Source organism: Staphylococcus sp. HMSC068G11, from assembly GCF_001815825.1.
Taxonomy (GTDB): Bacteria; Bacillota; Bacilli; order Staphylococcales; family Staphylococcaceae; genus Staphylococcus; species Staphylococcus epidermidis.
The window spans coordinates 1-57469 of record NZ_KV822069.1 but is presented as its reverse complement, the minus strand read 5'-3'; the positions used below and the strand labels follow the sequence as shown (position 1 = coordinate 57469).

Below are 57469 nucleotides of genomic sequence, written 5' to 3'. Positions count from 1 at the left end.
ATAATCAAAAAGTTTCAGATCATCATGCGATTATTCCTACGGAAGTTAGACCTTCAATTGAACAATTGAGTCAACGAGAGTTTAAAATTTATATGCTAATAGCAGAAAGATTTTTAGAAAATTTAATGAATCCTTATTTATATGAAGTTTTAACAATCCATGCACAACTGAAAGGTTACCATTTTGTTTTAAAAGAGAAAATACCTAAACAATTAGGATATAAAGCTTTAAAAGATCAATCCTCCTCGAATACTTTAACGCATTCTTTTAAAGAAGGTCAGTTATTTAATGTACATCGTATTGAGATTCATGAACATGAAACAAAGGCACCGGAATATTTTAATGAAGGTTCATTACTTAAAGCCATGGAGAATCCACAAAATCATATTGATTTGAATGATAAAAAGTATGCAAAAACACTTAAACATACGGGGGGGATTGGAACTGTAGCAACTAGGGCTGATATTATAGAAAAGTTATTTAACATGAATGCTTTAGAGTCGCGAGATGGCAAAATTAAAGTTACATCAAAAGGAAAACAAATTTTAGAATTGTCTCCAAGTGAATTAACCTCACCTATACTAACAGCCCAATGGGAAGAAAAATTAATGCTTATCGAAAAGGGGAAATATAATTCTCAGAAATTCATACAAGAAATGAAAAACTTTACATTTAAAGTGGTAAATAAAATTAAAAGCAGTGAGCAAAAATATAAACATGATAATTTAACAACAACTGAGTGTCCAACATGTGGTAAGTTTATGATTAAAGTCAAAACTAAAAATGGACAGATGCTTGTATGTCAAGATCCAAAATGTAAAACTAAGAAAAATATTCAACGAAAGACCAATGCACGTTGCCCTAATTGTAAGAAAAAAATGACCTTATTTGGTAAAGGAAAAGAAGCTGTTTATAGATGTGTATGTGGCCATACAGAAACTCAATCACAAATGGACAAAAGAATGAGAGATAAAACGAATGGTAAAGTGTCACGTAAGGAAATGAAAAAATATATAAATAAAAAAGAGGAAATCGACAATAATCCATTTAAAGATGCTCTGAAAAATCTCAAATTGTAGATAAATATCGAACTTCTTTGTGACTTTAGACTAAAAAGTTCGTTTTTGGTATTGTTTTTTAAGAAATTTGATATTAAACTATTAAAGTATTTCAAATAAAGGAGCATTCATTGTGAAAAAGTACTTCCAGTTTGATAAGCATGGGACAAGTTATAAAAATGAAATTTTAGGTGGAATTACGACCTTCCTATCAATGGCATATATTCTAGCTGTAAACCCGCAAATTTTAAGTTTAGCTGGTGTAAAAGGTGCAACAAGTGATATGAAAATGGACCAAGGAGCAATCTTTGTAGCGACAGCTTTAGCAGCGTTTGTTGGATCATTATTTATGGGATTAATTGCTAAATATCCAATAGCTTTAGCACCTGGTATGGGGTTAAATGCATTTTTTGCTTTTACAGTAGTATTAACTATGGGAATTCCTTGGCAAGTGGGATTAACAGGTGTTCTATTCTCTGGTATATTCTTTGCATTACTAACTGTTACTGGTTTAAGAGAAGTTATTATCAATGCTATCCCTCATCAAATGAAGCTAGCTGTTTCGGCAGGGATTGGTTTATTTATCACATTTGTGGGGTTACAAAGTTCAGGGATAATAATTAAAAGTGATTCAACTTTAGTAAAACTAGGACATTTGACTGAAGCGCCAGTACTTTTAGCTATTTTCGGAATTATTGTTACGGTCATTTTATATGCTATGAAGGTTCCTGGTTCAATTTTTATAGGTATGATTGTAACTGCCGTAGCGGGTATGCTAACTGGTCAAATTCATCCACCATCAGGAATAATTGGAGAAGTGCCAAGTATCAAGCCAACCTTTGGTGCGGCATTTGAATCATTTAAAGATCCTGGTCAACTGTTTACAATTCAATTCCTAATTGTTATTTTAACATTCTTATTCATTGATTTCTTTGATACAGCTGGTACGTTAGTAGCTGTTGCCACGCAAGCAGGATTGATGAAAGATAACAAATTACCGAGAGCTGGAAGAGCGTTATTCTCTGACTCTTTAGCGACTATTGTAGGTTCTGTGTTTGGTACAACTACCACAACATCATATATTGAGTCTACTTCTGGTGTAGCTGTAGGTGCTAGAACAGGATTTGCAAGTATAGTTACGGGTATTTGTTTCTTATTAGCATTATTCTTCAGTCCGTTAATTGAAGTTGTAACAAGTGCAGTAACTACACCTGCTTTAGTCGTAGTAGGTGTACTGATGGCGGCTAATTTTGCTGATATAAATTGGAAGCAATTTGAAGTTGCGGTACCAGCTTTTATTACAATCATTATGATGCCATTGTCTTATTCTATTGCCACTGGTATTGCATGTGGATTTATTTTTTATCCAATAACAATGATTATTACTAAAAAATATAAAGAAGTTCATCCTATTATGTACTTTTTAATGGCTTTGTTCATATTATATTTTATATTCGTTCATAAATAATAAAAAGGAGTTGAAACGTTAAAGTTTCAGCTCCTTTTTGTATATTAGTATGAATTTTAATCATTATCTTCTTTAATCCGTTCTTTATATTGAGTATAAACGACCCTCGCATTTTTATTAGGGATATAAGTGGGTGCAACCAAGACAATAAATACAAAGAAAATCATTAAGAAGAATAAAATCCAATGAATTACCATACCTATCACTGGTAAGAACGCTATGAAAGACCCTATTAAGCCTAAGAATGGAATGACAAACATAGGTTTAATTGAGTTCTGTGAATCCACTAGTAAAATAATGATGAGTACAAGATATAGAAGAGCGTTAAACAACAATGGTTGCCATCCAAAACTTAGAATTACACTGCCTCCTAGAAATGGAATACCATAGAAAAATTCACAAACAATAAGAAAGACTCCTATGATTGCCAAAGACATTTTCACTCCATTTTTCATATTATCACTCCCATTCAACTACTATTATATATAATAATTGAGAATAATAATATTGATTTGATTTAGAATGTTTAGTGGAAGAAAATAAAAAGTAAAAAAAATTCTCTAAAATGGTTGAACAACATCATCATTTAAAGTACAATTATCAAGTATGTGTTAGACAGTTATATATAAGATTACTGAAAAACCTTGAATTATCAATGTTTTTCATGTATTATATCTAATGTTGGACTTTATGAAAAGCGATGAAGCGAAAGGTTACTGACACACCCGGCCGCTTTGCCATGGCGTTGTGTGAGATAGTTTTCGTGGAGAAGTCTATCACTTAAATGTAGACGAATAAGGAGGGAAAATTATGGCAAAACAAAAAATCAGAATCAGATTAAAAGCTTATGATCATCGTGTGATTGATCAATCAGCAGAAAAAATTGTTGAAACTGCAAAACGTTCTGGTGCAGATGTTTCTGGACCGATTCCGTTACCAACAGAAAAATCAGTTTATACAATTATTCGTGCTGTGCATAAGTACAAAGATTCTCGTGAACAATTCGAACAACGTACTCATAAACGTTTAATCGACATTGTTAACCCAACACCTAAAACGGTAGATGCTCTAATGGGCTTAAACTTACCATCAGGTGTAGACATCGAAATTAAATTATAATAGAACAATATAGGAGGTGGACTTTCGATGACCAAAGGAATCTTAGGAAGAAAAATTGGGATGACACAAGTTTTCGGTGAAAATGGTGAATTAATCCCTGTAACAGTTGTAGAAGCTAGTCAAAACGTTGTATTACAAAAGAAAACTGAAGAAGTTGATGGTTATAATGCTATCCAAGTAGGTTTTGAAGATAAACAAGCATATAAGAAAGGTTCTAAATCTAATAAATATGCTAATAAACCAGCTGAAGGTCATGCTAAAAAAGCTGACACAGCACCTAAGCGCTTCATTCGTGAATTCCGTAACGTTAACGTTGACGAATACGAAGTAGGTCAAGAAGTCTCAGTTGATACATTCGAAACTGGTGACATCATTGATGTTACAGGCGTTTCAAAAGGTAAAGGTTTCCAAGGTGCTATTAAACGTCATGGACAAGGTCGTGGACCAATGGCTCACGGTTCTCATTTCCATAGAGCACCAGGTTCAGTAGGTATGGCGTCAGACGCTTCAAAAGTGTTTAAAGGACAAAAAATGCCAGGACGCATGGGTGGAAACACTGTTACTGTTCAAAACTTAGAAGTCGTTCAAATTGACACTGAAAATAGTGTGATTTTAGTAAAAGGTAATGTACCTGGACCTAAAAAAGGTTTAGTAGAAATCACAACTTCAATTAAAAAAGGTAATAAATAATTAAGAAGCGAAAGGAGGAAATTGCATAATGGCTAATTATGATGTTTTAAAAGTAGACGGATCAAAATCAGGTTCAGTTGAATTAAACGATGCAGTATTTGCTATCGAACCTAATAATAGCGTTCTATTTGAAGCTATCAACTTACAACGTGCGTCATTACGCCAAGGTACTCACGCTGTTAAGAATCGTTCAGCAGTACGTGGTGGTGGACGTAAACCATGGAGACAAAAAGGTACAGGTCGTGCACGTCAAGGTACAATCCGTGCGCCACAATGGCGTGGTGGTGGTGTAGTATTCGGACCAACACCAAGAAGCTATGCATATAAAATGCCAAAGAAAATGCGTCGTTTAGCATTACGTTCTGCATTATCTTTTAAAGTTCAAGAAAACAGCTTTACAATTGTAGATACTTTTGGTTTTGAAGCACCAAAAACAAAAGAATTCAAAAATGTATTAACTACACTTGAACAACCTAAGAAAGTATTAGTTGTAACAGAAAACGAAGATGTAAATGTTGAATTATCAGCACGTAACATCCCTGGTGTTCAAGTTACAACTGCTCAAGGATTAAATGTACTTGATCTAACAAGCGCTGACAGTGTAATCATTACAGAAGCAGCTGCGAAAAAAGTTGAGGAGGTGCTCGCATAATGGAAGCAAGAGATGTTCTTAAGCGCCCCGTAATCACTGAAAAATCTTCTGAAGCTATGGCAGAAGATAAATACACTTTCGATGTTGATACTCGTGCAAATAAAACACAAGTTAAAATTGCTGTTGAAGAAATCTTCGACGTTAAAGTTGACAGTGTAAATATTATCAACTATAAACCTAAGAAAAAACGTATGGGCCGTTACCAAGGCTATACAAACAAAAGAAGAAAAGCGATTGTTAAACTAAAAGAGGGTTCAATCGATTTATTTAACTAAAAAATTACCAATAAGGAGGTAAGCGACAATGGCTCTTAAAAAATATAAGCCAATTACGAATGGTCGTCGTAATATGACTACTTTAGATTTCGCTGAAATCACAAAAACAACACCTGAAAAGTCATTATTACAACCGCTACCGAAAAGAGCGGGACGCAATAACCAAGGTAAATTGACTGTTCGCCATCATGGTGGTGGGCACAAACGTCAATACCGTGTTATCGATTTTAAACGTAACAAAGATGGAATCACTGCTAAAGTTGATTCAATTCAATATGATCCAAACCGTTCAGCAAACATTGCATTATTAGTTTATGCTGATGGTGAAAAACGATATATCATCGCACCGAAAGGATTACAAGTAGGTCAAACTGTCGAAAGTGGTGCTGAGGCAGATATCAAAGTTGGTAATGCCTTACCATTACAAAATATTCCAGTTGGGACAGTAATTCATAACATCGAGCTAAAACCTGGTAAAGGTGGACAACTTGCTCGTTCTGCTGGTGCTAGCTCTCAAGTATTAGGTAAAGAAGGTAAATATGTATTAATCAGATTAAGATCTGGTGAAGTACGTATGATTTTATCTACATGTCGTGCAACAATTGGTCAAGTGGGTAATTTACAACATGAATTAGTAAATGTTGGTAAAGCAGGACGTTCTAGATGGAAAGGCGTTCGCCCAACTGTACGTGGTTCTGTAATGAACCCTAATGATCACCCACACGGTGGTGGTGAAGGTCGTGCTCCAATCGGTAGACCATCTCCAATGTCACCATGGGGTAAACCTACGCTTGGTAAGAAAACTCGTCGTGGTAAAAAATCTTCTGACAAACTTATCGTTCGTGGACGTAAGAAAAAATAATATTAAAAACTTATTTGGGTGTGCGGCGTAAAGCTGCACGCACACAATAAGAAGGGAGGCGCCCAAATGGCTCGTAGTATTAAAAAAGGACCTTTCGTCGATGATCACTTAATGAAAAAAGTAGAAGCTCAAGACGGAAGTGAAAAGAAACAAGTGATTAAAACATGGTCTCGTCGTTCTACAATTTTCCCAAATTTCATTGGTCATACTTTTGCAGTATACGATGGACGTAAACATGTACCTGTATATGTCACTGAAGATATGGTAGGTCACAAATTAGGTGAATTTGCTCCTACACGTACTTTTAAAGGACATGCAGCAGACGACAAGAAAACAAGAAGATAATTTTAATAAGTAGAGGAGGAAATCCTGATGGAAGCAAAAGCGGTTGCTAGAACAATAAGAATCGCACCTCGTAAAGTAAGACTTGTTCTTGATTTAATCAGAGGTAAAAATGCTGGAGAAGCTATTGCTATTTTAAAATTAACTAATAAAGCTTCATCACCAGTAATTGAAAAAGTATTAATGTCCGCTTTAGCAAATGCTGAGCACAACTATGATATGAATACAGATGAATTAGTTGTAAAAGAAGCATATGCTAATGAAGGACCAACTTTAAAACGTTTCCGCCCACGTGCACAAGGACGTGCAAGTGCAATTAATAAACGTACAAGCCACATTACAATCGTCGTAAGTGACGGTAAAGAAGAAGCTAAAGAAGCTTAATAACTTTCTAAGGAGGGAATACTGTGGGTCAAAAAATTAATCCAATCGGACTTCGTGTCGGTGTTATCCGTGATTGGGAAGCAAAATGGTATGCTGAAAAAGACTTTGCTTCACTTTTACATGAAGACTTAAAAATCCGTAAATTTATTGATAATGAATTAAAAGAAGCGTCAGTTTCTCACGTAGATATTGAACGTGCAGCAAATCGCATCAATATTGCAATCCATACTGGTAAGCCAGGAATGGTTATTGGTAAAGGCGGTTCAGAAATTGAAAAACTTCGTAACAAATTAAATACCTTAACTGATAAAAAAGTACACATTAACGTAATTGAAATTAAGAAAATTGATATTGATGCACGTTTAGTTGCAGAAAATATTGCACGTCAATTAGAAAATCGTGCTTCATTCCGTCGTGTACAAAAGCAAGCTATTACAAGAGCTATGAAAAATGGTGCTAAAGGTATCAAAACTCAAGTATCAGGTCGTTTAGGCGGAGCTGACATCGCTCGTGCTGAACAATACTCAGAAGGAACTGTTCCACTTCATACATTACGTGCTGACATTGATTATGCACACGCTGAAGCCGATACAACATATGGTAAATTAGGCGTTAAAGTATGGATATACCGTGGAGAAGTTCTTCCTACTAAGAACACTAGTGAAGGAGGAAAATAATAATGTTACTACCAAAACGTGTAAAATATCGTCGTCAGCATCGTCCAAAAACAACTGGTCGTTCTAAAGGCGGTAACTACGTAACATTTGGTGAGTATGGATTACAAGCTACAACTACGTCTTGGATCACATCTCGTCAAATCGAATCAGCTCGTATTGCAATGACACGTTACATGAAACGTGGCGGGAAAGTTTGGATTAAAATCTTCCCTCATACACCATATACTAAAAAACCTTTAGAAGTACGTATGGGTGCTGGTAAAGGTGCGGTTGAAGGCTGGATAGCAGTTGTTAAACCTGGTAGAATTTTATTCGAAGTAGCTGGTGTACCTGAAGAAGTTGCTCGTGAAGCATTACGTTTAGCAAGTCACAAACTTCCAGTAAAATCTAAGTTTGTAAAACGTGAAGAATTGGGTGGTGAAACAAATGAAAGCTAAGGAAATTAGAGACTTAACCACTTCAGAAATCGAAGAACAAATCAAATCTTCAAAAGAAGAGCTTTTTAACCTACGCTTTCAGTTAGCTACAGGTCAATTAGAGGAAACGGCACGTATTCGCACAGTAAGAAAAACGATTGCACGTCTAAAAACTGTTGCTCGTGAAAGAGAAATTGAACAAAGCAAGGCTAATCAATAATAATTGAAAGAGGAGGTTACAAAAGTGAGCGAAAGAAACGATCGTAAAGTTTATGTAGGTAGAGTTGTTTCAGATAAAATGGACAAAACAATCACTGTTTTAGTGGAAACTTACAAAACACACAAATTATACGGCAAACGAGTAAAATACTCTAAAAAATATAAAACTCATGATGAAAACAATTCAGCTAAATTAGGAGACATTGTTAAAATTCAAGAAACTCGTCCTTTATCAGCAACAAAACGTTTTCGTTTAGTAGAAATTGTTGAAGAGTCAGTAATTATTTAATCAAGATTAGAGATAAGGGAGGTTTAACGAATGATCCAACAAGAAACACGCTTAAAAGTAGCAGACAACTCTGGTGCTCGTGAAGTTCTTACAATTAAAGTATTAGGTGGATCTGGTCGCAAAACAGCGAACATTGGTGATATCATTGTATGTACTGTTAAAAATGCAACACCAGGTGGCGTTGTCAAAAAAGGTGACGTTGTAAAAGCTGTTGTAGTTCGTACAAAATCAGGTGTTCGTCGTGAAGACGGTTCATATATTAAATTTGACGAAAATGCATGTGTTATCATCCGTGATGACAAAGGCCCACGTGGTACTCGTATCTTTGGTCCTGTTGCTCGTGAATTACGTGAAGGAAACTTCATGAAAATTGTATCACTAGCTCCAGAAGTACTATAATACCAATCAAATAAATTAACATAATTTAAGGAGGTGCCTACATGCATATCAAAAAAGGTGACAACGTAAAAGTTATCGCAGGTAAAGACAAAGGTAAAGAAGGTAAAGTAGTAGCTACTGAACCTAAAAAAGACCGTGTCGTTGTGGAAGGTGTTAACGTTATAAAAAAACACCAAAAACCAACTCAATTAAACCCTGAAGGTGGAATTCTAGAAACAGAGGCAGCAATCCATGTTTCTAACGTACAATTATTAGATCCTAAAACAAATGAACCTACACGTGTAGGATATAAAACAGTTGATGGTAAAAAAGTTCGTATCGCTAAAAAATCAGGCGAAGAAATTAAAGCTAATAATTAATAACTAGTTGAAAGGAGGATCCACTTTGAACCGTTTAAAAGAAAAATTTAATACAGAAGTTACTGAAAACTTAGTAAAAAAATTCAATTATAGTTCAGTAATGGAAGTACCAAAAATTGAAAAAATAGTTGTAAATATGGGTGTAGGTGACGCAGTTCAAAATTCTAAAGTATTAGACAATGCTGTTGAAGAGTTAGAATTGATCACTGGTCAAAAACCATTAGTAACAAAAGCTAAAAAATCAGTTGCAACATTCCGTTTACGTGAAGGTATGCCAATCGGTGCGAAAGTCACTCTTCGCGGAGAAAGAATGTATGAATTCTTAGACAAACTCATTGCAGTTTCATTACCACGTGTACGTGACTTCCAAGGTGTTTCTAAAACAGCTTTTGATGGTCGTGGAAATTACACACTTGGTGTTAAAGAACAATTAATTTTCCCAGAAATTGACTATGATAAAGTAACAAAAGTTAGAGGAATGGATATTGTTATCGTAACAACTGCTAACACTGACGAGGAAGCTCGTGAATTGTTAACAAACTTCGGTATGCCATTTCGTAAATAATCTCTAAAAGGAGGCTAATAAAGTGGCTAAAACTTCAATGGTTGCTAAGCAACAAAAAAAACAAAAATTCGCTGTACGTGAATATACTCGTTGTGAACGCTGTGGTCGTCCACATTCTGTGTATCGTAAATTTAAACTATGCCGTATTTGTTTCCGTGAATTAGCTTACAAAGGTCAGATTCCTGGCGTACGTAAAGCTAGCTGGTAATAATAAGAGTCTGAAAGGAGGCAACAATCAATGACAATGACAGATCCAATCGCAGATATGCTTACTCGTGTAAGAAACGCTAATATGGTTCGCCACGAGAAATTAGAATTACCTGCGTCTAATATTAAAAAAGAAATTGCTGAAATCTTAAAGAGTGAAGGTTTCATTAAAAATGTTGAATATGTAGAAGACGATAAACAAGGTGTTATTCGTTTGTTCTTGAAATATGGTCAAAACAATGAACGTGTTATCACAGGTTTAAAACGTATTTCTAAACCAGGTTTACGTGTTTACGCTAAAGCAAATGAAGTGCCAAAAGTATTAAATGGCTTAGGTATTGCATTAGTTTCAACTTCTGAAGGTGTAATCACTGATAAAGAAGCAAGAAAACGTAATGTTGGTGGAGAAATTATCGCATACGTTTGGTAATAAATAATAAGGAGGTGCCATAACATGAGTCGTGTTGGTAAGAAAATTATTGACATTCCTAGTGACGTAACAGTAACTTTTGACGGAAGTCATGTGACTGTAAAAGGTCCAAAAGGTGAATTAGAAAGAACTTTAAATGAAAGAATGACATTTAAACAAGAAGAAAACACTGTTGAAGTTGTAAGACCATCTGATTCTAAAGAAGATAGAACAGATCATGGTACAACTCGTGCTTTATTAAATAATATGGTACTAGGTGTTTCTCAAGGTTACGAAAAAACACTTGAGCTTGTTGGTGTAGGTTACCGTGCACAAATGCAAGGTAAAGATTTAGTACTTAATGTTGGATACTCTCACCCAGTTGAAATTAAAGCAGAAGAAGGCATTACTTTCGCTGTTGAGAAAAATACAACTGTTAAAGTATCTGGTGTTTCTAAAGAACAAGTTGGTGCGATTGCTTCTAACATACGTTCTGTAAGACCTCCAGAACCTTATAAAGGTAAAGGTATTCGCTACCAAGGTGAATATGTACGCCGTAAAGAAGGTAAAACTGGTAAATAATAGATAACACTCTAAAGAAAGGAGTATTGAAATGATCAGTAAAATTGATAAAAACAAAGTACGTTTGAAAAGACATGCTCGTGTTCGTACTAAATTATCAGGTACAGCTGAAAAGCCACGTTTAAATGTGTATCGTTCAAACAAACACATCTATGCACAAATTATTGATGACGTTAAAGGCGTAACACTTGCTCAAGCATCATCACAAGATAAAGATATTGCAAACACATCAGCTTCAAAAGTTGACTTAGCAACTACTGTAGGTCAAGAAATTGCTAAAAAAGCTAACGATAAAGGTATTAAAGAAATCGTGTTCGATCGCGGAGGATATTTATACCACGGACGTGTTAAAGCTTTAGCTGATGCTGCAAGAGAAAATGGATTAGAATTTTAATTTAAAGGAGGGACACATTCATGGCTCGTAGAGAAGAAGAAACTAAAGAATTTGAAGAACGCGTTGTTACGATTAACCGTGTTGCTAAAGTAGTAAAAGGTGGTCGTCGTTTCCGTTTCACTGCATTAGTGGTTGTTGGAGATAAAAATGGTCGTGTAGGTTTCGGTACTGGTAAAGCGCAAGAGGTACCAGAAGCTATTAAAAAAGCTGTTGAAGCAGCTAAAAAAGATTTAGTAGTTGTTCCACGTGTAGAAGGTACGACTCCTCATACTATCACTGGTCAATATGGCTCAGGAAGCGTATTTATGAAACCAGCAGCACCTGGTACAGGAGTTATCGCTGGTGGACCAGTTCGTGCTGTATTAGAGTTAGCAGGAATTACTGATATCTTAAGTAAATCTTTAGGATCAAATACTCCTATTAATATGGTTCGTGCGACTATCAACGGTTTACAAAACTTAAAAAATGCAGAAGATGTTGCTAAATTACGTGGCAAATCTGTAGAAGAATTATACAATTAAGGAGGGAAAATAAGTTATGGCTAAATTACAAATTACCCTCACTCGTAGTGTTATTGGTCGTCCTGAAACACAACGTAAAACTGTTGAAGCTTTAGGTCTTAAAAAGACTAATAGTTCAGTAGTTGTTGAAGATAACCCTGCAATTCGTGGGCAAATCAACAAAGTTAAGCATTTATTAACAATTGAAGAAAAATAATTAAGGAGGTGCCGAAATGAAATTACATGAGTTAAAAGCAGCTGAAGGATCACGTCGTGTACGTAACCGTGTAGGTCGTGGTGCTGCAACTGGTAACGGTAAAACAAGTGGCCGTGGTCAAAAAGGTCAAAAAGCACGTTCAGGTGGTAAAGTAAGACCAGGATTTGAAGGTGGACAATTACCTTTATTCCGTCGTTTACCTAAACGTGGTTTCACTAACATTAACCGTAAAGAATATGCTATTGTTAATTTAGACCAACTCAATAAATTTGAAGATGGTACTGAAGTTACTCCAGCTTTATTAGTAGAATCTGGTGTTGTTAAGAATGAAAAATCTGGTATCAAAGTACTAGGTAACGGTTCACTAGACAAGAAATTAACAGTGAAAGCTCATAAATTCTCAGCTTCAGCAGCAGAAGCTATTGATGCAAAAGGTGGAGCACACGAGGTGATCTAATGTTTCAAACGTTTGTACGTTTCTTTACAACTAAAGAAGTACGAAACAAGATTTTCTTCACTCTAGCAATGTTAGTTATTTTTAAAATAGGAACGTATATTCCTGCTCCAGGAGTTAATCCTGAAGCCTTTAATCATCCACAGGGATCTCAAGGTGCCACTGAGTTATTAAATACTTTTGGTGGCGGTGCCTTGAAACGTTTCTCAATATTTGCGATGGGAATCATGCCTTATATCACTGCGTCCATCGTCATGCAATTACTGCAAATGGATATTGTTCCTAAATTTACAGAGTGGGCAAAACAAGGTGAAATGGGTAGAAGAAAAATTAATAACGTAACTCGTTATTTTGCTATAATTTTAGCTTTTATCCAATCTATAGGTATGGCTTTCCAATTTAATAACTATCTCAAAGGACAACTTATTATAGAACAGTCCGTTATGGGTTATTTATTAATTGCAGTTGTATTAACAGCGGGAACAGCTTTCTTAATTTGGCTTGGTGACCAAATCACACAGTTTGGTGTTGGTAACGGTATTTCTCTTATCATCTTTGCAGGTATATTATCAACTTTACCTTCAAGTCTAGAACAATTTGCACAATCAGTGTTTGTTGGGCAAGACGATACTTCACTCGCTTGGCTGAAAATACTAGGATTGATAGTAGCGTTGATTCTACTAACAGTAGGCGCAATATTTGTTCTTGAAGCTAAACGTAAAATACCTATTCAATATGCAAAGAAACAATCTGCTCAACGATTAGGTTCACAAGCAACTTATCTACCTTTGAAAGTTAACTCTGCCGGTGTTATTCCAGTAATCTTTGCGATGGCATTTTTCTTGTTACCAAGAACATTGACTTTATTCTTCCCGAAAGCAGAATGGGCACAGAATATTGCTGATACTGCCAACCCGTCAAGTAATATTGGAATGATTATTTATGTGGTTTTAATTATTGCATTTGCATATTTTTATGCTTTTGTACAAGTTAATCCAGAGAAAATGGCAGATAACCTTAAAAAACAAGGTAGTTATGTCCCAGGAATTAGACCTGGTGAACAAACAAAAAAATATATTACTAAAGTACTTTATAGATTGACTTTTGTTGGTTCAATTTTCTTAGCGGCTATAGCTATTTTACCTATAATTGCGACTAAATTTATGGGCTTACCACAATCAATTCAAATTGGTGGTACGAGTCTTTTGATCGTAATTGGTGTAGCTATTGAAACTATGAAAACTTTAGAAGCACAAGTCACTCAAAAAGAATATAAAGGCTTTGGTGGTAGATAATTTGTAGGAGGGCATTTATGAATATCATTTTAATGGGCTTACCTGGTGCAGGTAAAGGGACTCAGGCGAGTGAAATTGTTAAGAAATTCCCAATACCACATATTTCTACTGGTGACATGTTCAGAAAAGCGATTAAAGATGAAACAGATTTAGGAAAAGAAGCTAAATCATATATGGATCGTGGAGAATTAGTTCCTGATGAAGTTACTGTAGGTATCGTTAAAGAAAGAATTTCTGAAGACGATGCAAAAAAAGGATTCTTGTTAGATGGATTCCCAAGAACTATAGATCAAGCTGAGTCATTAAGTCAAATTATGTCTGAGCTTGATAGAGAAATTGATGCTGTCATTAATATCGAAGTTCCTGAGGAAGAATTAATGAATCGTCTTACAGGTCGTCGTATCTGTGAGAAATGTGGTACAACATATCATCTTGTATTTAATCCTCCAAAGGTTGATGGTATATGTGATATCGATGGTGGAAAGTTATATCAACGCGAAGATGACAACCCAGAAACAGTATCTAATCGTTTGAGCGTTAATGTTAAACAATCTAAGCCTATTTTAGAATATTACAACAACAAAGGTGTCTTGAAAAACATTGATGGTTCAAAAGATATTGACGAAGTAACCAAAGATGTCATTGATATTTTAGATCATTTATAATAGATCAACACTATACGATCTATGTTTCAGTGAGTATTAGAGTTAAATTTAATAGAATGAGTGACAAATAACGATATTTAATTCCCGTATTTTTGTTGAACTTATATTAAACCATCACGAATAGATTCGTATCGTTAAGTTGTCTATTGACGATTACCTTACTATTGCAAAAAGGGGGAAGTTAATCAATGGCTAAACAAGATGTAATTGAATTAGAAGGTACAGTACTAGATACTTTACCAAACGCAATGTTTAAAGTAGAATTAGAAAATGGTCATGAGATTTTAGCTCACGTAAGTGGTAAAATCAGAATGAATTACATTCGTATTCTACCTGGCGACAAAGTAACTGTTGAGATGTCTCCGTATGATTTATCGCGCGGTAGAATTACTTATCGTTATAAATAATCGTCACTCCATAATATAGGGAGGTATAAAAATGAAAGTAAGACCATCAGTAAAACCAATATGCGAAAAATGCAAAGTCATTAAACGTAAAGGTAAAGTAATGGTAATTTGTGATAATCCAAAACACAAACAAAGACAAGGTTAATAAAAGAGAGGTGTAAATTAATATGGCACGTATTGCAGGAGTGGATATTCCACGTGAAAAACGCATTGTTATCTCATTAACATACGTATATGGTATTGGTACTTCAACTGCTAATAAAATTGTAGAAGAAGCTAACGTATCAGCAGATACTCGCGTTAAAGATTTAACTGACGATGAATTAGGTCGTATCCGTGAAGTTGTAGATGGTTACAAAGTAGAAGGTGACTTACGCCGTGAACAAAACTTAAACATTAAACGTTTAATGGAAATTTCATCATACCGTGGAATTCGTCATCGTCGTGGCTTACCAGTTCGTGGACAAAAAACTAAAAACAATGCTCGTACACGTAAAGGTCCAGTTAAAACAGTAGCTAATAAGAAAAAATAATAGGTAAAGGAGGCAAAATTTAATGGCACGTAAACAAGTATCTCGTAAACGTAGAGTGAAAAAGAATATTGAAAATGGTGTAGCTCACATCCGTTCAACATTCAATAATACTATCGTAACTATCACTGATGAATTCGGTAATGCATTATCTTGGTCATCAGCTGGTGCATTAGGATTCAAAGGATCAAAAAAATCAACTCCATTTGCAGCTCAAATGGCTTCAGAAACTGCTTCTAAAACAGCTATGGAACATGGCTTGAAAACAGTAGAAGTAACAGTAAAAGGACCTGGTCCAGGCCGTGAATCTGCTATCCGTGCACTACAATCTGCAGGTTTAGAAGTAACTGCAATCAGAGACGTTACTCCAGTACCACACAACGGTTGTCGTCCACCAAAACGTCGTCGCGTATAATTTTTAAATGTATTGTTACAAGTCACTGAGCAAACAGTTTAAATCTAGTCGACGTATTTAAGGAGGATATTTGTAAATGATAGAAATTGAAAAACCTAGAATTGAGACAATTGAAGTTAGTGAAGATGCTAAATTCGGTAAATTCGTTGTTGAACCACTTGAACGTGGCTATGGTACTACACTAGGAAACTCCTTACGTCGTATCCTACTATCTTCATTACCAGGTGCAGCCGTTAAGTACATCGAGATTGAAGGAGTTTTACACGAATTTTCAGCAGTAGATAATGTAGTAGAAGATGTTTCAACAATCATTATGAACATTAAAAAACTTGCATTAAAAATTTACTCTGAAGAAGATAAAACTTTAGAAATTGATGTAAAAGATGAAGGCGAAGTAACTGCAAGTGACATTACTCACGACAGTGATGTTGAGATTTTAAATCCAGAACTTAAAATCGCAACAGTGTCTAAAGGTGGACATCTTAAAGTGCGTCTTGTTGCTAATAAGGGTAGAGGTTACGCATTAGCTGAACAAAATAATACTAGTGATTTACCAATTGGTGTAATTCCTGTTGATTCACTATATTCACCTGTTGAACGTGTAAACTATACAGTTGAAAATACACGTGTAGGTCAAAGTAGTGATTTTGATAAATTAACTTTAGATGTTTGGACAAATGGTTCAATCACACCACAAGAGTCAGTATCATTAGCAGCTAAAATAATGACTGAACACTTGAATATCTTTGTAAGTCTAACTGATGAGGCTCAAAACGCTGAAATCATGATTGAAAAAGAAGAAGATCAAAAAGAAAAAGTACTTGAAATGTCTATTGAAGAATTAGACTTATCCGTACGTTCTTATAACTGCTTAAAACGCGCAGGAATCAATTCTGTACAAGAGTTAGCTGATAAATCTGAAGCTGACATGATGAAAGTGCGTAATTTAGGTCGTAAATCTCTAGAAGAAGTAAAATATAAATTAGAAGATTTAGGATTAGGATTAAGAAAAGAAGATTGATAAAGGAGGTTAACTCATGGGTTACAGAAAATTAGGTCGTACTTCTGATCAACGTAAAGCAATGTTACGTGACTTAGCAACTTCATTAATCGTTAGTGAACGCATCGAGACAACTGAAGCTCGTGCTAAAGAAGTTCGTAGTTTAGTAGAGAAATTGATCACACTTGGTAAAAAAGGTGATTTAGCATCTCGTCGTAATGCTGCTAAAACTTTACGTAATGTTGAAATTTTAAATGAAGATGACTCTACACAAACTGCTCTTCAAAAATTATTTGGTGAAATCGCTGAACGTTATAGTGAACGTCAAGGTGGTTACACTCGTATTCTTAAAGTAGGCCCTCGTCGTGGTGACGGCGCTGAATCAGTAATTATTGAATTAGTTTAATCTAGTTTTAAGACACAAGTTATAACTTAGTTGTCTAACCTTAATAAATACACACTTACTACTTATATATAAAGCAAATGAGTGCAACGATAATGTTTGCCACATACAAATATTGTCTAGCTCAGAGTACCCCATCCAACTAAATAATTATTTAAGCGTGAACTCAACATTTGATGGGGTGCGCGCTTTTTTATTTAAGCTATAGTTAATAACACTATAGCTTTTTTTATAATTCATATTACAAATGATTAAATTATACATATCTGATATACAGTCAATTTGAATTATTGTAGAATGTTTAGTGATATAAAAATATTAGGAGTGATTGATGTGAATGAGTCAAATCCTATCATTGAATTTAAAGATGTATCATTTCAATATCAAAGTGACGCTGCTTTCACATTAAATCGCGTTTCATTTTCAATACCAGCTGGACAATGGACTTCAATTGTAGGTCACAATGGCTCAGGAAAATCTACTATTGCTAAACTTATGGTAGGTATAGAAGAACCAAGTGAAGGACAAATTCTATTCCAAAATCTACCAGTAGACTCTCAGAATAAGCGAGAAGTGAGGAAACATATCGGAATTGTTTTTCAAAATCCTGATAATCAATTTGTAGGTTCTATAGTTAAATTTGATGTTGCTTTTGGTCTTGAAAACCAACTTGTTCCTTATAAAGTAATGGTATCTAAAGTTAATCAAGTATTAACCGAAGTCGATATGATAAATAAAGCAGATGATGAACCCCATTCACTTTCAGGAGGACAGAAACAACGTGTTGCCATTGCTGGGGTACTTGCACTTAATCCTGATGTGCTGATTTTAGATGAAGCGACAACGATGCTAGATCCTCACGGAAAGTCATCTTTACTTAACCTTGTAAATGAAGTTAAAGTGAATAATAATGTTACAATTATTTCAATCACTCATGATTTAGATGAAGCAATGCATGCTGATCAAATCATTGTATTGAATAAAGGAACTGTTTTTAAACAAGGAACACCTCAAGATATTTTTAAGTACGAAGAGGCACTAATATCAGTTGGATTGGACTTACCATTTCCTTTGAAAATGAATCGACTTTTAGGTTTTGATTCAACTTATGTAACTTATGAAGGGTTGATTAAAAAATTATGAGTATACAATTTAATCAAGTGAGTTATATTTATCAACAAGGCACACCTTATGAATTTGAAGCTATTAAAGACATTTCACTAACTCTTGAACAGGGCAAGTATTATGCAATTATTGGTCAAACTGGAAGTGGGAAATCTACCCTGATTCAACATTTGAATGCTTTATTAAAGCCCACTACAGGTTCAGTCAACATTAATGGTTTAGAAGTTACAAGTAAAACTAAAGACAAGCACTTACGTTACATAAGAAAAGAAGTAGGTGTAGTATTTCAATTTCCAGAATCCCAATTATTTGAAGATAGTGTTGAAAAAGAAATTGAGTTTGGACCTAAAAATTTTAATATGAACCTAAAAAATGTTAAAGATAAAGCTTTTCAACTTCTTCTTGAATTAGGCTTTTCAAGAAATGTGATGTCATCCTCTCCATTTCAAATGTCGGGAGGACAAATGAGAAAAATAGCCATTGTTTCCATTTTGGCTATGGATCCACAAGTAATTATTTTAGATGAACCGACTGCTGGGTTAGACCCGAATAGTAAACACCAGGTCATGTCTTTAATAAAGAAAATACAAATAGAAGAAAATAAAACGATTATTCTTGTCTCACATGATATGGATGATGTAGCACGTTATTCAGATGAAGTTGTAGTAATGAATAAAGGGACGATAGTAGAAAAATCAAATCCTAGAAATTTATTTAATCAGAAGTCACGTTTATTAAAATGGCATATTGATTTACCTAAAGTGGTGAAATTACAGAAAGATATCGAAAAAAAGTATAATATCTTATTTCCACAACTTGCTTTAAATGAAGAAGAGTTTGTGAAGTTGTATAAGGAGTGGCATCATGAAAAATAAATTAATCATTGGACGATATCTTCCCCTACAATCAATTGTTCATCAGCTTGATCCAAGGGCTAAGTTAATATTTGTCTTCTTTTTTATTATTTTAATTTTCTTTTGTCATTCATTAGGTACATATGCATGGTTGTTTCTTTTTTTAATCCTATTTATCAAGTTAGCACGCATTCCTTTTTGGTTTTTAATTAAAGGATTAACACCTATCTTTTTCTTCTTGATTTTCACTTTTTCTATGCATGTATTATTTACTAATGGAGGTATCATATTATTTCAATGGAAATTTATCACTATTGAATCAAATGGTGTTATGGAAGGGATTTATATATCATTAAGATTAATTTTTATAGTTATGATTGCAACAATCATGACACTTTCGACTAGTCCGATTGATTTAACAGATGCTTTTGAAAAATTATTTGCACCTCTAAAAGTGATTAAAGTACCAGTACATCAGTTGAGTATGATGATGTCAATTGCTCTAAGGTTTATACCAACGTTAATGGACGAATTAGAAAAAATTATACTTGCTCAAAAATCTAGAGGATCAGAAATAAGTTCAGGAGGTTTAATAACACGAATTAGAGCTTTTATACCTATCATGATTCCATTATTTATTTCTGCCTTTCAAAGAGCAGAAGAACTAGCTATAGCAATGGAAGTCAGAGGTTATGATATTAACATCAAACGAACAAGCTATAGGTTATTGCATTGGCAATATAAAGACACAATAACAGTCTTGCTTTTAATACCTATCGCTACTATATTATTTATTTTAAAATTTTCAGGAGTGTAAATATTGCGTATATTAGTTGAAATCGCTTATCAAGGTAACCAATTTTTAGGTTTTCAAATTCAGCAACAAGGACGAACTGTTCAACAACAATTTGAAAAGATTCTTAAACGAATGCATAAACATCATGTACGAATTCATCCTTCAAGCCGAACAGATAGGGGTGTGCATGCGTATCAGCAATTCTTTCATTTTGATACCGAATTGAATATTGATAACAAACAATGGCAATATGCGATGAATCGAGCTTTACCAGATGATATTTACGTTAAAAATGTACGAAATGTCGACGAGTATTTTCATTGTCGTTATGACTGCGTAGGCAAACGCTATCGTTACAAAGTTTATCAAGGTAATCATCGAAATCCTTTTAAGAGTGGTACCGAAACGTTTGTTTATGAAACATTAGACTATGATAAAATGAACAAAGCTGCTCAAGAATTTATAGGTACACATGATTTTACCGGTTTTTGTTCACAGAAAACAGAAGTTGAAAGCAAAGTAAGAACACTCTATCAGAGTGAAATTGTTGCTACTAAAGAGGGATTTGATTACGTCGTAACAGGTTCTGGATTTCTTTATAATATGGTCCGTGTATTGGTAGCTTTCTTAATTGAAGTAGGAAAAGGAAAGCGTGAACCTAATGACGTCCCTAAGCTCTTAGAGGACAGAAATAGAAATAATGTGCCTCTTACAGCTCCACCTGACGGATTATATTTAGAAAAGATTTATTTAAGCCCAGAAGAATTGATACAAGAATATGGGGAAGATATAAAAATACACTACAAAAAATCGTTGGAAAAACACTAATTGTCATTGACAAAAGTACTGTGAAATTATATGATTATTAACGGTATTGTTTTATATCACCCCACGATAAGCCCCGGAAACTTATTGTGTTACAAGATATATAAGCAAAGCAGAACAACAGTTAATGAAATAAATGAAATCTTACGCTTTTAAATCGTAACAATAATGATAGTTGTTAGTGCAATAAACATAGGTTCGAATGTGATTTATTCGCACTGCAATAATGAACGAAGCATTTATTTTTAGGAGGACAATTATTATGCGTCAAACATTTATGGCAAATGAATCAAACATTGAGCGCAAATGGTATGTTATTGATGCTGAAGGCCAAACATTAGGTCGTTTATCATCAGAAGTAGCTGCTATATTACGCGGTAAAAATAAAGTAACTTATACACCACACGTTGATACTGGTGATTATGTAATTATCATTAATGCATCTAAAATTGAATTTACTGGTAACAAAGAACAAGATAAAATGTACCACCGTCATTCAAATCACCCAGGTGGTTTAAAATCAATCTCTGCTGGTGAATTAAAAAGAACAAATCCTGAACGTTTATTAGAAACTTCAATTAAAGGTATGTTACCAAGTACACGCTTAGGTGAAAAACAAGGTAAAAAATTATTTGTATATGGTGGCGCTGAACATCCACACGCTGCACAACAACCAGAAAACTACGAGTTACGTGGTTAATTAGAAGGAGGAAATTACATTGGCACAAGTTGAATATAAAGGCACAGGCCGTCGTAAAAACTCAGTAGCACGTGTACGTTTAGTACCTGGCGAAGGTAACATTACTGTTAACGAACGTGATGTACGTGACTACTTACCATTCGAATCATTAATTTTAGACTTAAATCAACCATTTGATGTTACTGAAACTAAAGGTAACTATGATGTTTTAGTTAACGTACATGGTGGTGGATTTACTGGACAAGCTCAAGCAATCCGACATGGAATTGCACGTGCTTTATTAGAAGCAGATCCTGAATACAGAGGTTCTTTAAAACGCGCTGGATTACTTACTCGTGATCCACGTATGAAAGAACGTAAAAAACCAGGTCTTAAAAAAGCACGTCGTTCTCCACAATTCTCAAAACGTTAATTTTTGGCGAACAACATTTACACTTCCCATTTATTGGGAAGTGTTTTTTTATAATTAAAGACTGGGACAATTAAATGTCCCAGTCTTTATTGTTGCGTAGGATTTAGATTATTCAATTAAAAAGCACACCATATTCAAGCTTTTTCAATACTATGCTATGCACTAAAATAAGGAAGTGTCATCAAGAAATTCTACCGACTTGACGTGTTTGATTTTGGTGCATGAGTAGTGGATTTTGAACTTAATTTGACTTCTATGTTACTTAACTATTACTATTTCTTCTATAACACTAGTCATGTCATCGTGTATAACTAGGCTAGCTGTATGATCATATGGAGTTGCATCTCTATTGATGATAACTAAGTTGTCACCTTTAAATTCTGATACAAAACCAGCAGCAGGCTGTACAACAAGTGATGAACCTAATACGATGAGTGTATCTGCATGTTGAATTTTATCTAATGCCTTGAATACTGTTTTTTGATTTAACATTTCGCCGTATAAAACAATATCAGGTCTGATGACGTTACCACATTTTTCACAATATTTGAGATGATGTGTCATGACATATGATTTTGAGTATTCCTCATAACAGTTAATACAATAAAAGCGATTAAGTGAGCCGTGTAGCTCATCAATATTGTGACTTCCTGCATCTTCATGTAAACCATCTATATTTTGAGTGATGACGCCAAGTGATTTTTGTTGATTTTCCAGTTGTGCTATCCATTGATGAACAATATTAGGTTTTTTATCAGCAATTAAAAGTCTTTCATGATAAAAGTTTATAAAACTTTCTTTATTATCATGTAAATGATCGATGCTAAGCAAATACTCTGGAGACTGTCCATCCTTTGATATTTCATCATACAAGCCACCCATTGAGCGAAAATCTGGAATTCCGCTTGCAACTGAAACACCAGCTCCTGTAAAGAAAACAATTTGATTAGAGTTGTTTACGATATCTTTTAACTGTTGAATATCTGTTTTTTTCATTTGTTTTCACCTCATTATCATAGATATTATGTAAGTATTCATTTATTATCAACTGCAATATAATTTAATATTAAAGAATTCATGTTATGATTTAAAGTAATGATAGAAGGTATTTCTAACTTTTTAATGAAAATCGGTAGTATTTTTGAAAAATCAAAATAATTATAAAAAAAAATGTGATATTTAAAATATACAATATCGATTTTAAATTTGTATGATAGTAAATGATAAACTTCTAAAATAATGAAACTGTTTCAATATTATGATATATAGTAATTATAGGAAGTGAATAAATAAATGAACAAATATGATAGATTAGATGAAATCACAAAATTAGTAAATAAAAGAGGTTCTGTAAGAACAAACGAAATTGTCGAAGATCTAAATGTTTCAGATATGACTGTGCGCCGTGATCTTGCTGAGCTCGAAGAAAAAGGTGTTCTCACTAAAATACATGGTGGCGCTCGTAGTAATTCAGCTTTCCAATATAAAGAAATGTCGCATCAAGAAAAACATACACGTTTTATTGAAGAAAAACGATTTATAGCAAAGAATGCAGTAGATTTAATTGAAGATGGAGATACTATTTTCTTAGGTCCTGGTACTACGGTTCAAAAATTAGCTGAAGAAATAAATCATTATTCATTAACGATTATTACTAATTGTTTACCAGTATTTAATATATTAATGAAAAAACAAACGTTACATTTCAGAGTCTATTTATTAGGTGGAGAAATGCGTGATTTAACTGAAGCATTTGTAGGTGAGATGACAAATCAATTATTAAGTCAACTAAGATTTAGTAAAATGTTTTTTAGTAGTAATGGTGTTAAAGATGGTCTAGCTATGACATCCTCAATAGAAGAGGCTTATACGCAACAAATTGCACTTAGCCATTCGTTGGAAAAATATTTACTGATTGACTCTTCAAAAATTGGTAAGGATGATTTTTCATCATTTTGTGAGCTTCGTGAACTCAATGCAGTTTTAACAGATAATAATGACATGGAAAAGAAAGAAAAAATAGAATCATATGTTGAGGTTATTAGTTAATGTCGTTAACATATTGCCTTTAAAGTGATCATAATGATTATGTCAATTAAACATTATTATAAAGTAATAAAATCAAGTGATAAGAATTGTAAAATTAAATATCTAGTTTAAGTAAAAACAGCAATAAATTTTTAAAATTTATTGCTTTTTTTTGTTTAAACAAACATTTTACATGGAGAAAAACAACAATTTCTTTTTAAATCAACATGTATCAAACAAAATTACGTGACAATTGTTTGATATGTGTTGATTATTTGTTTGAATATGTTTATAATTTAGGTGTAAAGATTTGAAAGCGCTTTTTCAAAAATACATGTGTTTAAACACCTTAATTCAAAAAAGGAGACTTATTATGACGATTATTATTGGTTCAGATGTAGATGGCAAACGCTTAAAAGAATTAATTAAAGCTTATTTGGAAGACAACGATTATGATGTTTTAGATGTCACAGAAGGAAAAGATTTAGACTTTGTTGATTCTACAGTCTCTGTAGCTAAAGAAGTTCAAAAGTCCGACGACAATCTAGGTATTGCTATAGATGCCTATGGTGCAGGTAGTTTTATTGTTGCAACTAAAATTAAGGGAATGATTGCGGCTGAGGTTTCAGATGAGCGTTCAGCTTACATGACACGTAGTCATAATAATGCACGCATGATTACTATGGGAGCCGAAATTGTTGGAGATACGCTTGCTAAAAATGTCGCAAAAGAATTTGTCAATGGTCATTACGATGGTGGACGTCATCAAATCCGCGTAGATATGTTAAATAAAATGTGTTAATAGGAGGAATAAAAATGAAAATTGCAATAGGTTGCGATCATATTGTTACTGATACAAAAATGGAAGTTTCACAACACTTAAAATCACAGGGACACGAAGTGATAGATGTTGGAACTTATGATTTTACACGTACACATTATCCGATTTATGGAAAAAAGGTAGGAGAAAAAGTTGCGAGTGGTGAAGCAGATTTAGGTGTATGTATTTGTGGCACTGGTGTAGGAATTAGTAACGCTGCAAACAAAGTACCTGGTGTTAGAACTGCTTTAGTTAGAGATATGACATCAGCGCTTTATTCTAAAGAAGAGTTAAATGCAAATGTTGTAAGTTTTGGCGGTAAGGTAGCAGGTGAATTATTTATTTTCGACATCGTTGATGCATTCATTGAGGCAGAGTACAAACCTACTGAGGAAAATAAAAAATTAATTGCTAAAATCAATCATTTAGAAGCACATAACAATGACCAAACTGATCCACATTTCTTCGATGAGTTCTTAGAAAAATGGAATAAAGGTGAATATCACGATTAAGGATGATGTCCAATGATTTTAACATTAACTTTAAATCCCTCAGTTGATATATCTTATCCTTTAAATCAGTTTAATTTAGATACTGTTAATAGGGTATCTCAAACAAGCAAAACAGCAGGCGGTAAAGGATTAAATGTTACTAGAGTATTGTCTGAATTTGGTGAAGACGTAATAGCAAGTGGTTTTTTAGGTGGAGCATTAGGTCAATATATTGAAGAACAAATAGAAACTACTCGTATTAAACAAGCATTTTTCAAAATCAAAGGCGAAACACGAAATTGTATTGCGATACTGCATGAGGGACAACAAACTGAGATCCTTGAAAAGGGTCCCACGATTGAACTTAAGGAATCAGAGGAATTCAAGTCACATCTATTAAAACTTTTCAAAGAAACTGATGTGGCTGTTATGTCTGGTAGTCTGCCCAAAGGACTTAATACTGATTATTATACGGATATTGTGAGATTAGCAAAAGAACAAGGAATTTTGACCATTTTAGATAGCTCTGGTCAATCACTTGAGGAAGTTCTTATTAGTAATGTGAAACCTACAGTAATTAAACCTAATATATATGAATTATCACAGCTTTTAAAATACAAAGTAATAAGTGATATTAAAGAATTGAAAACGGCAGTAAGTCAGCCAATATTTAATGATATTGAATGGATTATTGTTTCATTGGGCAGTGAAGGTGCTTTTGCAAAACATAATCATAAATTTTACAAGGTGAATATCCCCAACATTAAAGTAGTTAATCCTGTTGGATCAGGAGATTCCACCGTAGCAGGTATTGCTTCTGCACTCATTCATCAACAAACCGATGAAGAGTTATTAAAAAAAGCAAATGCATTCGGAATGCTAAATGCAATGGAACAACAAACAGGTCATATTAATACAGATAAATTTGACGAAATATTCAAACAAATAGAAGTTATAGAGGTGTAATTTATGACAAAATCACAACAAAAAGTGTCATCAATTGAGAAATTAAGTAATCAAGAAGGTATTATTTCAGCTTTAGCATTTGATCAACGTGGTGCATTAAAAAGAATGATGGCAGAACATCAATCTGAAACACCAACAGTAGAGCAAATAGAACAATTAAAAGTACTTGTTTCCGAAGAATTAACTCAATATGCGTCTTCAATTTTATTGGATCCAGAATATGGTTTACCAGCATCGGATGCTCGAAATAATGACTGCGGACTATTACTTGCATACGAAAAAACTGGATATGATGTGAATGCGAAAGGTCGCTTGCCAGATTGCTTGGTAGAATGGTCTGCGAAACGTTTGAAAGAGCAAGGGGCCAATGCAGTTAAATTTTTACTTTATTATGATGTAGATGACACAGAAGAAATTAATATACAAAAGAAAGCATATATTGAAAGAATTGGTTCAGAATGTGTTGCCGAAGATATTCCTTTCTTCTTGGAAGTTTTAACATATGACGACAATATTCCTGACAATAAAAGTGCAGAATTCGCTAAAGTCAAGCCACATAAAGTTAATGAAGCAATGAAGTTATTCTCTGAAGATCGTTTTAATGTGGATGTACTTAAAGTAGAAGTACCTGTGAATATGAATTTTGTGGAAGGATTTTCAGAAGGAGAAGTTGTCTATACTAAAGAAGAAGCTGCACAACATTTCCGTGATCAAGATGAAGCTACTCACTTACCATATATTTATTTAAGTGCAGGTGTATCAGCGGAATTGTTCCAAGATACATTAAAATTTGCGCATGATTCTGGTGCGCAATTCAATGGTGTTTTATGTGGACGTGCCACATGGTCAGGAGCAGTTAAGGTATACATTGAAGAAGGAGAGCAAGCTGCTAGAGAATGGTTGCGTACGGTAGGATTTAAAAATATTGATGATTTGAATACAGTATTGAAAACAACAGCTACATCATGGAAAAACAAATAATGTAAGGGAGGATATTCAAATGAATAGAGATGAGGTACAATTACTCGGATTTGAAATTGTTGCCTATGCTGGGGATGCACGTTCAAAATTGTTAGAAGCTTTAAATGCTGCTAAAGATAGTGAATTTGATAAAGCAGAACAACTTGTAGAGGAAGCGAATGAATGTATTGCCAATGCACATAAAGCACAAACTAATCTTCTAGCTCAAGAGGCTAAAGGGGAGGATATCGCATATAGTATCACTATGATTCATGGTCAAGACCATTTAATGACAACATTACTTTTAAAGGACTTAATGAAGCATTTAATTGAATTATACAAAAAAGGGAGCTGACCCCTATGAATAAATTAATAGCATGGATAGAAAAAGGAAAGCCTTTCTTTGAAAAAATATCACGAAATATCTATTTAAGAGCGATTCGTGATGGATTTATTGCTGCTATTCCAATTATCTTATTCTCAAGTATATTTATTTTAATTACCTATGTACCAAATGTGTTTGGTTTTACTTGGAGTAAAACAATGGAAGGTATATTGATGAAACCCTATAACTATACAATGGGAATAGTTGGTTTGCTTGTAGCAGGAACCACAGCTAAATCCTTAACTGATTCTTACAATCGAAAATTAGATAAAACGAATCAAATTAACTTTATTTCGACAATGATGGCAGCTATTTGTGGATTTTTATTCTTAGCTGCTGATCCTGTTAAAGATGGTGGATTTTCTAGTGCATTTATGGGTACAAAAGGTTTATTGACAGCCTTTATTTCCGCGTTTATTACCGTGATTGTTTATAATTTCTTTGTCAAAAGAAATATTACCATTAAAATGCCTAAAGAAGTCCCACCAAATATATCTCAAGTATTTAAAGATATTTTCCCTTTATCAGCAGTTATTTTAATTTTGTATGCTTTAGATTTACTTTCTAGAGCAATAGTTCACACGAATGTAGCAAATGCAGTACTAAAAGTATTTGAGCCACTATTTACTGCGGCAGATGGTTGGATTGGGGTTACACTCATATTCGGTGCGTTTGCGTTCTTCTGGTTTGTAGGTATTCATGGACCTTCTATTGTTGAACCAGCGATTGCAGCAATTACTTATGCGAACCTTGAAACAAATTTACATTTAATACAAGCTGGAGAACATGCTGATAAAGTGATTACACCGGGTACACAGATGTTCGTAGCAACTATGGGAGGAACCGGTGCAACATTAGTTGTTCCATTTATGTTTATGTGGTTAACAAAATCAAAAAGAAATAAAGCGATAGGTAGAGCATCAGTCGTACCTACATTCTTTGGTGTCAATGAACCCATACTTTTTGGTGCACCACTCGTGCTAAATCCGGTATTCTTTATACCCTTTATTTTTGCACCTATAGTAAACATATGGATTTTTAAATTTTTTGTTGATGTCTTAAACATGAATAGTTTTAGTATCTTTTTACCTTGGACTACTCCTGGTCCACTCGGTATTATTATGGGGACTGGATTTGCATTTTGGTCATTTGTGTTAGCAATATTACTTATTGTTGTTGATGTGATCATTTACTATCCATTCTTAAAAGTATACGATGAACAAGTGCTTGAAGAAGAATTAGGAAATAAAGAAGCAAATAATGAATTAAAAGAAAAAGTATCAGCAAACTTTGATACGAAAAAAGCCGATGCTATTTTAGCAACTGCAGGGGCAAGTGAAGCGGATACTGATGATACATCTTCAGTTGATGAAACAACTTCTACATCCTCTACAGATACTATTAGTGAACAAACAAATGTTTTAGTTTTATGTGCAGGTGGAGGTACAAGTGGTTTACTAGCTAATGCTTTAAATAAAGCTGCTGAAGAGTATGAAGTACCAGTAAAAGCAGCAGCAGGTGGTTATGGTGCACATATGGATATTATGAAAGATTATCAATTAATTATCTTAGCACCACAAGTTGCTTCTAATTATGAAGATATTAAACAAGATACTGATCGCTTAGGAATTAAATTAGCCAAAACTGAAGGCGCTCAATATATCAAGTTAACAAGAGACGGTGAGGCGGCTTTAGAATTTGTAAAACAACAATTTAACAATTAAAAAGGAGTTTTATATATGACTAAGAAATTACCTGATGACTTTATTTTTGGTGGAGCAACCGCTGCATATCAAGCAGAAGGAGCTACTCAGACTGATGGTAAAGGGCGTGTCGCTTGGGACACGTATTTAGAGGAGAATTATTGGTACACAGCTGAACCAGCAAGTGATTTTTATAACAGATATCCTGTTGACTTGGAATTAAGTGAACGCTTTGGTGTAAATGGTATACGTATCTCAATTGCTTGGTCTCGTATTTTTCCTAAAGGTTACGGTGAAGTGAATCAAAAAGGTGTCGAGTATTATCATAACCTTTTCAAAGAATGTCATAAGCGTCATGTCGAGCCTTTTGTAACATTACATCACTTTGACACACCAGAAGTACTTCACAAAGATGGAGATTTCTTAAATCGTAAAACTATAGATTATTTTGTAGATTATGCTGAATTTTGTTTCAAAGAATTTCCAGAAGTTAAGTATTGGACAACATTCAATGAAATTGGGCCAATTGGTGATGGTCAATATTTAGTTGGTAAATTCCCTCCAGGTATCAAATATGACTTTGAAAAAGTATTCCAATCTCATCATAATATGATGGTTGCACACGCACGTGCTGTTAAACTTTTTAAAGATAAAAATTATAAGGGAGAAATAGGTGTTGTCCATGCATTACCTACAAAATATCCATATGATCCATCTAATCCTGAAGATGTGAGAGCAGCCGAACTTGAAGATATTATTCATAATAAATTTATTTTAGATGCAACATACCTTGGTAAGTACTCACGTGAAACGATGGAAGGAGTACAACACATCCTATCTGTGAATGGTGGCCAATTAGAGATTTCTGATGAAGACTACAAAATTTTAGATGAAGCTAAGGATTTAAACGATTTCTTAGGTATTAATTATTATATGAGTGACTGGATGCGTGGTTATGAAGGTGAATCTGAAATAACACATAATGCTACTGGTGATAAAGGTGGCTCTAAGTATCAACTTAAAGGTGTAGGACAACGTGAATTTGATGTTGATGTTCCTAGAACCGATTGGGATTGGATGATTTATCCACAAGGTTTATATGACCAAATTATGCGTGTAGTAAAAGATTATCCAAATTATCATAAGATTTATATTACTGAAAATGGATTAGGATATAAAGATGTATTCGATGAAAAAGAAAAAACAGTACATGACGATGCACGAATTGACTATATTAAACAGCATCTAAATGTGATAGCAGATGCGATTGCAGACGGTGCCAATGTTAAAGGATACTTCTTATGGTCTCTAATGGATGTATTTTCATGGTCAAATGGTTATGAAAAAAGATACGGTTTATTCTATGTTGATTTTGAAACACAAGAAAGATTCCCTAAAAAAAGTGCATATTGGTACAAAGAACTTGCAGAGAGTAAAGAAATTAAATAAAAGCTAAATATTAACTAGAAAAAAGACAGTTGACTAAGAGCACTTATTAAAGTATTTAAAACAAAAACGATTATTTCCAATGAAAATGATTTGGAAATAATCGTTTTTTTACGTATATTCTTTTTCAAGTAAAGTAGTTTAAAATAGAGTTATGTCTCATTGTGATATACCTTATCGAACTAAGATTATTTTAAAGTAATCCCATAAATCAAATAAATTTTTACTAGTAATAGTATAATTAATAAATAAACATGAAGAGGGCTAATGATGAAGTCAAAATTCACAATTCTATTATTTACAATCTTATCTACGACAGTATTAGTTTTATTTATTATTTATAACAAAACTCAATCTCAATCATACATTTCGACTCAATATTCTAATAATAAATTAAAAACAACGGCAACACTTTTTTTACATGGTTATGGTGGTAGCGAACGTTCAGAAACGTTTATGGTCAAACAAGCATTAAATAAAAATGTAACCAATGAAGTGATAACCGCTAGAGTAAGTCGTGAAGGAAAAGTATATTTTGATAAAAAATTAAGTAAAGATGCAGCTAACCCTATTGTCAAAGTAGAATTTAAAGATAATAAAAATGGAAATTTTAAAGAAAATGCTTTTTGGATTAAAGAAGTTCTATCACAACTAAAAAGTCAATTTGGAATTCAACAATTTAATTTTGTAGGACATTCAATGGGGAACATGTCATTTGCTTTTTACATGAAAAATTATGGAGACGATCTGCATTTGCCACAACTAAAAAAAGAAGTTAATATAGCGGGAGTTTATAACGGGGTTTTGAATATGAATGAGGAAGTGAATGAAATTATCGTAGATAAACAGGGAAAACCAAGTAGAATGAATCCCGCATATCGACAATTGTTATCATTGCATAAGATTTATAGTGGTAAGGAAATAAAAGTTTTAAATATCTACGGAGATTTACAAGATGGCTCACATTCAGATGGACGTGTGTCAAATAGCTCTTCTCAATCGCTTCAATATTTACTAAGAGGTAGCGCTAAGTCTTATCAAGAAATGAAATTTAAAGGTGCAAAGGCACAACATAGTCAATTACATGAGAATAAAGATGTTGCAAATAAAATCATACAATTCTTATGGGGAACTTAAAAGTAGTAAACAAAACGCACGATTGAATGATAACTTGACTTTCAAGTGAATCAATCGTGCGTCTTTTAGTAATAGTCTAAAATTCATCGCGTGAACAAGATGGAATCAATTCATTCGCAATTAACTCAATTAATTCCATTCTAGCGTCTTCACCAAATACATGAGGTAAGATGAGGATTTCATCCACTTTAAATTGTTGATGAAGTAAGGTAAGTTGTTCCGCAACATCATTTGGCATTCCGTATATGATTTTTGATTTCATCTTTTCAAGCTTTTCTAATTCTCGTTGACTATAATGCTTGCTCTGCGCTGTTTCAATCGATGGATAGCTCTTAGGTTGATTTAAATAGTTAATACGCATCAACCAAAGTTGAAGCGCATGTAGCAATTGTTTAACTCTAGACAAATTAGGAGCTGTTACTACAAAAGTTGCTAAAATAACATATGGTTTTGCATTATTAATTTCACCATGATAAGCTTTGAAATATTTTCGATAAGTGCTTATAGCTTCATGAAGGTCAGTCTCAGATTGTCCCATTCGTGCAATAACAAAAGGTAGTCCCCGCTGAGCGGCTAATTTTGCGCTTCTATTACTCATACCTAAAATATATAGCTGAGGAAATGAAGTAACCATAGGTGTGGCTAATAATGATTTGAAACGATGGTCTTGAGATGTATCGTTATTAAAGTATTTAAGCAAATCAGTAATCTGAGTATTGAATGGTAATTTTTTATTTTTGTTTTCATTTAATGCTTCATTAACATTTTTAAAGCTTGGCGAACGCCCGATAGCCATATCGATACGTTGGGGGTGTCTTGCTTCCATAATTTTAAATTGTTCAGCTACTTTATAAGGACTATAATGTGGTAACATCACACCTCCACTACCAACTCTGATGTGTTGTGTGTGTTCTAAAATTGACATCATTATTATTTCGGGTGCGCTCGAAACAACAGAATATACTTGATGATGTTCTGCAACCCAGTATCGTAAGTACCCAAGTTTCTCAGCGTGTTGGGCTAATTCAATACTATGCTTTAGGGCGTCATTTGGGCTACGCCCTTCGAACAACGGGACATAATCAAGTAAACTTAATTTCATGAACACACATCTCCTATTCATTTATATTCACGATACTATAAATACTATTATACAAATGATATGTAATGATTGCGATCGAATTGTTTAGGGAAACATAAAAGCATAAACAATTATTATAAGGATGATGATGATATGAATAATGAACAAATAATATTTAATAAAGTACCAGACGGAATGCCACAAGACGATACATTTAAATATGAAGATATAGATGTTATTGAACCTTCAGAAAACGAATTGCAATTGAAAACATTATATATATCGGTTGATCCATATATGAGAGGACGTATGACAAATGCTGATTCTTATGTAGATCCTTTCAAACAAGGGGAACCTTTTAATGGACATACAGTATCTAAAGTTTTAAAATCCAAGGATAGTAATTTTGATGAAGGTGATATAGTAGTGGGCATGCTTCCTTGGAAAAAAATCAATACAGTAAATAGTGAGTATGTTAACAAAGTACCTTCTTCTGACGTACCATTACATCTTTATCTTAGTGTGTTGGGGATGCCAGGTCAGACAGCTTATCATGGACTACTTGATATCGGACAACCTAAAGAAGGTGAAACAGTAGTTATTTCAGCAGCTTCAGGTGCAGTTGGCTCAGTTGTGGGCCAAATTGCGAAACTTAAAGGTTGCAGAGTCGTTGGTATAGCAGGTGGAGATGAAAAAGTGAACTATCTAAAAAATGAACTTCATTTTGATGCTGGTATCGATTACAAAAAAGATAACTTCCCTGAAGCCTTAAAAGAAGCGGTGCCTAACGGTATAGATGTCTACTTTGAAAATGTAGGTGGATATATTGGCGATGAAGTCTTCAAACATCTCAATACACATGCAAGAATTCCTGTTTGTGGTGCGATTTCATCCTATAATCATCCAGAAAAAGACATTGGGCCACGCATTCAGCAAACATTGATTAAAAATCAAGCAATGATGAGAGGTTTCTTAGTAGCAGAATTCGCTGATAATTTTAAAGAAGCGAGCAAGCAATTAGCTGAATGGGTTCAAGAGAATAAAATTAAAACACAAGTTTCAGTAGAAGATGGTTTTGATAAAGTACCGCAAGCCTTTAGAAATCTGCTAACTGGTGATAATTTTGGTAAACAAGTTATTAAAGTGGCAAGTGAATAAAAGCAAAGCATTAATTTATTTGACGATAAAACGTTTACACTATAAGTAGTAAATTGAAGTGATATAATAAATTTAAATAATTTTAAAGAGGTGTCACTATGAAAGTGATAGGATTTAAATCTTCATTCCAATTGGATGAAGGAAATTGTTTTGAGGAATTTAACTTTGATATACCTCATCCATCCGGCCATGAATTATTAGTCAAGGTTCAAAGTATTAGTGTGAATCCTGTTGATACAAAACAGCGTACGATGCCAGTTGACAAAGCGCCACGTGTACTTGGCTTTGATGCTGTTGGTGTGATTGAAAAGATTGGAGATCAAGTGTCAATGTTTCAAGAAGGGGACGTCGTTTTTTATTCAGGTTCCCCTAACCAAAATGGTTCGAATGAAGAATACCAATTAATAGAGGAGTATTTAGTAGCTAAAGCACCTAAAAATTTGAAAAGTGAACAAGCAGCTAGCCTACCTTTAACTGGGCTAACAGCTTATGAAACGCTTTTCGATGTTTTTGGGATTTCAAAAAATCCTTCTGAAAATAAAGGTAAATCTTTGTTAATAATTAATGGAGCAGGTGGTGTAGGTAGTATTGCAACACAGATAGCGAAATTTTATGGGTTGAAGGTTATTACAACTGCTTCGAGAGAGGATACTATAAAGTGGTCTATTAATATGGGTGCTGATATTGTACTGAATCATAAGAAAGATTTACGTCAACAATTTAAAGATAATCATATTGAGGGTGTTGACTATATCTTTTGTACATTTGATACAGATAAGTATTATGAAATGATGGTTAACTTAGTTAAACCTAGAGGACATATTGCGACAATTGTCGCATTTAATTCGCAACAAGATTTAAATTTATTGAAATCTAAAAGTGTAACATTTACGCATGAATTTATGTTTTCAAGACCATTACACCATACAGATGATGTAATCAAACACCATGAATATCTTAAGGATATAGCAGAAAAGGTTGAACAGGGATATTATCAACCAACTACCACGAAAGTTATCAACGGATTAAATGTAGATAGCCTTTATGAAGCGCATCAAATTTTAGAGTCTCATTCTATGATTGGTAAGCTTGTTATCAATCTTAAGTAAAAAACGTTATATAAATGTCAGTATATGTATGAAAAGGCGACAACATTTAATATCCTAATTCAGTTTAAAGTTTTAATATGAATCATAACCGATACGAGATAAGCGTTTATTTTAACGCAGTGATTAATCATTAATACACCATAAAAGCCTGGAACATTTGATGTTCCAGGCTTTTATATTTGTCATTTGAAATTATTAATCATTTCAAACAGAGTGTGATAGAACATGTATATTTAATCTTTTGATGTAGTGTATTAGTAGACTATAGCCATGAATTTTAATTTAAGCACTTTTACTTTATTTGAATAATGATATTCATACTTAAGTCTACTGTTTGTACCAATCGTGTTTAAATATGCTTAGTTCCTGCCTAGTGATTAATATTATTTTATATAAGTTGGTGTAATATTTTGTTCTTACACGCAGTAACATAAAGTCATTACAATATAGCTTATAGTGATTTTATTAACATTTTCATTAATGGTTATTGCAATTATTCGATTCTAAAAAAATCTCCAATAAAAGAACAATCTATACGTTATCAGACATATATAACACGGACATGAAAAACTATATATTAAAATTTAAAGCTCTATAATGAAAATAAAATTAATTTTCTTAATTCTGGTTTTCTATTAAAAAAATAGGGAATAACGACTGTAAGCTGTACTTCTTTAAATATATTTTAAATTAGATATCAATTTGAATTATTAATGTTTTAAAAAATATTTATAGGGTACCTAATTGATGTATAATCTAAAATTAACTTTTGCTAAGGAGGTGACGTGCGAGGTGAAAAGACTTAAGAATTTTATTCTCGGCTTACTCATTGTGGCTATAGTTGGCTTCCTATTATTTATGTATATAGATGATAGTCGCATTCAAAGTTATCAAGACTACTTCTTACAATTTAATTGGTTCCAACCACTATTGATTGGGCTTGCAGGATTACTTATATTAATAGGACTTATATTAGTACTTAGTATTTTTAAACCTACGCATCGCAAACCTGGACTTTATAAAGACTTTGATGATGGACATATTTACGTATCACGTAAAGCTGTTGAAAAAACAATTTACGATACAATCGCTAAATATGATCAAGTTAGACAACCAAACGTTGTAAGTAAGCTCTATAACAAAAAGAATAAATCATTCATTGACATCAAAACAGATTTCTTCGTACCAAACCATGTTCAAGTTAAGAGTTTAACAGAGAGTATCCGTGCTGATATCAAAAGTAATGTTGAACACTTTACTGAAATTCCTGTAAGAAAATTAGAAGTTAACGTACGTGATCAGAAAACATCTGGTCCACGCGTATTGTAAGGGAGGGATACCATGGCTGATAATAACAATCAAAACGGACAAGACGCTACTCAACAATTTATAAATATTTTAAAATCGTTTAAATGGCGTATTATTGGATTTTTAGCATTTTTAATTATAGCTATATTATTCCTAACTCTTGGATTCTGGAAGACAATTTTAATTATAGTCTTATGTTTAATAGGAATCGGTATCGGGTATATTAAAGACCGTACTCAAGATTTCTTAAACTTCCTAAATAGATGGAGTTAGACTCAGATATTAAGAAGTTTCTAATCAATTAATTTATGGATAAAACTAATTTAAAAATAAAGGAGAATGTATTATGGCAGTAGATAACAATAAAGCTAAACAAGCATATGATAATCAAACAGGTGTTAATGAACAAGAAAGAAAAGAGCAACAACAAGCTCAAAATAATCAACCTCAATTTGAAAACAAATTAACTTTCTCAGATGAAGTAGTTGAAAAAATTGCTGGTATTGCAGCACGTGAAGTTAAAGGAATTTTAGACATGAAAGGTGGCTTCACAGACAGCTTTACTAACGCTTTCTCAAGCGGTAACAATGTAACTACAGGCGTATCTGTAGAAGTCGGAGAAAAACAAGCTGCTGTAGATTTAAAAGTTATTTTAGAATATGGTGAATCTGCACCTAAAATTTTCCGTAAAGTGACAGACTTAGTTAAAGAACAAGTAAAATATATTACTGGTTTAGAAGTTGTTGAAGTTAACATGCAAGTTGACGACGTAATGACAAAAAAAGAATGGCAACAAAAAAACGAAAAAGATAACAAAGAAAACAATGAAAGAGAAGGTTTAAAATAATCAATCTCTTGATGTATACCAAAAAAGCACTTGAGCATGATGCTCAAGTGCTTTTTGATTTTATAAATCATTCTTTCTATGAAGTGGATTATTCACTTTAATATACGTATATTCATGTGCTTGATTCTCTAAACGCATTGTTGTGACACACTTGTAATCGATTTCGGATGCGAAAATAGTGCGCTTGATGTTGTTGAGATGTTGTTTTGAAATGTGAGTCATGTGATTAAAAATGTCTTCTACTGTTTGTGCAATAATTTGCCATATTTCTTGTTCAAGGACTTTACTATCAGAATATTTAGCTATTGTAATAACGAGTTCACCTAAATGATTTTGAACTGTTGAATAGAACATTTTATTAAATACTGATGTTTTAGAAGTTGTAAGGATTCTAGATTTTTCATGGAAATGTTGAGTAGTAAATCCAGCATTATTCAATTGTTCTTTATCAATACGTAATCCTTCAAAGTCCCTTATATAAATCATGTTAAGTGAGCCATCTTTATTAAAGGTAGCCACTGAATTTTGTAAATGTGCCTCTAGCGAAATTCCGTATTTTGAATAAAGCGGGATAACTAAGCCAAGAAGAGCTTTGCTATAATCTTTAATCCATTGTTTCGCTGCTTCTTCAAAATTTTTATATTGATGTGTATTTTGATAAGTTTTGATTAAAGTACAAATTGGTGCTTCGGTATTATAAGGATATGTCGCAACCAAACTTGATGGAATTACTGGCACTGTTTCATTAGATATAAACTGATATAAATTATTTCTAAACAAAGTCCCTAATTGTTCACTTCGATCTGTTTGAATTGTCTCATTGTCGTTTCGATTATAAAAATGAATCCCTGCATTTTCATCGATATAAGTAGATTGATAACGTGAAAAATCTTCATCTTTTGACATAATCTCCCTTAAAATTTGCGTCACTAATGGTCCATTATAGGTCGTTTGTTCAGACAATGTTCGAATCTCACCAGTTATATGCACATTCGTCGATAATTTGATATGCGGGGATAAATCAGGTTGTTTAGGTACTAACGTTCTAAATGATAGACCAGCATAGTATGGTACTGAATGATTACTTATCAATATTAACTTTTCGTTTAGTTCATCCTGATAATCACTTTGTAAAATATGTTTTACTTGCCAAGGGTGAACCATCATCAAATGATAATTTTGTAAATTAAAATCTTCGCCAAATTCTTTTTCTAAGGTTTTAATTAAGTCAGGAAACATTTGCTTTACGGCATCATTGTAATCTACATTCAATGATTGAATACGACTTATACTTTTATGAATAAACACGGCTTTTAGATGAATAACATTACCAAATTCTGATGAATACATAAAGTTTTCCTTAGCATTCATTCCTTTTCTTAACTTAGCACCAGGATGAAGAGGATGGCCTTCGATGACAGATTGTTCAGAACGCAAGTAACTATCATTTGCATTTTTAATAAGGTGATATAATGGCGCTCTTTCATTACGCATCGTATGGTGTTGGAAACTTAAAGCAAAAGTCATATTAGCTGCACTATTATTTAAATCATTTCTAAATTGTACGCTAGCCTCGTTATTTAAGTTTTCATCTTCAATTAATATCCAATCTAGTATTTGATTAGGATGTAGTACACGTTCAAAATCATCTTCTTTACTTAGATTTTTAAAATAAAATGGTCCTTCGACATCAAGGCGATCGAATGCATGCATTCCAGTTATTGGAGCATACAAATAAATATTTGATGTTGGAAAATAGATTTCTAAAATGGCAATAACATTAACTCCGTAACCAGCAAAATGACGTCGATTAAGTACACGACTATAATCGCGACTTTTTACTAAATTCTCCCTATGTAAAGATGTAATTAAACGTTGACTTACTTTATCACGTCCATCTAATAAATGATCAATATAATTAGAAGACCACTTAGAATCATGATGTTTAAGAAAGTCATGTACATTATGCTCATCTTCAGTCATTATTATATTTTGTTTATTTATAAATTGATTGAAATTCATAATTCACCTCTTAAAAATATTTTACAAAAATAAATAACATTTGTATAATCCATATTAATGATAATGATAATTATTATCAACGAAAAAGACAGGTGGAATTTGATGGCAAAATATTTCTTTTCCAGTTCTTTTCTGTTATTTTTAGGAAATTGGATTGGTCAAGTGGGGTTAAATTGGTTCGTACTCACAACATATCATAATGCTGTATATTTAGGCTTAGTTAATTTCTGTCGTCTTATACCTATTTTACTATTAAGTGTTTGGGCAGGATCCATAGCTGATAAATATGACAAAGGTCTCCTGTTACGTATCACTATTAGTTCATCATTCATTATTACAGCATTATTGTGTTTACTTACATATAGCCTTAACACTATACCGATTTTCATCATACTTTTATATGCAACATTTAGGGGGATACTAAGTGCTGTAGAAACTCCGGTGAGACAAGCAGTTTTACCTGATTTATCTAGTAAAATTTCTACAACTCAAGCAGTTTCTTTTCATTCGTTCATTATTAATATATGTCGATCAATAGGACCCGCAATAGCGGGTGGCTTAATAGCTGTATATCATACACCCACTACATTTTTAGCTCAAGCAGTGTGCTATTTTATCGCGGCAGTTTTATGTATACCTGTTCATTTTGAAGTCATAGTAAGTCAAAAAGAAGAAAAAGCACTACCACTTAAAGTTGTACTAAATTATTTTAAGAGTAATTTAGAAGGTAGTCAGATATTCATTACCTCTATTATTATTATGGCAACAGGCTTTTCTTATACTACAGTTTTACCAGTATTGACAAACCATATTTTTCCTGGTCAATCGCAAGTGTTTGGTATAGCTATGACTTTTTGTGCGATTGGAGGAATAGTTGCAACGATAGTCTTACCATCAATTTTAAAACACTTAAGTACAGTAAAAATGTATTATCTCAGTTCAATATTGTTTGGTATGGCTTTACTAGGTATTATCATACATCATTTAGTAGTCATGTTTATATGTATTACGTTAATAGGTTTGTTTAGTCAATGGGCTAGAACAACTAATAGAGTTTATTTTCAACATAGTGTAAAGGACTGTGATAGAGGGAAAGTATTAAGTATTGTAATGATGGATCGAGGTATGATTCCGTTAGGTAGTTTAATAATGAGCTTTTTCGCGGATATGTTCGGTATTTTAACTACATTTACTATTATGGGAATTAGCACTATTAGTATTTCAATCATTTTTTATATCATACAACGTATTTCGAATATGGAGGAGAGCAATAATGAATCATAAGGAATGGCTTTTAGCTGACAAAAACATCCAATATCGAACGATTAACGCAATGATTAAGGAACATATTGTTTCTGAAGGTATGTGTATTAAAGAAGGTACTCATAAAGTTGAAATTTTTCTCAATGAGCACCTTTTATCGTTAAAAGTAGCTCGAAAAAGTGCCTTAAAAAGATATGTTTTTTCTGGTGACATAGTATTGAAAAATAAAAAATTGTCTCAATCAGTTGAAAGTTTAGAAGAACTTCTTCAAATACTAACGGAAATATTTCATATCAACATTTCAAAACGATTATACGATGAATTAATTCATAGTAGGGATAGTTTGTATGAAACGTATAAACATTTTTATAATAGACAAACACTCATTCATCAGAGTATGAAATTTAGTAAATTGCCCGATTCTATAAATTTTATAGCTTGGCTGCAACATTTACAAGATAGTGGTATGACAGATGATTTAAGTTACTCGGAAAGCCTTGTGATAGAAGGGCATCCCACACATCCTTTAACAAAAACTAAATTGCCTCTTAGTACTAATGAACTAAAGCTATATGCACCGGAATTTGAAAAAGTTATTCCATTAAATATTATGCTTATTGAAAAAAATCATGTAGTAACAACAGCAATAAATGATGATCAGAATTTTATTCTGAATCAAGTTATTCCTGAATATCGAGATCGTTTAAAATGCTACCTCGAGCCACTTCGATTAAGTCTTAACAATTACAGATTAATGTTGATACATCCTTGGCAATATGATTATATTATCGGCGAACAATTTGAAGAATGGATAGCCAAGAAAATCTTACTACCTACGCCATTTACTGTTGAGGCCAAAGCTACTTTATCATTTAGAACAATGGACTTAATTCATAAACCATATCATGTAAAATTGCCAGTAAATGTTCAAGCTACAAGTGCTATTAGAACAGTTTCATCAGTTACAACTGTAGATGGTCCTAAGTTAAGTCATGCATTACAAGGATTGCTTCAGGAATTTCCAGAACTTCAAGTCGCGATGGAACCTTTTGGAGCTTATGCTCACACGGCATCTGATTTATCAAAACAATTAGCGCTTATTATACGTCAAAAACCAACGATATATGATTATGGGTGCACAGTTGTAACAGCTAGTTTAGTTAATCCTAATCCAATTGATAATCATGCAGTTGTAGATAGTTATTTAAAATGGATAGAAAACGAAATCACACTTGATCATATTAAGCATTTTATAGCAATTTATACACAAACCTTAGTTACACCACTTATTGCGTATATTCAAAATTATGGCATAGCACTTGAAGCGCATATGCAAAATACGATTGTTAATCTTGGACCTAATTATAAAATGAAATTCATTGTACGTGATTTAGGTGGTTCTCGTATAGATTTAAATACACTTAAACAGAAAGTTCCTCAAATAGATGTTACAAATGAAAGTCTTATTGCAGATAATATTGAGGAGGTTATTGCTAAATTTCAACATGCAGTGATTCAAAATCAGCTAGCAGAATTGATTCATCATTTTAATCAGTATGATGAAGTAATAGAAGAAGAATTATTTGAGATTGTGCGTGAAGAAATCGAAATGGCAATCGATAATGACAAGCCACATGCTGAAAAATTGAAAAAATTATTGTTTGGATCAACTATCACAGTCAAAGCTTTATTAAGTATGAGAATGGAAAATAAAGTGAAAAAATATTTAAATACCAAGTTAGATAATCCAATAAAAAAAGAGGTGTAGTACATGGCAAATGTTCGTGTCAATTTATCTAAAATTAAATATAATGCCAAAGTACTTCAATCGTTATTAGAATGTAAACAAATTCATTTCACACCAGTAATTAAATGTGTCGCAGGGGATAAACATATTGTATCAAGTATTAAGTCTTTAGGAATTACACATTTTGCTGAATCAAGACTAGATAATATTGAACAACTCAAAGATTTAGGCATTACATTTACATTGTTACGACCTACTGTTGAAGCAGATTTGGAAAAGATGATTTCAAGAGTAGAAATGAGTATCCAAACTGAATTAACCACAATCAAAAAACTTAATACGTTAGCAAAATCTCTTGATATTAAACATCAAATCATGCTAATGGTTGACTGGAAAGATGGTAGAGAAGGGGTCTTGACCTATGATGTGGTACGCTATGTACAAGAAATACTTAAATTATCTCACATACAACTTGTTGGCTTGGCATTTAATTTTATGTGCTTTAAATCAGAAGCACCCAATGAAAAAGATGTTCGTATGATAAACAAATTTATACATGATGTAGAAAGTGAAACTCATTTTAAGTTTAGAATTATTTCAGGTGGAAATTCGAGTATGTTACCTCAAACACTGTACAATCATTTAGATAAAATCAATGATCTTCGTATAGGGGAAGCATTATTAAGGGGTATAGATACGACGACAAATCATTCAATTAATAGCTTATATCAAAATGCGATAGTATTAGAAGCAGAAATTATAGAAATAAAACCACGCCTATATCAAAAAAATAATCAATCTTATTTACAAGCCATAGTTGATATCGGTTATTTAGATACTTTTATCGAGGGGATAAAACCTCTTGGGGATGATATAAGAATATTAGGTGCATCAAGTGACCATTTAATGATTGATTTAAATAACCAAGACCATTATCAGATCGGAGATAAACTTCAATTTAGCTTGAATTATGAAGCGCTGTCTCAGAGCATGTATATGAAAAATTTAACTAAGTTATATAGTAGTGATTCAAAAATAGAATCCCTTGTTCAAAACTTTGATATGCCCATATATTCCCACTGCTAAAAGTGTTTATTTACCTTTAAATCAACGCACCGTTCCAAATTAAATTTTGATAGGCATTACTTATTAAAATTAGCATTTTTATATAAACATCATTTGTTCAGCGTTGGATTAATTATGAAAATAATAAAATAAGTTATTGACATTGAGAATCGTTATCAATAAACTAATAATGTAAGCATATACATATTAAGGAGTGGAAACAGTGAGAGGTTTAAAAATTTTAAGTGTAATTGGCTTATTGTTTGTTTTAATTGCAACTGCAGCATGTGGAAATAATAATTCAAGTAACTCAAGTAAAGAGTCATCAAAAGATGGAGTTGAAATCAAGCACGAAGAAGGTACTACGAAAGTACCTAAACACCCTAAACGTGTTGTTGTTCTTGAGTATTCATTTGTTGATGCGTTAGTTGCTTTAGATGTTAAACCTGTTGGGATAGCGGACGATAACAAAAAAAATCGTATTATTAAACCATTAAGAGACAAAATTGGAAAATACACTTCTGTAGGAACACGTAAACAACCTAACTTAGAAGAAATCAGTAAACTCAAACCAGATTTAATTATTGCTGATAATAATAGACACAAAGGTATTTATAAAGACTTAAATAAAATTGCTCCTACGATTGAACTGAAAAGTTTCGATGGAGATTATAATGAAAATATTGATGCTTTTAAAACAATTTCAAAGGCTTTAGGTAAAGAAGAAGAAGGTAAAAAACGCTTAGAAGAACACGATAAGAAAATTGAAGAATATAAAAAAGAAATAACTATGGATAAAAATCTAAAGGTATTGCCTGCAGTAGCTGCTAAATCAGGTTTGCTTGCTCACCCAAGCAACTCTTATGTTGGTCAATTCCTAAGTCAACTAGGTTTTAAAGAAGCATTAAGTGATGATGTTACTAAAGGTTTAAGTAAGTATCTTAAAGGACCTTACTTACAAATGAACACTGAAACTTTATCTCAAGTGAATCCTGAGCGTATGTTCATAATGACAAACAAAGCAAGTTCTAACGAACCTTCACTAAAAGAACTAGAAAAAGATCCTGTATGGAAGAAATTAAATGCTGTGAAAAATCAACGTGTTGATATTTTAGACCGTGACTTATGGGCAAGATCACGTGGTTTAATTTCTTCAGAAGAAATGGCAAAAGAACTTGTTGAATTATCAAAGAAAGATAGTAAAAAAGATAATAAGTAAGGTGGAAAACAATGACTATAGTAAATAAAGATAGTCAATCCGCTATTGAACAAAAAAAGAAAAAGCGCACTACACTCACTTTTATTGTGGGTGTGTGCCTTCTTTTTATTTCAGTATATTTGAATTTAGCGATTGGTTCTTCAAAAATACAATTGAATGATATTTTAAGTTATGTCACTGGACACACGAATACAAAAGCAACTTTCTTAATACACAATGTACGTATGCCAAGAATGCTGGCTGGTTTAATTATTGGTGGCGCTTTAGCAATTGCAGGTTTATTGATGCAGGCAATTACCAAAAACCCTTTGGCTTCACCACAGATTTTTGGTGTGAATGCAGGCGCTTCCTTCGTTATTGTTCTTATAACTGTACTTATACCGTCTCTAGGCTCTTACTCTACAATTTTAGCGATAATTGGTGCCTTCTTAGGAGGTTTTACTGTCTATACATTGTCTGGCTCTACTAAGTCGCTTACACCGATTAAACTAGCACTTGCAGGTATGGCTATTCATCTGTTCTTTAGTAGTATGACTCAAGGTATAATTATTCTAAATGAAGATTCTAATGATACAGTGATGTTCTGGTTAGTTGGTTCATTAGCCGGTATAAAATGGCAACAGATTATATTTATCTTACCATTTTTACTCCTTGCTATTTTTGTGACCATATTTATGGGAAGACAATTAACTATATTAGAGTTAGGTGATGATATTGCCAGAGGATTAGGACAAAGAACAGAAATCGTCAGAATGATTGTTGGTATATTGGTCGTTGTTCTTGCTGGTGTTTCTGTTTCTATTGCTGGTCCTATAGGATTTGTTGGTTTGATAGTTCCACACATAGTGAAAAGATATATAAATAAAAACTATATATTGATGATACCTTTAACATTTATATTCGGCGCTACTTTATTACTTATTTCTGATGTATTGTGTCGCTTAATTACTTATCCATTCGAATCGCCAGTAGGTATTGTTACATCATTTGTTGGTGCTTTTTACTTCTTATTCATAACTGTTAGAGGGGTGAATCGCATATGATTAAACAAAACCTGAAGATGCGCTATACCATTGTCTTACTGTTATTAATTTTTAGTACAATCTTTAGTCTTTGTATAGGATCAGTAATGATTAATCCTATTCATGCAGTTACAGGCTTCTTCTTACACAATGACTTTATTTTAAATGAATATCGAATTCCTAGAACACTTTTAGGAATACTTATAGGCAGTAGTTTAGCTATTTCTGGCTCGGTGATACAAGGGGTTATAAGAAATCCACTTGCCTCACCCGATGTTATTGGAATAACAAAAGGGGCAAGTTTAGCAGCAGTAATAATCATAATGATATTTCCATCGGCACCTCTATTTGTTCTTCCTTTAGGTTCATTTATCGGTGCTTTGACAATAAGTATTATTCTTTCAGTTCTTATTTCTAAATTTGATGTAAAGGGATCAAAATTAGCATTGATAGGTTTAGCTATAGGTGCAATTTGTACGGCCATTGTCCAATTCCTGCTTATACGTAATCCTCTTGATGCAAATAATGCGCTATTATGGTTAACTGGTAGTTTATATGGTCATAATATAGCCAGTTTTTATAGTTTATTACCATGGTTTATTATCACTGTACCTATAGTATTGTTATTAGGGTATCAACTTGATATTTTAAATTTAGGTGATCATGTAGCCATTGCACTAGGAGCACGTGTAAAAATCTTAAAAATGACTTTACTTGTATTAGCAGTAATGTTAGCAGGCGCGTCCATTGCAGTAGTAGGAGGTATTAGTTTTTTAGGTCTTATAGCACCTCATATTGCACGTCAACTTGTCGGTCATAAAAATATACATGTTATAATCATGTCAGGTTTGGTAGGAGCAATATTATTAACTTTTGGTGATGGTTTAGCAAGAGGTATACAACCTCCTCTTGATATTCCTGTAGGTGTTGTAATAGCAATTATAGGCGCACCTTACTTCTTATTTTTATTACGTAAGATGTAGTAAATTTGATAGTTTCAATATTATATTTTTAGTTATAGAGCCTGATACATTACAAATTAATGTACAGGCTCTTATTGATGTTACAATATCATTTTGATGGCTCATTAAAAAAATAAAAAATATAAATCATATACGAATAGAACTGCTTAAATGGAAAAAGAGTTAAAATGGATTTGCTAAAAGTTAATAAATAGCGTATAGTGTTCTTTACGTAATTATTCAAAATAATGCATATATATAATGTGATATACTTTAAATTACATATGGATATAAAAAGATAGAAATGGATTGAATATATATGAATGAATATAAAAAAGTTGACATAGTTAGAGGTAGAATTAAATTTATCACTATGTCGTTGTTAGGGATTATATTATTTTTAATTCCTATACCAGTTGTTCAAGATGGACAGCATCAAACGACTCTTCCAATAGCTTTTTTAGCTGGTTTATTAAAAGATTGGCTTGGTGGTATCATGCCAATTTTAATTGTAACCATCATAACTGTATCAGGTATTTTAACAATATTATGCTCTACAATTTATAAAAATAAATTAAATCCTCAAGGTTTAATGAACAGTGCTTTCAACGTTAAAATAGGATGGCTTGTTTTGAGAGTATTAGCTGTCTTCTTCTCTTGGCTAACATTTTTAAATATTGGACCTGAAATGATTAAATCTGAAGATACAGGTGGATTAGTATTTTCGAGTTTATTACCTACTCTTGTAGCAGTATTTTTATTTGCTGCAATCTTTTTACCTTTATTAATGGAGTATGGTCTATTAGAATTACTTGGCCCCATTTTTAGACCTATCATGCGACCTTTGTTTACTTTACCTGGTAGATCGACAGTTGATAATCTAGCTTCATTTATAGGTGATGGTACAGTTGGTGTTTTAATTACTAGTAGACAATATGGTGAAGGATATTACTCAAGAAGAGAAGCAACTGTAATATCCACAACCTTTAGTGTTGTATCTATTACGTTCGCGATTGTCATTGCCGAAACAATTAGAATGCAAGATCAATTCTTCTATTTTTATTTAACAGTTGTCATTTCATGCTTAATTGCAGCAATGATTATGCCAAGAATTTGGCCACTTAAAAATATTCCTGACGAATATGCTAAAGAAGTAAGTGAAGAGGCCCGTAATGAACAGCTACCAGAAGGCAAAACAGCATTAAAATATGGTTTTGATTTAGCAACTGAAGTTGGAATTAAATCGCCAGGGTTTAAAGAATTTTTAATTTCAGGTTTTAAAACAGTTGTAGATATGTGGTTTGTAATTTTACCAGTAGTTATGAGTATAGGAACAATAGCTACTATTATCGCTAACTACACACCTGTTTTTGAGATTATAGGAAAACCATTTGTTCCAGTACTAGAATTGTTACAAATTCCAGAAGCACATGAAGCATCACAAACAATTCTAATTGGGTTTGCCGATATGTTCTTACCTTCAATTCTTATTGAAGGGGTTCAAAATGATGTAACACGTTTTGTAATTGGAGCATTAAGTATCTCTCAACTTGTTTATTTATCTGAAGTGGGCGGCGTGATTCTTGGTTCTAAAATTCCAGTTAGTATAAGTAAATTATTTATGATTTTTTTAATTCGTACTATCATTACGCTTCCAATAATTGCTTTATTAGCGCATTTATTTATTGGGTAAAAGATATACTCATTTTTAATTTAGTGGGAGTGGGGAACTAATCAAAACAACAGCAATATATTACTAATGGTTAAAATAAAATTTCTCATATATCAAACTTGTTTTATTTTAATAATAAATGCAAAATTAGACAATGAATCATATACGTATTCTAGCCCACTCCCTTTGCATAATTTATCTTCTGTTTAAAGAAGATAAAACATTTGATTTAACAATTTCGCTTTTAATGACTGGTGAATTTTCGGATTTACCAGTATTTTTATGTGCTTGTTTAAATACATCACTATTCACCCAATTTTTAAAATCCTCTTCAGTTTCCCACCAACTATTTACATACATATCTTCGCTATAATCATCTTTATCAATTTGCCAAACTTCAATACCTTCAAAGCCCTTTAAAGATTCAATAGGTCCTCCTTTAGTAAAATTAGGCGCCATTTGTTTTGCATATCCTTTTTTTACAGTGATTCTATTTGTAACAACGAACATTCATATTACCTCCTAGTCTATTTTCTTTAATATAATATTTATCATTCAGCTTAGCAATTTTGAAAATATCACATTAAAAAACTGTCGACATTATATTGAGTTATGTCGACAGTCTAATTATAAAGTTATGTTAAAAAATATAAATCTGTAATTTATTTTGTTAACTCATTATATACTTTTTGATCATTTTGAGTGTAAATAATATATAAGTGTTGATCAGTATCAATTAATACGCGATTTGTTTTTCCGAAAGTAGAACCGATTCGAGATATTTCTTTACCATTCTCTTCTGGTACGGCATGAATATCTTGATCTTGAGTAACATTTTTAATTTCATTATTTGGAATTTTGATATCTGCTACTCTCCATTGAATACGAACTTCATTATCGTTTTTCTTAACTGTCATTGCCATTAAAAACACTTCCTTTAATTAATTTATAAACCTATCATAAATGATTGTGTAATCGTTTTCAAGTATTTATGTGATACTTTTTTTTAATTATGTCATACTAATTGAAAGTGAATGCGAAAGTATGTTCGCTTTTTAAAACGAAATGTGCTAAAATATTTTTATAAAGGAGAACAAAACATGACAGGTAAAACACACGCATCATGTGGCTTTTTAGTCGGTGCAATAACCACACAATATTTTCATACAGATATATTTACTTCTATATCAGTGATTGTACTTTCAGTCATTTCAAGTATTTTGCCAGATATATGTCATACACAAAGTAAAATAGGAAGACGATTTAGGCTTACTAGTTTTTTTGTCAGAATTTTATTTGGTCATAGAACATTTACGCATTCACTTTTATTTATTATAGGAATTAGTTTTTTACTGTACTTCATACAAACTCCGATGTATTATATGGTTGCAATTGTTATTGGTATGTTTTCGCATGTTATACTTGATATATTAACTTCAAGAGGTGTTAAACTATTTTATCCTTTACCATTTAATATCGTATCACCCATTCATTTTAAAACTGGGGGACTAGTAGATGTATCTCTAGCTACTGCATTAAGTGTTGGTGCGATATATACTTTATTTCAACCATATTTAAATACTATGATGCACTATTGGTTAATCAAATAAGATTATTATGAGAAAAATAACAATTAAAATTACGTATACATAAGGAGCGTTATCATGTTAGACAAAAATCAATTGGAAAAGTATAACCAAGAGCATTTGTATGAATATGAAAAATTAATGAGTAGTAATGAAAAGAATGCTTTAGATGAAAAAGTGAATCAGTTAAATCTTGCAGAAATTCAAGATTTATATCAGGACTTATATGTTAATAGAAAAACTATTGATGATGTATCTTCTGTATCTGAAGTCAAATATGAAGTGAAATCACGACTCAATGAAGAACAACGACATACATATGAACAAAAAGGTTATGAGGCAATACGAAATGGTGAATTTGCAGTATTATTGATGGCTGGAGGACAAGGTACGCGTTTAGGATATAAAGGGCCTAAAGGTTCTTTTGAAATAGAGGGTACGAGTTTATTTGAGCTTCAGGCGCGTCAATTGATTCGTTTAAAAGAAGAAACTGGCCACACAATTAATTGGTATATTATGACAAGTGACATTAATCATAAAGATACAATAGAGTATTTTAAACAACATAAATATTTTAATTATGATGCCAATCATATTCATTTCTTTAAGCAAGATAACATTGTTGCTTTAAGTGAAAAAGGAAAACTTGTTTTAAATAGAGATGGACATATTATGGAAACACCTAATGGTAATGGGGGTGTATTTAAGTCTCTTAAAAAAGCTGGATACCTTGATAAAATGCAACAGGATCACGTCAAATATATCTTCTTAAATAACATTGATAATGTCTTAGTTAAAGTTTTAGATCCGTTATTTGCAGGTTTTACAGTGACACAAAGTAAAGACATCACATCAAAAACAATTCAACCTAAAGATAGTGAAAGTGTAGGTCGACTTGTAAATGTTGATTGTAAAGACACTGTATTAGAGTATTCCGAATTAGATACAGACATAGCAAATCAATTTAACAATGCTAATATAGGTATCCATGCTTTTAAACTAGGTTTCATTACCAGTGCTGTTGATAGAGAATTACCATATCATTTGGCAATCAAACAATTAAAACAATTAGATGAAAATTTTGGTGTGGTTGAACGTCCTACATTAAAGTTTGAATTATTTTATTTTGACATATTTAGGTACGGTACAAGCTTTGTAACACTACAAGTTCCAAGAGAAGAAGAATTTTCACCTTTAAAAAATAAAGAAGGTAAGGATAGTGTACATACAGCTACAGAAGATTTAAAACGAATGGATTTGATTTAACTAAAGGTGGTGGAATAGATGTCTCAATCATCTAAGCGAAAAAACGATTCTGTGGTAGAAACTTTTAAGGACATCATTCCTTTAACATTTGGAGAAGAGATTGGTAATGCAGCATCACATGGTGCTGCTGCATTACTTACATTATTTATTCTTCCATATGCAGCAGTGCATAGTTTTAACAATGGTGGCACATTAGAGTCAATTAGTGTGTCGATTTATGTGATTAGTATTTTTATGATGTTCATATCATCAACCATTTATCATTCGATGCAAAATAATACGTCTCATAAATATATATTAAGGATTATTGACCATAGTATGATTTATGTGGCTATTTCAGGAACGTATACACCTGTTTTGTTAAGTGTTGTCGGTGGTTGGTTAGGTTGGCTTGTCACAATATTATTATGGGGAACAACCTTATGGGGAATTTTGTATAAATCAATAGCAACTAAAGTCAATCATAGATTAAGTCTCATTGTTTATTTGGTGATGGGGTGGGTAGGTATCATATTCTTACCTATTATTATTATGCGAACATCATGGTGGTTTATTTTCTTTATATTTCTTGGTGGGTTATCTTATACTATCGGAGCTTGGTTTTATGCCCAAAAAAATAAACCTTATTTTCATATGATTTGGCATATATTTATTGTTCTTGCTTCTCTCTTACATATGATAGGCATTTTTTATTTTATGTGAATTGCAATATTCTATCCTTTTAATTTAGAGAGAAAAATAAGTATTATTTTTAGATATATCATTATACTTTAAATAAACACATGGTGGCGTTGGAATTTTAACTTTATGGACTTTTTAAAGGGGTGAGATGTACTGATCTCACTCCTTTTTATTGAAAACAAATGGTGTATGAGTACCATCATATTAAAAAGTCAATTTTACGTTTCAATAGCTAAATCCAATAAAAAGGGAGTTTTTTTATGAATCTTAAGTCCATCATTACTGTAATGGCACTCATACTAATAATGTTTATGGCAGCTATAGAAACATCAATCATTTCATTAGCATTACCAACAATAAAAAATAGTTTGAATGCCGGTAATCTAGTTTCATTAGTATTTACCGTATATTTTATTGCTTTAGTCATAGCTAACCCTATCGTTGGTGAGCTCATGTCTAGATTTAAAATTATTAACATTGCTGTTGTAGGGGTATCATTGTTTGCCTTAGGTAGTTTAATGTCGGGATTAAGTCAGACGTTTACTTTTTTAATTATCTCTCGAATAGTACAAGGTTTTGGAGCAGGAGTTATGATGTCACTCTCACAAATAGTTCCAAAGTTGGCTTTTGAAATTCCGTTAAGATATAAAATTATGGGTATCGTCGGAAGTGTCTGGGGGATTTCGAGTATTATTGGTCCATTATTAGGTGGTGCGATTTTAGAGTTCGCTTCATGGCATTGGCTATTCTATATCAATATTCCTATTGCTATATTGGCAATAATACTTGTATTTATGACTTTTCATTTTCCTGATGAGACACAAGTACAACAGAGTCGTTTTGATATAAAAGGATTGATTATCTTTTATATCTTTATAGCTTTATTAATGTTTGGTTTACTCAACCAACATCATATTATTTTTAATATATTCTCAATTATTTTAGCTTTAGTTGTTTTATGGATGCTATTTAAAGTGGAAAATAGTTTCGAACAACCATTTTTACCAACGAAAGAATTTAACATATCAATAGTTCTAGTTTTTATAACGGATTTACTAATTGCGATAACATTGATGGGATATAATTTATATATACCAGTATATTTACAAGAAAAACTTGGTTTATCACCTTTACAAAGTGGATTTGTAATATTCCCGTTGTCTGTTGCTTGGATTACGCTTAATTTCAATTTAGCTAAAATAGAAGCGCATTTTACTAGAAAAACATTATATATTTGCTCATTCTTTGTTTTATTAGTTTGTAGTCTGATGATAATGTTTGGCTTAAAACTCCCATTGCTTATTGCTTTTGCGGTTATATTTGCAGGTTTAAGTTTTGGCTATATTTATACAAAAGATAGTGTTATTGTCCAAGAGGAAACTTCTCCAAAAAATATGAAAAAGATGATGTCGTTTTATGCATTGACAAAAAATTTAGGTTCGTCTGTCGGATCTACGATTATGGGATATATGTATGCACTAAATGTTGGTTTATTTGGTTCTAATTTACACAATGTATTAGGATTAGTATCAATAATTTCAGTATGTTTAATTGTAATGTGGATGACATTATTTAAGAGTAATCCTATTCAATCTTAGAAACATTACAGAATGATTTTTTAATTATGAGCAAGTAGAAATGCGTATACCATATCTACTTGCTTTTTTTGTGAAAATAAAAAGAAATAAGTTGAGATGAGAAGAAGAAATGTTGTATAACTTAAAATTTTATATGCTTTTATTTACATGATAATATATATGTATATACGAAGTGTAAGGGAGGACAAAAGTGATGAAATTTTTAAAAAATAAATCATATCATTTATTAGTAACACTTATTGTTCTCACTATATTTATTATTTCCGGAGCCATTTTTTTAACGTTTTTAGGCTTTGGTTTGTACGGTTTGAGTCGCATCCTTATTTATTTACACTTAGGCGATTTTAGTTACAATAAAGGTTTTTATGATAATTTAATATACTACGGTAGTTATATCGTATTAGGCTATTTTACTTTATTTTCAATTGAGCATTTAATGGATTATTTTAAAAAGAATCTTCCAAAAAATCCATACTTTCAAGGTATTAACTTTCATCTCATCTCCTACATTGTTACTACAATTATGTTTTATTTTATAGTTCACATACACTATGTACATGTTAATATACATTTTTGGGTAATTATGATTATTATAGGATTTTTATTTGTATGTAAAGAAGTTTTTTATCCTGAAAGTAAAAATTTGAATAATAAAAAGTAAGGCGTTTGTAAAAAAGAAAATTTAATATGGAATAATTGAACTTAACGATAGAAAATAATTTAATTATTTAATAGCAATGTTTGATAATGCTATTAAACATTGCAGTTGTATCATGCTTTACCAAGCAGTACAAAGTTTGAATAATTACACTATAATGGTATCCAAAATAACAAGAAATTTCTATATTATTCTGAGCATTAAGTTTGTATCGGTAAATAAAATTTGATTGAATATAAAATTATCATTTGAATAAAAAGGAGTATATGTTTATGGCCAGTTATGAATTATCTAAGACTAAGCGAAATTTAATCGTATCTGTAATGTTAATTAGCGCTTTCGTGGCCATTTTAAATCAAACATTACTTAATACAGCCTTACCACACATTATGCGTGAGTTAAATATTAATGAGAATACATCGCAGTGGCTGATTACAGGTTTCATGTTAGTGAATGGTGTCATGATTCCACTTACCGCTTACTTAATGGATAAAGTAAAAACGAGACCGCTATATTTAGGTGCAATGGGAACATTTCTGATAGGATCAATCGTTGCTGCTATTGCACCTAATTTTGGCGTGCTCATGTTTGCACGGGTAATACAAGCTGTCGGTGCAGGTATACTCATGCCATTAATGCAATTTACATTGTTTACATTGTTCTCTAAAGAACACCGTGGATTTGCAATGGGACTTGCAGGATTAGTTATACAATTTGCACCTGCAATTGGACCTACATTTACTGGTTTAATCATTGACAATGCAAGTTGGAGAGTGCCATTTATTGTTATTGTCGGTATAGCATTAGTTACATTTATATTTGGTTTTGTATCGATTTCAAGTTATAACACAACGAAAGAAACAAAACTGGATAAAAAATCCGTTATATACTCTACATTAGGTTTTGGATTAATGCTTTATGCTTTCAGTAGTGCTGGTAACCTAGGTTTTTCTAACCCAATTGTCCTTTGTTCGCTTTTAATAAGTCTAATCATCATTGGTATTTTTGTTAAACGACAAATTACAATTTCTAATCCATTATTAAATTTGAAAATATTTAATAACAAAATATTTTGTTTTTCAACAATTACTTCTATGATTATTATGCTATCTATGGTAGGACCTGCATTACTTATTCCATTGTATGTTCAAAATGCTTTAGGATTATCTGCGTTGCTATCAGGATTAGTGATTATGCCTGGCGCGATTATCAATGGTATTATGTCTGTGTTTACTGGGAAGTTTTACGATAAATATGGGCCTAGACCGTTAATATTTACTGGATTTATCTTATTGGTTTCTTGTACATTTCTATTATGCTTTCTTAAAGTAGATACATCCTATACGTACTTGATTGTAATCTATGCGATTCGTATGTTTGCTGTGTCTTTATTAATGATGCCTATCAATACGACGGGGATAAATGCATTGAAAACTGAAAACATTTCCCACGGAACGGCAATTATGAACTTTGGACGTGTTATGGCGGGATCTCTAGGAACTGCTCTAATGGTCACTTTTATGAGTATAGGTGCTCAATGGGTTGTATCATCAAGTAATCACGCTAGTAAAGAAATGATTCAACGGCAAAGTGTTGCTGCGGGAGTTGATGTATCGTTCGCGTTAGTCACTGTTTTTGTGATTATTGCTTTTGTTCTAGCATTATTTATAAAGGAGCCTAATCATTCTACTCACAATAGTAGGAAAGTATAATAATTAGAGGTTAGTCTATTTTAAAAATGGGCTAACTTCTTTTTTTATATTAGGAAAAGTCTTATACTAAAAAATATGAATGATATATAAACAGGCAACTATAGTTGCTATGTAGATAAATTAAAAATCAATAAGGGGGATTTACTTTGTTAACGGTAAATCAAGTTAAAGAAATTGTAGGGGCATTAAAGGATCCGATTATAGATGTGCCATTGAAGGAATCTGAAGGTATTGTTGATGTGTCTATTAAGGATAATATTAACCATGTGAGCGTTAAGGTGGCAATGGCGCAATTAGGGGGGCAACCACAATTAGATCTTCAAATGGCTATAGTCAAAGCCTTAAAAGAAAATGGTGCAAATACTGTGGGAATTCGTTTTGAAGAACTTCCTGGCGAAGTAGTCGAGAGATATATAGGAAAAGGTAGTGAAAAGCCCAAAACCATTGAAGAACTATTATCACAAAATAACCCAGTTGAATTTATTTCTATAGCTTCAGGTAAAGGTGGGGTTGGTAAATCGACAGTGGCTGTCAATTTAGCCGTAGCTTTAGCAAGAGAAGGTAAGAAAGTAGGATTAGTAGACGCTGATATATACGGTTTTAGTGTGCCTGATATGATGGGAATAGATGAAAGACCGGGTATAGATGGTAAGGAGATAATACCTGTAGAGAGACATGGAGTAAAAGTTATTTCAATGGCATTTTTTGTAGAAGAAAATGCACCGGTTATTTGGAGAGGTCCAATGCTTGGTAAGATGCTTACAAATTTCTTTACAGAAGTACAGTGGGGAGAACTTGATTATCTACTTCTTGATTTACCACCTGGCACAGGAGATGTAGCTTTAGATGTACATTCAATGTTACCATCAAGTAAGGAAATTATAGTAACGACACCGCATCCAACCGCGGCGTTTGTAGCGGCTCGAGCAGGTGCAATGGCTAAACATACAGAACATACTATTCTTGGAGTTATAGAAAATATGAGCTATTTTGAAAGTAAGGAAACAGGTAAAAAAGAGTATGTTTTTGGAAAAGGAGGAGGAAAAAAGCTTTCTGATGAACTTGAGACGCAATTATTTGCTGAACTTCCATTAGAACAACCTACATGGAATCCCAATGACTTTTCGCCTTCGATATATCAATCGGATGATCGTTTAGGAGAATTATATAATTCAATCGCAAGAAAAGTTATAGCAAGCACCCAAAAACAATAAAATCGATAATGCCTAAATTGTGTTTAAATCGTGTGAAAAATATTTTCATACGATTTTTCTATTGCAAATTTTAAGAAATGTGTTAGAATATTTTCTTGTGAGTGAATAAAAGAACTCATACGAATAAAAAATAATTCAATTTAAATGTTGACTTCAAAACATAAAATTGATATTATATAAAAGTCGCTAAAAAGCGGATGTAAAGCGATTAATAACTTTGTTAAGTTGGTGTAAAAATAACCCTTGCAAAGTTAATGAAAAGCTTTTAAAATTAATTAAGTAATATCAATTAGTTGTTGACTTTTATCGAAGCGATATAGTACAATATAAAAGATTGATTTTACAAAATGAACATTGAAAACTGAATGACAATATGTCA

At 32.6% G+C, this 57469-nt stretch carries 71 protein-coding genes (1 of these 71 cut by a window edge); 65 read left to right on the top strand and 6 right to left on the bottom strand.

All coding sequences use genetic code 11. From position 1 onward, the window contains the following. A protein-coding gene (locus HMPREF3058_RS03925; RefSeq protein WP_070731145.1) for a DNA topoisomerase III crosses the window boundary here: on the top strand, positions 1–1079 show its 3' portion. It extends 1057 nt beyond the left edge of the window; the window shows 1079 of its 2136 coding nt (coding positions 1058–2136); the start codon falls outside the window, past its left edge; it ends in the stop codon at positions 1077–1079. Between the two features lie 112 nt (positions 1080–1191). After that, positions 1192–2526, top strand: a complete 1335-nt coding sequence (locus HMPREF3058_RS03920) for an NCS2 family permease (RefSeq protein WP_002467747.1) — start codon at positions 1192–1194, stop codon at positions 2524–2526. A gap of 56 nt (positions 2527–2582) precedes the next feature. On the opposite strand, the gene HMPREF3058_RS03915 is transcribed toward HMPREF3058_RS03920, so the two are convergent. After that, positions 2583–2981 carry a hypothetical protein gene (locus HMPREF3058_RS03915; protein ID WP_002447327.1) on the bottom strand — a complete coding sequence of 133 codons (399 nt, stop codon included), beginning with the start codon at positions 2979–2981 and terminating at the stop codon, positions 2583–2585. 355 nt (positions 2982–3336) lie between these two features. On the opposite strand from HMPREF3058_RS03915, the gene rpsJ reads away from it, so the two are divergent. From rpsJ to rpsI, 35 genes are all read left to right on the top strand, one after another. Continuing rightward, the gene (rpsJ, locus tag HMPREF3058_RS03910; protein WP_001118667.1) at positions 3337–3645 is read left to right on the top strand and encodes a 30S ribosomal protein S10; all 309 of its coding nucleotides are present in this window, start codon (positions 3337–3339) and stop codon (positions 3643–3645) included. A gap of 27 nt (positions 3646–3672) precedes the next feature. Then, a complete protein-coding gene (gene rplC, locus HMPREF3058_RS03905) occupies positions 3673–4335 on the top strand; it encodes a 50S ribosomal protein L3 (RefSeq protein ID WP_002447328.1) in 663 nt (220 codons plus the stop codon). Positions 4336–4363: 28 nt separating this feature from the next. Continuing rightward, positions 4364–4987 carry a 50S ribosomal protein L4 gene (gene rplD, locus HMPREF3058_RS03900; protein WP_001829775.1) on the top strand — a complete coding sequence of 208 codons (624 nt, stop codon included), beginning with the start codon at positions 4364–4366 and terminating at the stop codon, positions 4985–4987. Continuing rightward, on the top strand, positions 4987–5262 hold the full coding sequence (gene rplW, locus HMPREF3058_RS03895; RefSeq protein ID WP_001829755.1) for a 50S ribosomal protein L23: 276 nt from the start codon (positions 4987–4989) through the stop codon (positions 5260–5262). The genes rplD and rplW overlap by 1 nt, the downstream gene beginning before the upstream one ends. Before the next feature lie 28 nt (positions 5263–5290). Beyond that, entirely contained in the window at positions 5291–6124 is an 834-nt protein-coding gene (gene rplB, locus HMPREF3058_RS03890) for a 50S ribosomal protein L2 (RefSeq protein ID WP_002447329.1), read from the top strand. A 66-nt stretch (positions 6125–6190) separates the two neighbouring features. Beyond that, entirely contained in the window at positions 6191–6469 is a 279-nt protein-coding gene (gene rpsS, locus HMPREF3058_RS03885; protein ID WP_001829710.1) for a 30S ribosomal protein S19, read from the top strand. 27 nt (positions 6470–6496) lie between these two features. After that, on the top strand, positions 6497–6850 hold the full coding sequence (gene rplV / locus HMPREF3058_RS03880) for a 50S ribosomal protein L22 (RefSeq protein WP_001829734.1): 354 nt from the start codon (positions 6497–6499) through the stop codon (positions 6848–6850). A 23-nt stretch (positions 6851–6873) separates the two neighbouring features. Next, entirely contained in the window at positions 6874–7527 is a 654-nt protein-coding gene (gene rpsC, locus HMPREF3058_RS03875; protein ID WP_001829791.1) for a 30S ribosomal protein S3, read from the top strand. Between the two features lie 2 nt (positions 7528–7529). Beyond that, the gene (gene rplP / locus HMPREF3058_RS03870) at positions 7530–7964 is read left to right on the top strand and encodes a 50S ribosomal protein L16 (RefSeq protein WP_001829782.1); all 435 of its coding nucleotides are present in this window, start codon (positions 7530–7532) and stop codon (positions 7962–7964) included. Next, positions 7954–8163, top strand: a complete 210-nt coding sequence (gene rpmC, locus HMPREF3058_RS03865) for a 50S ribosomal protein L29 (RefSeq protein WP_000644737.1) — start codon at positions 7954–7956, stop codon at positions 8161–8163. The genes rplP and rpmC overlap by 11 nt, the downstream gene beginning before the upstream one ends. 24 nt (positions 8164–8187) lie before the next feature. Further along, positions 8188–8451 carry a 30S ribosomal protein S17 gene (gene rpsQ / locus HMPREF3058_RS03860; protein ID WP_002432741.1) on the top strand — a complete coding sequence of 88 codons (264 nt, stop codon included), beginning with the start codon at positions 8188–8190 and terminating at the stop codon, positions 8449–8451. Positions 8452–8481: 30 nt separating this feature from the next. After that, positions 8482–8850: a 50S ribosomal protein L14 gene (rplN, locus tag HMPREF3058_RS03855; RefSeq protein ID WP_001829742.1), complete on the top strand. Its 369-nt coding sequence runs from the start codon at positions 8482–8484 to the stop codon at positions 8848–8850. Positions 8851–8891: 41 nt separating this feature from the next. Then, positions 8892–9209 carry a 50S ribosomal protein L24 gene (gene rplX / locus HMPREF3058_RS03850; RefSeq protein ID WP_002447331.1) on the top strand — a complete coding sequence of 106 codons (318 nt, stop codon included), beginning with the start codon at positions 8892–8894 and terminating at the stop codon, positions 9207–9209. Positions 9210–9234: 25 nt separating this feature from the next. After that, positions 9235–9774, top strand: a complete 540-nt coding sequence (gene rplE, locus HMPREF3058_RS03845; RefSeq protein ID WP_001829778.1) for a 50S ribosomal protein L5 — start codon at positions 9235–9237, stop codon at positions 9772–9774. 22 nt (positions 9775–9796) lie between these two features. Continuing rightward, positions 9797–9982 (top strand): type Z 30S ribosomal protein S14, encoded by a 186-nt coding sequence (locus HMPREF3058_RS03840; protein ID WP_001829713.1) that lies wholly within the window; start codon positions 9797–9799, stop codon positions 9980–9982. A 30-nt stretch (positions 9983–10012) separates the two neighbouring features. After that, positions 10013–10411 carry a 30S ribosomal protein S8 gene (gene rpsH, locus HMPREF3058_RS03835; RefSeq protein ID WP_001829768.1) on the top strand — a complete coding sequence of 133 codons (399 nt, stop codon included), beginning with the start codon at positions 10013–10015 and terminating at the stop codon, positions 10409–10411. A 24-nt stretch (positions 10412–10435) separates the two neighbouring features. Further along, on the top strand, positions 10436–10972 hold the full coding sequence (gene rplF, locus HMPREF3058_RS03830; protein ID WP_001829740.1) for a 50S ribosomal protein L6: 537 nt from the start codon (positions 10436–10438) through the stop codon (positions 10970–10972). A 31-nt stretch (positions 10973–11003) separates the two neighbouring features. Continuing rightward, positions 11004–11366, top strand: a complete 363-nt coding sequence (gene rplR, locus HMPREF3058_RS03825; RefSeq protein ID WP_001829747.1) for a 50S ribosomal protein L18 — start codon at positions 11004–11006, stop codon at positions 11364–11366. Between the two features lie 20 nt (positions 11367–11386). Then, complete coding sequence (gene rpsE, locus HMPREF3058_RS03820; protein ID WP_001829701.1) at positions 11387–11887, top strand: 30S ribosomal protein S5; 501 nt, start codon at positions 11387–11389, stop codon at positions 11885–11887. A 16-nt stretch (positions 11888–11903) separates the two neighbouring features. Further along, positions 11904–12083: a 50S ribosomal protein L30 gene (gene rpmD, locus HMPREF3058_RS03815; protein WP_002432330.1), complete on the top strand. Its 180-nt coding sequence runs from the start codon at positions 11904–11906 to the stop codon at positions 12081–12083. A gap of 16 nt (positions 12084–12099) precedes the next feature. Continuing rightward, positions 12100–12540, top strand: coding sequence for a 50S ribosomal protein L15 (rplO, locus tag HMPREF3058_RS03810; RefSeq protein ID WP_001829796.1), 441 nt, complete (start codon positions 12100–12102; stop codon positions 12538–12540). Then, positions 12540–13832: a preprotein translocase subunit SecY gene (gene secY, locus HMPREF3058_RS03805; protein WP_002487086.1), complete on the top strand. Its 1293-nt coding sequence runs from the start codon at positions 12540–12542 to the stop codon at positions 13830–13832. Before rplO ends, secY begins: the two co-directional genes overlap by 1 nt. A gap of 17 nt (positions 13833–13849) precedes the next feature. Further along, a complete protein-coding gene (locus HMPREF3058_RS03800; RefSeq protein WP_002447334.1) occupies positions 13850–14497 on the top strand; it encodes an adenylate kinase in 648 nt (215 codons plus the stop codon). A gap of 188 nt (positions 14498–14685) precedes the next feature. Continuing rightward, the gene (gene infA / locus HMPREF3058_RS03795) at positions 14686–14904 is read left to right on the top strand and encodes a translation initiation factor IF-1 (RefSeq protein WP_001829792.1); all 219 of its coding nucleotides are present in this window, start codon (positions 14686–14688) and stop codon (positions 14902–14904) included. 31 nt (positions 14905–14935) lie between these two features. Then, entirely contained in the window at positions 14936–15049 is a 114-nt protein-coding gene (gene rpmJ, locus HMPREF3058_RS03790; protein ID WP_001829709.1) for a 50S ribosomal protein L36, read from the top strand. Between the two features lie 22 nt (positions 15050–15071). Then, the gene (gene rpsM, locus HMPREF3058_RS03785; protein WP_001829703.1) at positions 15072–15437 is read left to right on the top strand and encodes a 30S ribosomal protein S13; all 366 of its coding nucleotides are present in this window, start codon (positions 15072–15074) and stop codon (positions 15435–15437) included. Positions 15438–15459: 22 nt separating this feature from the next. Next, on the top strand, positions 15460–15849 hold the full coding sequence (gene rpsK, locus HMPREF3058_RS03780) for a 30S ribosomal protein S11 (protein WP_001829725.1): 390 nt from the start codon (positions 15460–15462) through the stop codon (positions 15847–15849). A 76-nt stretch (positions 15850–15925) separates the two neighbouring features. Then, complete coding sequence (locus tag HMPREF3058_RS03775) at positions 15926–16870, top strand: DNA-directed RNA polymerase subunit alpha (RefSeq protein ID WP_001829787.1); 945 nt, start codon at positions 15926–15928, stop codon at positions 16868–16870. A 16-nt stretch (positions 16871–16886) separates the two neighbouring features. Beyond that, positions 16887–17255 carry a 50S ribosomal protein L17 gene (gene rplQ / locus HMPREF3058_RS03770; RefSeq protein WP_002447335.1) on the top strand — a complete coding sequence of 123 codons (369 nt, stop codon included), beginning with the start codon at positions 16887–16889 and terminating at the stop codon, positions 17253–17255. 330 nt (positions 17256–17585) lie between these two features. Next, positions 17586–18395 carry an energy-coupling factor transporter ATPase gene (locus HMPREF3058_RS03765; protein ID WP_002491562.1) on the top strand — a complete coding sequence of 270 codons (810 nt, stop codon included), beginning with the start codon at positions 17586–17588 and terminating at the stop codon, positions 18393–18395. Beyond that, on the top strand, positions 18392–19252 hold the full coding sequence (locus tag HMPREF3058_RS03760; RefSeq protein WP_002447337.1) for an energy-coupling factor transporter ATPase: 861 nt from the start codon (positions 18392–18394) through the stop codon (positions 19250–19252). The genes HMPREF3058_RS03765 and HMPREF3058_RS03760 overlap by 4 nt, the downstream gene beginning before the upstream one ends. Further along, on the top strand, positions 19242–20048 hold the full coding sequence (locus tag HMPREF3058_RS03755) for an energy-coupling factor transporter transmembrane component T family protein (protein WP_002474898.1): 807 nt from the start codon (positions 19242–19244) through the stop codon (positions 20046–20048). Before HMPREF3058_RS03760 ends, HMPREF3058_RS03755 begins: the two co-directional genes overlap by 11 nt. 3 nt (positions 20049–20051) lie before the next feature. Then, positions 20052–20855 carry a tRNA pseudouridine(38-40) synthase TruA gene (gene truA / locus HMPREF3058_RS03750; RefSeq protein WP_002499310.1) on the top strand — a complete coding sequence of 268 codons (804 nt, stop codon included), beginning with the start codon at positions 20052–20054 and terminating at the stop codon, positions 20853–20855. A gap of 259 nt (positions 20856–21114) precedes the next feature. Next, positions 21115–21552: a 50S ribosomal protein L13 gene (gene rplM / locus HMPREF3058_RS03745; protein WP_001829751.1), complete on the top strand. Its 438-nt coding sequence runs from the start codon at positions 21115–21117 to the stop codon at positions 21550–21552. A 19-nt stretch (positions 21553–21571) separates the two neighbouring features. After that, positions 21572–21964, top strand: coding sequence for a 30S ribosomal protein S9 (gene rpsI / locus HMPREF3058_RS03740; RefSeq protein ID WP_001829714.1), 393 nt, complete (start codon positions 21572–21574; stop codon positions 21962–21964). 258 nt (positions 21965–22222) lie between these two features. On the opposite strand, the gene HMPREF3058_RS03735 is transcribed toward rpsI, so the two are convergent. Next, entirely contained in the window at positions 22223–22960 is a 738-nt protein-coding gene (locus HMPREF3058_RS03735) for an NAD-dependent protein deacylase (protein ID WP_002491556.1), read from the bottom strand. 297 nt (positions 22961–23257) lie between these two features. Here HMPREF3058_RS03735 and HMPREF3058_RS03730 point away from each other — a divergent pair, with 297 nt between their 5' ends. The 9 genes from HMPREF3058_RS03730 to HMPREF3058_RS03690 all read left to right on the top strand — a co-directional run bounded on the left by HMPREF3058_RS03730 (position 23258) and on the right by HMPREF3058_RS03690 (position 31900). Next, positions 23258–24013, top strand: a complete 756-nt coding sequence (locus HMPREF3058_RS03730) for a DeoR/GlpR family DNA-binding transcription regulator (RefSeq protein ID WP_002457937.1) — start codon at positions 23258–23260, stop codon at positions 24011–24013. Positions 24014–24365: 352 nt separating this feature from the next. Then, entirely contained in the window at positions 24366–24794 is a 429-nt protein-coding gene (lacA, locus tag HMPREF3058_RS03725) for a galactose-6-phosphate isomerase subunit LacA (protein WP_002447342.1), read from the top strand. Between the two features lie 14 nt (positions 24795–24808). Then, the gene (gene lacB, locus HMPREF3058_RS03720) at positions 24809–25324 is read left to right on the top strand and encodes a galactose-6-phosphate isomerase subunit LacB (protein ID WP_002457936.1); all 516 of its coding nucleotides are present in this window, start codon (positions 24809–24811) and stop codon (positions 25322–25324) included. A 12-nt stretch (positions 25325–25336) separates the two neighbouring features. Continuing rightward, entirely contained in the window at positions 25337–26269 is a 933-nt protein-coding gene (locus tag HMPREF3058_RS03715) for a tagatose-6-phosphate kinase (protein ID WP_002491566.1), read from the top strand. Between the two features lie 3 nt (positions 26270–26272). Then, positions 26273–27250 carry a tagatose-bisphosphate aldolase gene (gene lacD / locus HMPREF3058_RS03710; protein ID WP_002447345.1) on the top strand — a complete coding sequence of 326 codons (978 nt, stop codon included), beginning with the start codon at positions 26273–26275 and terminating at the stop codon, positions 27248–27250. Between the two features lie 19 nt (positions 27251–27269). Then, positions 27270–27584, top strand: coding sequence for a PTS lactose/cellobiose transporter subunit IIA (locus HMPREF3058_RS03705; RefSeq protein WP_001829758.1), 315 nt, complete (start codon positions 27270–27272; stop codon positions 27582–27584). A gap of 5 nt (positions 27585–27589) precedes the next feature. Next, positions 27590–29338, top strand: coding sequence for a lactose-specific PTS transporter subunit EIIC (locus HMPREF3058_RS03700; RefSeq protein ID WP_002474906.1), 1749 nt, complete (start codon positions 27590–27592; stop codon positions 29336–29338). A gap of 15 nt (positions 29339–29353) precedes the next feature. Beyond that, positions 29354–30766 (top strand): 6-phospho-beta-galactosidase, encoded by a 1413-nt coding sequence (lacG, locus tag HMPREF3058_RS03695; protein WP_002447347.1) that lies wholly within the window; start codon positions 29354–29356, stop codon positions 30764–30766. 267 nt (positions 30767–31033) lie between these two features. After that, positions 31034–31900, top strand: a complete 867-nt coding sequence (locus tag HMPREF3058_RS03690; protein ID WP_002502152.1) for an alpha/beta hydrolase — start codon at positions 31034–31036, stop codon at positions 31898–31900. 76 nt (positions 31901–31976) lie between these two features. Here the strand turns inward: HMPREF3058_RS03690 and HMPREF3058_RS03685 are convergent, their stop codons facing one another. Continuing rightward, positions 31977–33002, bottom strand: coding sequence for an LLM class flavin-dependent oxidoreductase (locus HMPREF3058_RS03685; RefSeq protein ID WP_002491553.1), 1026 nt, complete (start codon positions 33000–33002; stop codon positions 31977–31979). Positions 33003–33134: 132 nt separating this feature from the next. On the opposite strand from HMPREF3058_RS03685, the gene HMPREF3058_RS03680 reads away from it, so the two are divergent. The 5 genes from HMPREF3058_RS03680 (at position 33135) to HMPREF3058_RS03660 (ending at position 37403) form a co-directional block, all read left to right on the top strand. Next, the gene (locus HMPREF3058_RS03680) at positions 33135–34139 is read left to right on the top strand and encodes an NADP-dependent oxidoreductase (RefSeq protein WP_002491560.1); all 1005 of its coding nucleotides are present in this window, start codon (positions 33135–33137) and stop codon (positions 34137–34139) included. Positions 34140–34237: 98 nt separating this feature from the next. Continuing rightward, on the top strand, positions 34238–35248 hold the full coding sequence (locus HMPREF3058_RS03675; protein ID WP_002491563.1) for a zinc-binding alcohol dehydrogenase family protein: 1011 nt from the start codon (positions 34238–34240) through the stop codon (positions 35246–35248). Positions 35249–36040: 792 nt separating this feature from the next. After that, positions 36041–36577, top strand: a complete 537-nt coding sequence (gene amaP, locus HMPREF3058_RS03670; RefSeq protein WP_002458394.1) for an alkaline shock response membrane anchor protein AmaP — start codon at positions 36041–36043, stop codon at positions 36575–36577. Between the two features lie 12 nt (positions 36578–36589). After that, the gene (locus HMPREF3058_RS03665; RefSeq protein ID WP_001829717.1) at positions 36590–36829 is read left to right on the top strand and encodes a DUF2273 domain-containing protein; all 240 of its coding nucleotides are present in this window, start codon (positions 36590–36592) and stop codon (positions 36827–36829) included. 73 nt (positions 36830–36902) lie between these two features. Then, a complete protein-coding gene (locus tag HMPREF3058_RS03660) occupies positions 36903–37403 on the top strand; it encodes an Asp23/Gls24 family envelope stress response protein (RefSeq protein ID WP_002447353.1) in 501 nt (166 codons plus the stop codon). Between the two features lie 60 nt (positions 37404–37463). Here HMPREF3058_RS03660 and HMPREF3058_RS03655 read toward each other — a convergent pair whose 3' ends face one another. Continuing rightward, entirely contained in the window at positions 37464–39425 is a 1962-nt protein-coding gene (locus HMPREF3058_RS03655; protein ID WP_002499217.1) for an IucA/IucC family protein, read from the bottom strand. A 102-nt stretch (positions 39426–39527) separates the two neighbouring features. Here HMPREF3058_RS03655 and HMPREF3058_RS03650 point away from each other — a divergent pair, with 102 nt between their 5' ends. The 7 genes from HMPREF3058_RS03650 to HMPREF3058_RS03620 all read left to right on the top strand — a co-directional run bounded on the left by HMPREF3058_RS03650 (position 39528) and on the right by HMPREF3058_RS03620 (position 48396). After that, on the top strand, positions 39528–40709 hold the full coding sequence (locus HMPREF3058_RS03650) for an MFS transporter (protein WP_002486632.1): 1182 nt from the start codon (positions 39528–39530) through the stop codon (positions 40707–40709). Further along, positions 40699–42456, top strand: a complete 1758-nt coding sequence (locus HMPREF3058_RS03645) for an IucA/IucC family protein (RefSeq protein WP_002476066.1) — start codon at positions 40699–40701, stop codon at positions 42454–42456. The genes HMPREF3058_RS03650 and HMPREF3058_RS03645 overlap by 11 nt, the downstream gene beginning before the upstream one ends. A 3-nt stretch (positions 42457–42459) precedes the next feature. Then, on the top strand, positions 42460–43521 hold the full coding sequence (locus HMPREF3058_RS03640) for an alanine/ornithine racemase family PLP-dependent enzyme (RefSeq protein WP_002458398.1): 1062 nt from the start codon (positions 42460–42462) through the stop codon (positions 43519–43521). A 202-nt stretch (positions 43522–43723) separates the two neighbouring features. Further along, the gene (locus tag HMPREF3058_RS03635) at positions 43724–44719 is read left to right on the top strand and encodes an ABC transporter substrate-binding protein (RefSeq protein ID WP_002491567.1); all 996 of its coding nucleotides are present in this window, start codon (positions 43724–43726) and stop codon (positions 44717–44719) included. An 11-nt stretch (positions 44720–44730) separates the two neighbouring features. After that, positions 44731–45762 carry a FecCD family ABC transporter permease gene (locus tag HMPREF3058_RS03630; protein WP_002476067.1) on the top strand — a complete coding sequence of 344 codons (1032 nt, stop codon included), beginning with the start codon at positions 44731–44733 and terminating at the stop codon, positions 45760–45762. Then, positions 45759–46724, top strand: coding sequence for a FecCD family ABC transporter permease (locus HMPREF3058_RS03625; protein ID WP_002447360.1), 966 nt, complete (start codon positions 45759–45761; stop codon positions 46722–46724). Before HMPREF3058_RS03630 ends, HMPREF3058_RS03625 begins: the two co-directional genes overlap by 4 nt. A gap of 298 nt (positions 46725–47022) precedes the next feature. Continuing rightward, entirely contained in the window at positions 47023–48396 is a 1374-nt protein-coding gene (locus HMPREF3058_RS03620) for a YjiH family protein (RefSeq protein ID WP_002475740.1), read from the top strand. Between the two features lie 174 nt (positions 48397–48570). Here HMPREF3058_RS03620 and HMPREF3058_RS03615 read toward each other — a convergent pair whose 3' ends face one another. Both HMPREF3058_RS03615 and HMPREF3058_RS03610 read right to left on the bottom strand, forming a co-directional pair. After that, the gene (locus tag HMPREF3058_RS03615; RefSeq protein ID WP_002475742.1) at positions 48571–48885 is read right to left on the bottom strand and encodes a heme oxygenase; all 315 of its coding nucleotides are present in this window, start codon (positions 48883–48885) and stop codon (positions 48571–48573) included. A 152-nt stretch (positions 48886–49037) separates the two neighbouring features. After that, positions 49038–49298, bottom strand: a complete 261-nt coding sequence (locus tag HMPREF3058_RS03610; RefSeq protein ID WP_001829752.1) for a SunI/YnzG family protein — start codon at positions 49296–49298, stop codon at positions 49038–49040. 177 nt (positions 49299–49475) lie between these two features. Between HMPREF3058_RS03610 and HMPREF3058_RS03605 the strand changes: the two genes are divergently transcribed. The 7 genes from HMPREF3058_RS03605 to HMPREF3058_RS03575 all read left to right on the top strand — a co-directional run bounded on the left by HMPREF3058_RS03605 (position 49476) and on the right by HMPREF3058_RS03575 (position 57090). Continuing rightward, the gene (locus HMPREF3058_RS03605; RefSeq protein WP_070731141.1) at positions 49476–49985 is read left to right on the top strand and encodes a metal-dependent hydrolase; all 510 of its coding nucleotides are present in this window, start codon (positions 49476–49478) and stop codon (positions 49983–49985) included. A 54-nt stretch (positions 49986–50039) separates the two neighbouring features. Next, the gene (locus HMPREF3058_RS03600) at positions 50040–51227 is read left to right on the top strand and encodes a UTP--glucose-1-phosphate uridylyltransferase (RefSeq protein WP_002486628.1); all 1188 of its coding nucleotides are present in this window, start codon (positions 50040–50042) and stop codon (positions 51225–51227) included. An 18-nt stretch (positions 51228–51245) separates the two neighbouring features. Then, positions 51246–51929, top strand: a complete 684-nt coding sequence (locus HMPREF3058_RS03595; RefSeq protein ID WP_002447365.1) for a PAQR family membrane homeostasis protein TrhA — start codon at positions 51246–51248, stop codon at positions 51927–51929. Positions 51930–52168: 239 nt separating this feature from the next. Continuing rightward, a complete protein-coding gene (gene sdrM / locus HMPREF3058_RS03590) occupies positions 52169–53506 on the top strand; it encodes a multidrug efflux MFS transporter SdrM (protein WP_002475622.1) in 1338 nt (445 codons plus the stop codon). 193 nt (positions 53507–53699) lie between these two features. Continuing rightward, positions 53700–54167 carry a SepA family multidrug efflux transporter gene (locus tag HMPREF3058_RS03585; RefSeq protein ID WP_002458403.1) on the top strand — a complete coding sequence of 156 codons (468 nt, stop codon included), beginning with the start codon at positions 53700–53702 and terminating at the stop codon, positions 54165–54167. A 269-nt stretch (positions 54168–54436) separates the two neighbouring features. After that, complete coding sequence (locus HMPREF3058_RS03580; protein WP_002491552.1) at positions 54437–55876, top strand: MDR family MFS transporter; 1440 nt, start codon at positions 54437–54439, stop codon at positions 55874–55876. A gap of 146 nt (positions 55877–56022) precedes the next feature. Then, entirely contained in the window at positions 56023–57090 is a 1068-nt protein-coding gene (locus HMPREF3058_RS03575) for an Mrp/NBP35 family ATP-binding protein (RefSeq protein WP_002447369.1), read from the top strand. Positions 57091–57469: the final 379 nt, after the last annotated feature.

Coding starts and splice junctions, on each gene's coding strand:
- HMPREF3058_RS03915 (WP_002447327.1), bottom strand. CDS start 2,981: ATGAAAAATGGAGTGAAAATGTCTTTGGCAATCATAGGAGTCTTTCTT.
- rpsJ (WP_001118667.1), top strand. CDS start 3,337: ATGGCAAAACAAAAAATCAGAATCAGATTAAAAGCTTATGATCATCGT.
- rplC (WP_002447328.1), top strand. CDS start 3,673: ATGACCAAAGGAATCTTAGGAAGAAAAATTGGGATGACACAAGTTTTC.
- rplD (WP_001829775.1), top strand. CDS start 4,364: ATGGCTAATTATGATGTTTTAAAAGTAGACGGATCAAAATCAGGTTCA.
- rplW (WP_001829755.1), top strand. CDS start 4,987: ATGGAAGCAAGAGATGTTCTTAAGCGCCCCGTAATCACTGAAAAATCT.
- rplB (WP_002447329.1), top strand. CDS start 5,291: ATGGCTCTTAAAAAATATAAGCCAATTACGAATGGTCGTCGTAATATG.
- rpsS (WP_001829710.1), top strand. CDS start 6,191: ATGGCTCGTAGTATTAAAAAAGGACCTTTCGTCGATGATCACTTAATG.
- rplV (WP_001829734.1), top strand. CDS start 6,497: ATGGAAGCAAAAGCGGTTGCTAGAACAATAAGAATCGCACCTCGTAAA.
- rplP (WP_001829782.1), top strand. CDS start 7,530: ATGTTACTACCAAAACGTGTAAAATATCGTCGTCAGCATCGTCCAAAA.
- rpmC (WP_000644737.1), top strand. CDS start 7,954: ATGAAAGCTAAGGAAATTAGAGACTTAACCACTTCAGAAATCGAAGAA.
- rplN (WP_001829742.1), top strand. CDS start 8,482: ATGATCCAACAAGAAACACGCTTAAAAGTAGCAGACAACTCTGGTGCT.
- rplX (WP_002447331.1), top strand. CDS start 8,892: ATGCATATCAAAAAAGGTGACAACGTAAAAGTTATCGCAGGTAAAGAC.
- rpsH (WP_001829768.1), top strand. CDS start 10,013: ATGACAATGACAGATCCAATCGCAGATATGCTTACTCGTGTAAGAAAC.
- rplF (WP_001829740.1), top strand. CDS start 10,436: ATGAGTCGTGTTGGTAAGAAAATTATTGACATTCCTAGTGACGTAACA.
- rplR (WP_001829747.1), top strand. CDS start 11,004: ATGATCAGTAAAATTGATAAAAACAAAGTACGTTTGAAAAGACATGCT.
- rpsE (WP_001829701.1), top strand. CDS start 11,387: ATGGCTCGTAGAGAAGAAGAAACTAAAGAATTTGAAGAACGCGTTGTT.
- rpmD (WP_002432330.1), top strand. CDS start 11,904: ATGGCTAAATTACAAATTACCCTCACTCGTAGTGTTATTGGTCGTCCT.
- rplO (WP_001829796.1), top strand. CDS start 12,100: ATGAAATTACATGAGTTAAAAGCAGCTGAAGGATCACGTCGTGTACGT.
- secY (WP_002487086.1), top strand. CDS start 12,540: ATGTTTCAAACGTTTGTACGTTTCTTTACAACTAAAGAAGTACGAAAC.
- HMPREF3058_RS03800 (WP_002447334.1), top strand. CDS start 13,850: ATGAATATCATTTTAATGGGCTTACCTGGTGCAGGTAAAGGGACTCAG.
- infA (WP_001829792.1), top strand. CDS start 14,686: ATGGCTAAACAAGATGTAATTGAATTAGAAGGTACAGTACTAGATACT.
- rpmJ (WP_001829709.1), top strand. CDS start 14,936: ATGAAAGTAAGACCATCAGTAAAACCAATATGCGAAAAATGCAAAGTC.
- rpsM (WP_001829703.1), top strand. CDS start 15,072: ATGGCACGTATTGCAGGAGTGGATATTCCACGTGAAAAACGCATTGTT.
- rpsK (WP_001829725.1), top strand. CDS start 15,460: ATGGCACGTAAACAAGTATCTCGTAAACGTAGAGTGAAAAAGAATATT.
- HMPREF3058_RS03775 (WP_001829787.1), top strand. CDS start 15,926: ATGATAGAAATTGAAAAACCTAGAATTGAGACAATTGAAGTTAGTGAA.
- rplQ (WP_002447335.1), top strand. CDS start 16,887: ATGGGTTACAGAAAATTAGGTCGTACTTCTGATCAACGTAAAGCAATG.
- HMPREF3058_RS03760 (WP_002447337.1), top strand. CDS start 18,392: ATGAGTATACAATTTAATCAAGTGAGTTATATTTATCAACAAGGCACA.
- HMPREF3058_RS03755 (WP_002474898.1), top strand. CDS start 19,242: ATGAAAAATAAATTAATCATTGGACGATATCTTCCCCTACAATCAATT.
- rplM (WP_001829751.1), top strand. CDS start 21,115: ATGCGTCAAACATTTATGGCAAATGAATCAAACATTGAGCGCAAATGG.
- HMPREF3058_RS03735 (WP_002491556.1), bottom strand. CDS start 22,960: ATGAAAAAAACAGATATTCAACAGTTAAAAGATATCGTAAACAACTCT.
- HMPREF3058_RS03730 (WP_002457937.1), top strand. CDS start 23,258: ATGAACAAATATGATAGATTAGATGAAATCACAAAATTAGTAAATAAA.
- lacA (WP_002447342.1), top strand. CDS start 24,366: ATGACGATTATTATTGGTTCAGATGTAGATGGCAAACGCTTAAAAGAA.
- lacB (WP_002457936.1), top strand. CDS start 24,809: ATGAAAATTGCAATAGGTTGCGATCATATTGTTACTGATACAAAAATG.
- HMPREF3058_RS03715 (WP_002491566.1), top strand. CDS start 25,337: ATGATTTTAACATTAACTTTAAATCCCTCAGTTGATATATCTTATCCT.
- lacD (WP_002447345.1), top strand. CDS start 26,273: ATGACAAAATCACAACAAAAAGTGTCATCAATTGAGAAATTAAGTAAT.
- HMPREF3058_RS03705 (WP_001829758.1), top strand. CDS start 27,270: ATGAATAGAGATGAGGTACAATTACTCGGATTTGAAATTGTTGCCTAT.
- HMPREF3058_RS03700 (WP_002474906.1), top strand. CDS start 27,590: ATGAATAAATTAATAGCATGGATAGAAAAAGGAAAGCCTTTCTTTGAA.
- lacG (WP_002447347.1), top strand. CDS start 29,354: ATGACTAAGAAATTACCTGATGACTTTATTTTTGGTGGAGCAACCGCT.
- HMPREF3058_RS03690 (WP_002502152.1), top strand. CDS start 31,034: ATGAAGTCAAAATTCACAATTCTATTATTTACAATCTTATCTACGACA.
- HMPREF3058_RS03685 (WP_002491553.1), bottom strand. CDS start 33,002: ATGAAATTAAGTTTACTTGATTATGTCCCGTTGTTCGAAGGGCGTAGC.
- HMPREF3058_RS03680 (WP_002491560.1), top strand. CDS start 33,135: ATGAATAATGAACAAATAATATTTAATAAAGTACCAGACGGAATGCCA.
- HMPREF3058_RS03675 (WP_002491563.1), top strand. CDS start 34,238: ATGAAAGTGATAGGATTTAAATCTTCATTCCAATTGGATGAAGGAAAT.
- HMPREF3058_RS03665 (WP_001829717.1), top strand. CDS start 36,590: ATGGCTGATAATAACAATCAAAACGGACAAGACGCTACTCAACAATTT.
- HMPREF3058_RS03660 (WP_002447353.1), top strand. CDS start 36,903: ATGGCAGTAGATAACAATAAAGCTAAACAAGCATATGATAATCAAACA.
- HMPREF3058_RS03655 (WP_002499217.1), bottom strand. CDS start 39,425: ATGAATTTCAATCAATTTATAAATAAACAAAATATAATAATGACTGAA.
- HMPREF3058_RS03650 (WP_002486632.1), top strand. CDS start 39,528: ATGGCAAAATATTTCTTTTCCAGTTCTTTTCTGTTATTTTTAGGAAAT.
- HMPREF3058_RS03645 (WP_002476066.1), top strand. CDS start 40,699: ATGAATCATAAGGAATGGCTTTTAGCTGACAAAAACATCCAATATCGA.
- HMPREF3058_RS03640 (WP_002458398.1), top strand. CDS start 42,460: ATGGCAAATGTTCGTGTCAATTTATCTAAAATTAAATATAATGCCAAA.
- HMPREF3058_RS03630 (WP_002476067.1), top strand. CDS start 44,731: ATGACTATAGTAAATAAAGATAGTCAATCCGCTATTGAACAAAAAAAG.
- HMPREF3058_RS03625 (WP_002447360.1), top strand. CDS start 45,759: ATGATTAAACAAAACCTGAAGATGCGCTATACCATTGTCTTACTGTTA.
- HMPREF3058_RS03620 (WP_002475740.1), top strand. CDS start 47,023: ATGAATGAATATAAAAAAGTTGACATAGTTAGAGGTAGAATTAAATTT.
- HMPREF3058_RS03615 (WP_002475742.1), bottom strand. CDS start 48,885: ATGTTCGTTGTTACAAATAGAATCACTGTAAAAAAAGGATATGCAAAA.
- HMPREF3058_RS03610 (WP_001829752.1), bottom strand. CDS start 49,298: ATGGCAATGACAGTTAAGAAAAACGATAATGAAGTTCGTATTCAATGG.
- HMPREF3058_RS03605 (WP_070731141.1), top strand. CDS start 49,476: ATGACAGGTAAAACACACGCATCATGTGGCTTTTTAGTCGGTGCAATA.
- HMPREF3058_RS03600 (WP_002486628.1), top strand. CDS start 50,040: ATGTTAGACAAAAATCAATTGGAAAAGTATAACCAAGAGCATTTGTAT.
- HMPREF3058_RS03595 (WP_002447365.1), top strand. CDS start 51,246: ATGTCTCAATCATCTAAGCGAAAAAACGATTCTGTGGTAGAAACTTTT.
- sdrM (WP_002475622.1), top strand. CDS start 52,169: ATGAATCTTAAGTCCATCATTACTGTAATGGCACTCATACTAATAATG.
- HMPREF3058_RS03585 (WP_002458403.1), top strand. CDS start 53,700: ATGAAATTTTTAAAAAATAAATCATATCATTTATTAGTAACACTTATT.
- HMPREF3058_RS03580 (WP_002491552.1), top strand. CDS start 54,437: ATGGCCAGTTATGAATTATCTAAGACTAAGCGAAATTTAATCGTATCT.